Source organism: Embleya scabrispora DSM 41855 (assembly GCF_000372745.1).
Classification (GTDB): domain Bacteria; phylum Actinomycetota; class Actinomycetes; order Streptomycetales; family Streptomycetaceae; genus Embleya; species Embleya scabrispora.
In genome coordinates this window covers 1-57,422 of sequence record NZ_KB889692.1, presented here as the reverse complement: position 1 = coordinate 57,422, position 57,422 = coordinate 1, and the positions used below count along the sequence as shown (strand labels likewise).

Below are 57,422 nucleotides of genomic sequence, written 5' to 3'. Positions count from 1 at the left end.
ATCTCCCGGTCCGCCGCGGCGGCCAGGGCCGCCGCGGGATCGGCGAGCTCCGCCAAGTGGCGCAGCGTGTCGATGGTGGGCGGCAACATCGCCATGTGCTGCGCCCGGTGCTGCTCCAGCGCGTCGGCGGGCCGGGCCCAGGTGACCCGGTCGGCCTCGCCGGAGACGTCCCGGGTGCGCTGGCCGGTGGGCAGGGCCGCGACGAAGAACCACGTGTCGTAGCGCCGGTCCTCGAACTCGGGGGTGATCCAGCGCGCCCACGCGCCCAGCAGATCGGAGCGCAGCACCAGGTCGCGGCGCTCCAGGAACTCGGTCAGCGTCTGCTCGCGGGCCACCAGCGCCGCGCGGTCCGCCTCCCAGTCCGCGCCGGTGGTGTCGGAGACGATCGTGGTCGGGTCGGGCCCGGCGAGCAGCACGCCGGATTCCTCGAAGGTCTCGCGGACGGCCGCGCAGACGATCGCGCGGGCCTCGGCGACGCCGGTGCCCAGGCGCTTCGCCCACGCGTCGGGCTCGGGTCCGGCCCAGGCCACCGAGTGGTCCGCGTCCCGCGGGTCGACGCCGCCGCCGGGGAACGCGTACATCCCGGCCGCGAACTTCATCGTGGTGTGCCGGCGGAGCAGGTACGCCTCGGCGCCCTTGGGCCGGTCGCGCAGCAGCACCACCGTCGCCGCACGGCGCGGGGCGACCGGCTCGGCCTCGCCGGCGATGATCGCGCGGGCCCGCTCGGCCCAGGACGCGGGCATGCCCGGCTGGGCGTTCCCGGCTTGCGTACTCCCCATATCGGCCATGCGCCGGATCGTACGCCTGACCGAGTCAAGTTCCATCCCTCGCCCCCGAAAACGATCGGACCCGACCCGAAAGGGGTCGGGTCCGATCATCACGCCGGCCGAATCGACGATCCGCTCAGACCACCTCGACGAGGATCTCCACCTCGACCGGGGCGTCCAGCGGCAGCACGGCCACGCCGACCGCGCTGCGGGCGTGCCGCCCGGCCTCGCCGAAGACCTCGCCCAGCAGTTCGCTGGCACCGTTGATGACACCGGGCTGACCGGTGAAGTCCGGGGCGCTGGCCACGAACCCGACCACCTTGACCACCCGGCGCACCAGCGACAGGTCGCCGAGCTCGGCCTTGACCGCGGCGAGCGCGTTCAGCGCGCACTGGCGGGCGAGCTGCTTGGCCTCCTCGGCGGTGACCTCGGCGCCGACCTTGCCGGTCGCGGGCAGCTTGCCCTCGATCATCGGCAACTGGCCGGAGGTGTGGATGTAGTTGCCGGTGCGGATCGCCGGCACGTAGGCGGCGACCGGGGGCACCACACCGGGCAGGGTCAGACCCAGCTCGGTGATCCGCTGTTCGGGGTGTACCTCGCTCACTCGGCCGTCACCTGCTTCTGCTTCGCGCGCTTCATGTAGGCCACCAGGCTCTCCGGGTTGGGACCCGGCACCACCTGCACCAGCTCCCAGCCGTCGTCGCCCCAGTTGTCCAGGATCTGCTTGGTCGCATGCACCAGCAGGGGGACGGTCACGTATTCCCACTTCGTCATGTGTGCAGACTTTAGACGGACACGTCGGGCGGTTCGACGGGGCGCCACGCCACCGGCGAGGACAACACCATCGTGCTGGACGGTTTCCCGTGCTCGGCGAGCCGGTCGATCAGGACCTGGAAATCCGCCATGGTGGCGACCGCGACCATCAGCAGGCAGCACGCGTCACCGGTGACCCGGTGCACCTGGAGCACCTCCGGCCATTCGCGCACGGTGTCCGCGTCCCGGCGCAGCAGGCAGCCGGGGCCGTAACAATTCATCCGGACCAGCGCCACCACGCCGCGGCCGGCCGCCGCCGGGTCGACGTGCGCGTGGTAGCCGGTGATCACGCCGGCGTGTTCGAGCCGGCGCACCCGGGTGGCCACCGCGGGCGCGGAGAGGTTGATCCGCCGGGACAACTCGTTGAGCGAGACCCGGGCGTCGCGCTGCAACTCGGCGAGCAATCTGCGGTCGATCGCGTCCATGCGCACCCTCCATTGACGATCGTGAGGAGATGGCCTCCGATACGTTTCGAGCGTAAACCGAACCGGCCCTTCCGATGCTCGACGCCCATTCCCAACCGAATGGTCGCACGATTCCATATGGGCACTCCCCGACCGGCCCTTCCGGCACACCGGCGGGACGGGCCGGAGAGGTGGTCTGCGATGACGGTCGACGAACGAACGCCCCGAGCCGATCCGGCGGACGGCGTGTGCCCGATGGCCGGGCCGCACCAGGACTTCGCCGGCGCGGCCGCGCCGCCCTACGCGGACTACGTGCAACTGGACCGCCTGCTCTCCCTCCAGCGCACCCGCACCGACGTGCCCGCCGAGTTGTCCTTCCTGATCTCCTCCCAGGTGATGGAACTGCTGTTCGCCCTGTTGCGGCACGAATGGACGATCGCGGGCGAGCGGCTGGACGCGGACGACGTGCCCGGCGCGATCGGCACGCTGCGGCGCAGCACCCACGAGTTGGACGTGCTGGTGTCCACGTGGGACCTGCTGGCCACGCTCACCCCCGGCGAGTTCGGCGCGTTCCGCGAAGCGCTCGGCGAGGCGTCCGGCTTCCAGTCGCACCTGTACCGGCACCTGGAGTTCCTGCTCGGCATCAAGCGGGCGGGCGTGCTGCGGCCCTACGCCGGCTCCCCGAAGGTGCACGCCGAGTTGACCCGCTCGTTGCGTGCGCCGAGCCTGTACGACCACGCGCTGGGCGTGCTCGCCCACCGCGGTCTGTACACCGCGGGGCAGGACACGGACCCCGGCCGGCCCCACCTGCCGTGCGAGGCCGTCGAGCGGGCGTGGGCGCGCGCGTACACCGACGCGGTGCCCGACCTGGTCGAACTCGGCGAGGTGCTCACCGACATCTCCGAGCGCTGGACACGCTGGCGTGAGCGGCATCTGGCCGCCACACTGCGAGCGCTGGGAAATCGGCCGGGCACAGGTGGCTCGGCCGGAGCGTCTTGGTTGGAGCAGACCGTACGCGTGCGCGTTTTTCCCGAGTTGTGGACCATGCGCACCTTGGTCGAACCATCGAAGGTCTGAGTTCATCGAAAGATGGGTGAAGCATGTCCGATTCCTTGTCGAACACGGTCACTGACGATTCGTCAGGCCAATTCCCGACCGGTCGCCTCGCGGCCGATCGGGCCACCGAAGCCGCGAAGCTGGATGCCGCCGACCCGCTGGCGCACGTGCGCGAGCGATTCCTGCTGCCGGCCGGCGTGATCTACCTCGACGGCAATTCGCTCGGCGCGCTGCCGGCCGCCGTGCCCGAGGCGCTGAACGACGCGGTGCACCGCCAGTGGGGCACCGACCTGATCCGTTCGTGGAACGCCAACGACTGGTGGGGCGCGCCCGCCCGGATCGGTGACCGGATCGGCGCGTTGATCGGCGCCGCGCCCGGTCGGGTGGTGTGCGGCGACTCGACGTCGGTGCAGATCTTCAATGCCGTAGCCGGTGCGTTGCGGCTGCGTCCGGGCCGGAGCGTGGTGCTGGCCGACCCGGACAGCTTCCCCACCGACCTCTACCTGGCCGACTCGATCGCGAAGCTGCTCGGCGCCGAGGTGCGCCGCGTCCCGGTCGGCGAGGTCGAGGAGGTACTGCGCGCGGACGGCGCGGCGATCGCGGTGATCGCGTACAACCACGTCGACTACCGCAGCGGCGAACTGCGCGACCTGCCCGGCCTGACCGCCGCCGCGCACGCCGCCGGCGCGCTGGCGCTGTGGGACGTGTGCCACTCGGCCGGCGCCTTCCCGATCGACCTGGACGCGCACGACGTCGACCTCGCCGTCGGCTGCGGCTACAAGTACCTCTCCGGCGGACCCGGCGCACCGGCGTTCGTCTACGTGGCCGAGCGGCACATCGCCGACTTCGCGCCCGCGCTGACCGGCTGGCACGGGCACGCGAACCCGTTCGGGATGGAGGCCGGCTACACGCCCGCGCCGGGCATCGAGCGGGCCCGGATCGGCACCCCGCCGCTGTTGTCGATGCTCGCGCTCGAAGCAGCGCTGGGCGCCTACGAGGGCGTGTCGATGACGGACGTACGGGCCAAGGGCCTGGCGCTGACCGACCTGTTCATCGCGTGTGTCACCGATCTGGGCCTGCAGACGCTGACCCCGCTCGAACACGCCCGGCGCGGCAGCCAGGTCGCGGTGTGCCACCCGGAGCCGCACGCGGTGATGGCGGCGCTGATCGATCGGGGTGTGATCGGCGACGTCCGACCGCCGGACGTGCTGCGCTTCGGCTTCAACCCGCTCTACGTCGGCTACGCCGATGTGGTCGAGTCCGTGCGCATCCTCGGCGACATTTTGGAGACGGGCGCGTACCGGGACGCGCGCTACGCCGTTCGGGCGACGGTGACGTGACGCGGGTCACCACTGGGGGATCACCTCCGACCCGGCGGGGACCGGGTGGTTAGGCTCGACTCGTGAGTTTGGGTGCGCGGTCACACGGATCCGGTAACGCCTCGGCTGCGGCCGTATGGCGCAAGCCTTCGAGGGCAGGGATCCGGGCATGCCGACCACCCGAGACGACCGTCGCGCCGAACGGCCCGGCCGCACCCGCTGGACGGACGCCGTGAACACCTCGACGACAGGCGCACGCACGACCGACGGCAACGCCGATTGGGAGGGCGTGCGCCTGCACGTGGTCAGCGGCAAGGGCGGCACCGGCAAGACCACCGTGGCCGCCGCACTGGCGTTGGCGCTGGCCTCGGGTGGGCGGCGCACCCTGCTGGTCGAGGTGGAGGGGCGCCAGGGCATCGCGCAACTCTTCGACTGCCCGCATCTGCCCTACGAGGACCGCAAGATCGCGGTCGCCCCGGGCGGCGGCGAGGTGTACGCGCTCGCGATCGACCCGGAAGAGGCGCTGCTCGAATATCTCGACATGTTCTACCACCTGGGCCGGGCCGGAAAGGGCCTGAAGAAGCTCGGGGCGATCGACTTCGCGACCACCATCGCGCCGGGCCTGCGCGACGTGTTGTTGACCGGCAAGGCGTGCGAGTCGGCCCGCCGCCGCACACACGGGCGGTTCGCCTACGACGCGGTGGTGATGGACGCGCCGCCCACCGGCCGGATCGCGCGCTTCCTCAACGTCAACACCGAGGTGGCCGGGCTGGCCAAATTCGGCCCGATCCACACCCAGGCCGAGGCGGTGATGGGGGTGATCCGCTCGCCGCAGACCGCGGTCCACCTGGTCACCCTGCTGGAGGAGATGCCGGTCCAGGAAACCGTGGACGGCGTCACCGAATTGCGCCAGTCGGGCCTGCCCGCCGGCGGCGTGGTGATCAACATGGCCCGGCCGCCGCTCCAGGCCGAGGACGAGAGCGACACCGGACAGCGGCTGACCCCCGAGCTGCTGGAGGCGGGGCTGGTCGCCGGCGGCATCAAGCCCACCCGGCCGCTGATCTCCTCGCTGCTGGCCGAGGCCGACGAGCACGCGAGCCGGATCGAGTTGGAGAGCACGGGCCGTGCCCTGGTCCGCGGCCTGGACCTGCCGGTCTACGAACTGCCGCTGTTGGCCGACGGGATGGACCTGGGCGGTCTGTACCGTCTCGCCGAAGCGCTGCGCGAGCAGGGGATGGCATGAACAGGCTGGAGATCGACGAGCTGATCGACGACCCGGGCACCCGCATCCTGGTGTGCTGCGGCTCCGGCGGCGTCGGCAAGACCACCACGGCCGCGGCGCTGGGGCTGCGCGCGGCCGAACGCGGTCGGAACGTGGTGGTGTTGACCATCGACCCCGCGCGCCGGCTCGCCCAGTCGATGGGCCTGACCGAGTTGGACAACACGCCCCGCCGGGTCGTCGACGTCGACGAGACCAAGGGCGGCAGCCTGCACGCGATGATGCTCGACATGAAGCGCACGTTCGACGAGATCGTCGAACAGCACGCCGATCCCGAGCGCGCGCAGCAGATCCTGGACAACCCGTTCTACCAGTCGTTGTCCTCCAGCTTCGCCGGCACGCAGGAATACATGGCGATGGAGAAGCTGGGCCAGTTGCACGCGACCGGCGAGTGGGACCTGATCGTGGTGGACACCCCGCCGAGCCGGTCCGCGCTCGACTTCCTCGACGCCCCCCAGCGCTTGGGCTCGTTCCTGGACGGCCGGCTGATCCGCATACTCTCGGCTCCCGCCAAGGTCGGCGGGCGCGGCGCGCTCAAGTTCCTGTCCGCGGGCATGGGACTGATGACCGGCGCGCTGAGCAAGGTGGTCGGCACCCATCTGCTGACCGACATCCAGACCTTCGTGGCCGCGCTCGACACCACGTTCGGCGGCTTCCGCAAGCGTGCCGACGCGACCTACAAGCTGCTCCAGGCACGAGGCACCTCGTTCCTGGTGGTCGCCGCACCGGAGAAGGACGCGCTGCGTGAGGCCGCGTACTTCGTCGACCGACTGGGCACCGAGCGCATGCCGCTGGCCGGCCTGGTGCTCAACCGCGTGCACGCCACCCGGGCGGGCCGTCTGTCCGCGGAGCGCAGCCTGGCCGCGGCCGAGGCGCTGACCGAACAGGCCGAATCGGCCGAGGAGGCCGGCGGTGAGCCGGACGGGTCCGCGTCGCGTCCCGCCGACCTGCGCCTGGTCGCGGGGCTGCTCACGCTGCACGCCGAGCGGCTGCGGGTAATCGACCGGGAGGAGCGGATGCGTACCCGCTTCACTTCGATCCACCCCGAGGTGTGGGTGGCCGAGGTCCCGGCGTTGCCCGGTGACGTGCACGACCTGGACGGGCTGCGGGTGATCGGCGAAAGCCTGGGCACGGGCTGACCGCGCGGTTCGACCGCGAGCCGCCGATCGGCGGGACGCGTTCGCACCCGCTCGACGGCGAGCCGCCGGCAGCGGATCCGCCGCCGCCCCGCCGGGACCCGGGCCTGACTCCCGGCCCCGACGGGTGGTGACATTCGTACGCGGTGGCGTTCGGCTGCCGACACGTGTTCAGCGCGCAGCGTGCTCAGCCGGCGACCCGAAACTCCTCGTCTCCGTGGATGTCGCGCTCGTACTCCTCGCGCGCGGTCTCCAGCAGCCGACGCCACGAGGTGATCATCGGCCGGCGGCGCAGCAGCGCGCGCCGCTCCCGCTCGGTCATGCCGCCCCAGACGCCGAACTCCACTCGGTTGTCCAGCGCGTCCGCCAGGCACTCGGTGCGGACCGGACACCCGGTGCACACTGCCTTGGCGCGATTCTGCGCCGCCCCCTGCACGAACAGCTCATCCGGATCGGTACTCCGGCAGGCGGCCTGCGTGCTCCAGTCGGTAACCCAGCTCATGCTGGTGCCGTCCTCTCCCGATTTTCGAGGCTCCCCCAACGGCGGCGACGGGAATTCCCGACGCCAAGCAGGACGGTACGAAACCCTGGGCACGCGCAACAGCCCCTGCGCGGGCAGTCATCGATGGCCCGGAAGGACTATGCGCAAATATGGACCCACCCGTCCGGGTGAATGCTCTTGCGTTTCCGGTCACGGCTTCACTCAGAAGGAGGCACGTCGACGGCACGATGCTCGGCGGTGGGACCTGGTACCCGGCCATATTCACTCTAAAGAGTGAAATGCCTACTGATACGGATCCCCCGGCTGCTCCGCCAGCTTAAGCGAAGTCCCTTCACCGCGTAGGGTGTTTGGCCACGTAGGCTGTCGCCCATGGCCCGAACTTCCTCCGGCTCGGCCCGCCCGAAACGCGGCTCGACCCGTCCACGATCCCCACTGGGCTTCGTGGGCCGGTTCGCCGCCTTCGTGGGTGCGAGCATCCTCGCCGGTGCCCTGGTCGCGGGAATCGCGCTGCCGTTCGTGGGTGGCTTCGGCCTGACCGCGAAGGCGGCGTCGGAAAACTTCGACGACCTGCCCGGGGACCTGGATCAACCGTTCCTGTCGCAGCCGTCGTACATCCTCGACTCCGAGGGCAACCAGCTCGCGATGGTCTACGACCGGTATCGCATCCTGGTGAACTTCGACCAGATCTCACCGATCATGCGTCAGGCGATCGTGGCGATCGAGGACTCGCGCTTCTACGAGCACGGTCCGATCGACCTCAAGGGCACCCTGCGCGCCCTGATGCGCAATCAGCAGTCGGGTGGCGCCGGATCCAAGCAGGGCGGGTCCAGCCTCACCCAGCAGTACGTGAAGAACATCTTCGTGGAGGAGGCCGGCAACGACCCGGCCAAGGTGGCCAAGGCACAGGCCCAGGAGATCTCCCGCAAGATCAAGGAACTGAAGTACGCGATCGGCCTGGAACAGCGGCTGTCCAAGGACGAGATCCTGACCAGGTATCTCAACATCACCTTCTTCGGCCGCCAGGCGTACGGCGTGGAAGCCGCGTCGCAGCGCTACTTCAGCAAGCACGCCAAGGATCTGACCCTGACCGAGTCGGCCACGCTGGCCGGCGTCGTGCAGGCTCCCTCGGCGTTCGACCCGATCGGCTATCCGAAGGCCGCCCGGGAACGCCGCAACATCGTGTTGCAGCGCATGGTCGAGGTGAACGTCATCTCGCAGGTCGAGGCCGACGCGGCCAAGGCCACCGAACTGAACCTGAAGACCCAGCCACTGCCCAACGGTTGCATCACCGCCGACCAGATCGACGGTGCCGCGTTCTTCTGTGACTACGTCGAACGGGTGGTCAAGAACGACTCGGTGTTCGGCGCGAATCGGGAGGAACGCGACAAGTTGTGGCGTGAGGGTGGTCTGCGGATCACCACCACGTTGGACCGAAAGGCCCAGAAGGCGGCCTACACCGCCGCGACCAAGGGCGTACTCCAAAAGGACCCGGTCGCCGACGCGGTCGTGATGGTCGAGCCGGGCTCCGGCAGGATCAAGGCGATGGCGCAGAGCCGGCCATACGGCTTCGGCGACTACGAGACCACGCTCAACTACTCGGTCGACCACTCCATGGGCGGCTCGACGTACGGCTTCCAGACCGGGTCGACGTTCAAGCCGATAACCGCCGCGGCGGCGCTGGAGAACGGGATGAAGGTCGACCAGGAGTATTCGACCGAGGCCCAGATGGACATGCGGAAGGAGAAGTTCCGCACGTGTGACAAGCCGACCTCACCGGACCCGTCCTTCAAGGTGAACAACGAGAGCACGAGCGAGGTCGGCACCTGGAACATGCAGACGGCGCTGGAGAAGTCGATCAACACCTACTTCGTCCTGTTGTCCAAGGACGTGGGACTGTGTCCGATCGCGACGCTGGCGGATCAGCTCGGAGTGCACTCGGGCGACGGCAAGGCGCTCCAGCAGGTGGGCAGCATGACGCTCGGCTCCAACACGGTGGCGCCGATGAACATGGCCGCCGCGTACGCGGCGTTCGCCAGTCGCGGCGTCTACTGCGCGCCGGTCGCGGTCACCGAGGTGACCAAGCTCGACGGCACCAAGTTGCCCGTCCCCCAGGCGGGCTGCAAGCAGGTGATGAAGCAGAGCACCGCGGACACGATAAACGCCCTGCTCGAAGGTGTGGTCGAGGACGGCACCGGCACCCAGGCCGGCCTCAAGGATCGCGACAACGCGGGCAAGACCGGCACCACCGACAACCGCAAGGCCGCCTGGTTCGTCGGCTACACGCCGAACATGTCCACGGCGGTGTGGGTCGGCGGCGCCAAGGACGACGTCAAGATGTTCGACATCACCATCGCCGGCGTCACGCACGACAAGGTCTACGGCGGGCAGGTACCGGGGCCGATCTGGAAGAGCGCCATGAACGGCGCGCTCAAGGGTGTGGACTCGCCGAAGTTCGTCGACCCGCCCTCGGGCACGATCCCGTCGAAGCCGGACCCGAACAAGAAGCCGACGGACGGCAAGCCGCGGGACCGGGATCAGAACCGGCCGCCCACGGGCGGCACCAACACCCGACCGCCGTGGACTCTGCCGACCGTGCCGACGAACACGACGCCGCCCGGTGGGGGCGGCAACACCAAGCCGCCGCAGACTTCACGACCGCCGGGCCATTCGTGGCCGCCGCCGATCGGGGGCGGGCCGGGGGATGGTGGGTTCGGTGGGTTCGGTGACGACGGCTGACCACCGGTGACGGGTGGTGGGGCCGGGTCGACCGGGGCTTGTGGTGAACGCTGATGGCGGTGCTCCCCTGTTGTTTGGGGGGCACCGCCATCGGCGTTGTGGGTGTTGGCCGGGTCGGCCGGGACGGCCGATGTGGGCCGGTAGCCGGCCGCGATGGCCCGAGGTGGGCGGCCGGCGTCGGGCCGGGGTCGCGCCGGTGGTGGGTCGGGGCCGGGTGTGCCGACGTTGGGTCAGACGCCCAGCTGGCTCTTGATCTCGGCGGCGATCCGGCCACCCTCGGCCTTGTCGCCGACCTTGGGCCGGACCACCTTCATCACCTGGCCCATCGCCTGCGGACCGCTCGCCCCGGTCTGCGCGATGGCGTCCGCGACGATCACCTTGAGCTCGTCGTCGGACAGCTGCGCCGGCAGGTAGGCCGCGAGGACCTCGCCCTCGGCACGCTCGCGCGCGGCGGACTCGGTCCGGCCGCCGTTCTCGAAGGCTTCGGCGGCCTCCCGGCGCTTCTTCGCCTCGCGCACGATGACCTTGAGGACCTCGTCGTCGGACAGCTCGCGGGCGGTCTTGCCCGCGACCTCCTCATTGGTGATCGCGGTCAGGGTGAGGCGCAGCGTCGAGGAGACCAGTTCGTCACGGGACCGGATGGCCTCGGTGAGGTCGCTCTGCAAACGGCTCTTGAAGGGGCTCATGGGATCAAGTGTCGCAGCCGAGGTCGGCCGGGCCGTACCCAATTACCCGGGCCGGGCACGGTCGGGACGCGTCCGGACCTCGGTGTGGTCGGGTGTCGCGCGTTTGATTCGCACGGGAGCGGGGGGTTACCGAGGGGCGCAGACCCGCAGTGCGAGGTCGATCCGACGTCGATCGTCCGCCGTGTGAGGTCGGCTGGGATCGGCTGCGAAGTCGGCGGCTGCGAGGTCGGCTCGATCATCCGTCCCGTCGCCCCGCGGGGTCGTGTACGACGTCGAGACTGCCGACGACCGGCCGGCTCTGCCAGCATGGAGGGATGCGACCGCGTTCAGCCTTCCCCCTAGCCGTTGCCGTCACCGGGGCCGCCTGCCTCACCTATGCGGCGGCCTACGAAGCTCGTTCGTTCCGCCTGCGCCGGGTCGAGGTGCCGGTATTGCCACGCGGGACGCAGCCGGTGCGGATCCTGCAGGTGTCCGACATCCACATGGTCTCCGGCCAGCGCCGCAAACAGGAGTGGCTGCGTCGGCTCGACGCGCTGCACCCGGACTTCGTGCTGAACACCGGCGACAACCTCTCGGATCCGGACGCCGTACCCGAGACGCTGGACGCGCTCGGCCCGCTGCTCGGCCGGCCCGGAGCGTACGTATTCGGGTCCAACGACTACTACGGCCCTCGCCCCAAGGACCCCACCGGCTACCTCCGCCGTGACGACGGCACCCGCCGGCTCGGCCGCGAGAACCCGTGGACCGACCTGCGCGACGGCTTCGACACGGCGGGCTGGGAAAACCTCAACAACGCGCGCGGCCGGCTCAAGGTGGACGGCCTGGAGATCGAACTGGTCGGCCTGGACGACCCGCACATCGACCGGGACCGCTACGAACAGGTCGCCGGCGGCCCCGACCCGGCCGCGGACATCTCACTCGCCGTCGTCCACGCCCCGTACCTGCGCGCCCTCGACGCCTTCACCGCCGAGGGCTACCCCCTCGTGATCGCCGGCCACACCCACGGCGGCCAGGTGTGCGTCCCCTTCTACGGCGCGCTGACCACGAACTGCGACCTCGACCGCAAGCGCGCCAAGGGCCTGTCCACGCACACCTCCGCGGACCGCGAGGCCTACCTCCACGTCTCCGCTGGCTGCGGCACCTCCCGCTACGCCAGATTCCGCTTCGCCTGCCCTCCCGAAGCCACCCTCCTCACCCTGACCCCCCGTCAATCCACCGCCGGCACCCCCGCCCCCACCCCCCGCTAAACCGGATTTCGCCTCAGGCCCCCGAACCGCTAAGCTGAACGCGCAGCATCGGGGTGTGGCGCAGCTTGGTAGCGCGCTTCGTTCGGGACGAAGAGGCCGTGGGTTCAAATCCCGCCACCCCGACCCAGGTCAGAGGCCCTATCGGATGATTCCGATGGGGCCTCTGGCGTTGCGTACAGCAGCAAACTACAGCAACCGCCTCGGCCACCACGGACCTTCCTCAACCGATGCCCAGGTCCCGCGAACTTGACCTGATTCGGCAGATCAGGCGTGTGGCATCGAACGTCCCTCCTCGGGGCGGCCCTGCCCTGCCCTCACTTCTGGCGCCCAAGGGCTCAAGGTGGGCGAGGGGGCCGCCCGTTCAGGGCATCCGTAGAGGACGATTGCACGTCGGGTCACCCCAGGCATTGGTCACTCCTTCGAGCACCGAGGGCGTCGTTGAACAGCAGCCCCGAGTTCTCAAAACGGACCGCAGGCAACCACGACCCGATGTCGAGCAAGACCCTAAATACGCCACACAAACCAGCCCGGATGGATGGCGCAAGCAGGCCCTGAGCGACTGCCCGAAACCCCCGTATCAGGACGAATGGGCAGATCTGCAGGCCGTTGCCCTGCATTGACCGGAGCCTCGGACACTTCAGCATCACCTCCTCACACATGACCAAATCGACTCTTTCCGTATCGTGTTCACATCCGTACAGTGAGTCACTCATGTGTCTCGGTCGGGTGTGCTCCACTGCGTGCCCCGGACCGGGAACGTAAAGGGGGGAGCAGTACACATGGATGCACTGGCATTTCCGGTACTCGCCGGAACGATGCTGAGTGAGGCAGTCAGGTTTCTCTTCGATCGCGCGAACGCGGTGCTCGATAGGCGAGCCGGACGAGTACCGATCGACGAGCCGGAGCGCTTGGCGGGGCAAGCAGAGGCACTGCAGGTGCGGCCCACCGAACTCACCGATGGCCGCGTCGAGCGGATCACGCAGGCTCAGGGGGCGCTCCGCGTCTACATGTCGCGCCCGGGTCTGCTGCACAGCGACGATGAGGAACTTCGCGATCTCCTTGGTCGTCTGCGGCGAGACTTGGAAGAGGTGTACGGCTGCACGTTGCCCGTCGGGGAGGAGGAGCGCCCGCAGCCGAGCGCGACGGTGTCCCAGCACTCCAACACGAATTCAGGCAAGCAGATCGCCGTGCTCGCGCAACGCATCACTGGAACAGGCCAAGCTCGGGTTGTGCAGAGCACCAACACAAACGAGGCAGGGGCTGAACTGATCGGCGTACAAATCGAAGGGTCAATCGGTTGAGGATGACGACACCACGATGACCTTCGAAACCGACAGCGCGCCGACCGATGATCACGAGCACGGCCACCGTGCACACCAAGACGCCGAGCAACCGTCACCGATTGCGGCCAACAGTGCAACGTTCCCGACATCGAATGACCCTGCGATCGGGGCCCTGCCACAGAAGGACTCAGCACGAACCTCGTCCTCCCCCGCAGATGAGCCCGACCCCTGGGCTCACGAAACACCTGCGAGGTCCAGTAACGGCCCCATCGCCGCAGTCGGTCCCATAGCACCGACGCGTGTGGAAGACGCCGGTGAAGCATCACCAGCCGAGGCGCAAACCGCAGATCTCACAGCCAACAGCAAATTCGCGTATGGCAGCAAAGGAACCGGGCACGACGTCCCTTGGAGCACGGGGCCGAAAACACTCGAGCACTCGGAGCCGCAGCATCAGGCCCCTGACCGCGGCGAGGGGCCGTCTGTGGCGCAGCCCGAGTGGGAGTACTACTACGCCCCACACGCACATGACGCGGGTCCGCCAACCGTCCGGCCCGCCACCGGTAACGACGTGCCCGCTGCCGACGCCCCCAACTCCAATGACGCTGACCCCGCCCCCTCGATCCATTCGAGTGCGGTGCTACGGCGACACACGCCAGACCCAGGCACTGTGGAGGAGGTCCGCCATGCGACCCTCCTCCAAGGGGCACTGATCAATAACGGCGAAATGATCGCCGTGAAGAACGTATACGAGCAGACACTCGACACCCACGCCCCGATTACAGCCGAATACCTGGACGTCGTAAGCAAGGTCTACGCCGAGCTGCACACAAGAAAGAACAGAAACCAGAGCGGCGAAGAAGTCGAACAAAGTACCTTTGGCGATGCCTGCTCGTTACTGCGACCCAGCGGATCTATCCTCGTACTCAATCGACCACCGGGCACAAGTCGAATGATCACCGCCCATGCCTTGCTGGCACATCTTTTGGATGCCGGGGTCATCAAGGAAGCCTGGCCCCTCTCGTTCGGAGGATCGCAGTACTTTCCCGTCAAACGGCTCCCCCGTGAGCGCCAGCGGGGCTACGTGCTCGAACTTCCGCCCGACGAAGTGGGATTCGCAATCAGCGAAACATTCGGCGCAACCCTGGTCTCCATCCAAGAAAATCTCACGCAGCGCGACAGTCGACTCGTCGTGATCACGACGCCCGACCAGTGGCGGCGCATCGGCCGCGGTGCTCCGAACGGTGTGGCACCTGATCTTGGTGAAGCACGGCCGACGGACATTGCCGCCCGATGGCTGAAGGCAGAGGACCCCAATTTCCCGGTGGACGAATGGCTCAACCTCTCGAAGATTGAGGCTCTTCTGAGAGAACAGAGCCCTACCGAAGTGCTGGGCATCGTCGAGCTCATGCGTGAGGCCCGCCGAACTGCCGTGCGAGCCATCGCTGAAGCAGCGTCGGGTCTCGTGGAACTACAACGGCGTGGCACCGAGGCGGAAGCGAACACAAGCGTGGCTGTCGCGGAACAGGCCGACAGTGTCGTTGCTGCTCGCAGCAACTGGGAGAACGAGCTGTACGAGTGGCACGAAGAGCCTGGGCGCACCAGCTTCCAGCGAAATTTCCTGGTAGCTGCTTCCGTACTTCGTGGCGCCTCTGTGGGCCACGTCTATGCCAAAGCTGCAGATTTGAGCAAGCAGATCGAGAAGGACGAGGTCCCGGTCACCGGCCAACAGGCGCCCGGCGTCATCTCCATGAGCCGTGCTATCAAAGCTGTTCGCACGAGCGACGGGATACTCACCTTTACACGCCCACATTGGGACGACGCCGCCCTTGAGTACTTCTGGACTGACCGGCCCCTCGCCCGCGTTCCTTTCCTGCAATGGTTGGCACAGGCACCACTGGACGAACCGAAAGCGGCACTGGAAAGCGTCGAGCGGCAAGATCGACGCGCGCTCGCAGAACGGATCGGCATGTTCGCCGTCCGTTGGGCAGTCCGGCAGCGCCGCCAAGAACCCCTGGAAGAAATCGTCCGAGCGTGGCACGAGCAGGCCACCAAGGGGTTGTGGCCGCTCGCGGTCGATCTGGTGGATAGCGCTGCCGTCCATCCGGCCAGTGCCTCCTACGTCCAGAGCATGTTGCTGTCTTGGGCGACCCGCAAGGAAGCCGCCCTCCAGTTGGTCGTCGTCTTGGTATGCACGGGCAAGTTCGGTCGTATGCACACCGGTAAGGCCTTGCGGCGATTGCGTCATGCCGCACAGTCGGACTATCCGGAAGTAGCAACCGCCCTGCAGGGCGCTGTGCGCACCCTGTGGAAAGATGACTCGGTGCGGGAAATGCTCTTCTCGTCCATCGTCGAGTGGTGTGGCGCCGAGAAGACCAGAAACACCGTCGGATGCCGAACCTTCGCTGCGTTGGCGGCAACCGCGTGGCCTGAAAGCAACGACGTACCGATGATTCTTGACCGAGCGGACGCCAACGGAGACGAGTCTTTCAGGCCGCCGGAGGCTGGTCTGGTCACGTGCTGGCGAACGTTGCTTGCCCAAGGGACAGGGCCCACCGGCTCTCAGGAGACAGAAACCGCCGTCTTCCTATGGCTGGACGCCGCTCTGCGACGTCCGCGCCTCATGGAGTTGGTGCTTACCGTCTTGCGGAAGGCTGTGGACGTGAGGGGCACGGCAGAGGGACGCGCGTTACGCGAAACTCTGCGGAGCTACGCACACGGCTGGGTTCATAGCACGGGACGTCCCCTCTCTGCCGATCGTGAGGCATTGCGACGAGAATTGGGGGCCCGCCTTGACGAGGACTTGTACGCGGCAGTGGAGCGTCGGGAGATGTCGGTCAAGATCGACTCCAACACCGAGGAATCCGGGGACGCGTGAGGCAATTCATGCCCTGGGTACGCCGCTCGGCCTCGGTTGAGGAGTCCCCCCAGCCGGTCTCGTGGACCTTCGCGTTCACCGACCGACCGGCCAGCAGCGACCCGACACTACGGTTCACCGTTCAGGTAGAAGTGACATGGCGGCACATATGCGATGCCACCACAGCCGACCCACACGCAGCAGCCCGTCTCGTCCGGGAGGTTGTGGACGACGCAGCAATCACTTGTGACGTACTACGCCCGGACGCTGCCAATCACGACGTCACAGCAGCATTGCAGGCCGCACTTCCTATCCGCCAGAACGGCATAGAGGTGCTGGAGAGCCGCATCCAGCTCCTCGTCGACGAGTCAACGAAGGAAGCGGCACTCTTGGCGGAGCGAATCCGCCAGGGGTGCGCGCGCGAGGAGACACGGCAACGCCAAGAACACGAACGTGAAGAAACCCAGCTACGCCTGCAGCGGGCACGTGAAGAGTCCCAAAGGCGTCACGAGTACGCGCGTGAGGAGGACAGGCTTCGCCGGGAGTACGAACTTGATGCACTGGCCCGCAGACAGGTTCGAGCTCGCGCGGAATTCCTCAACAGCGAGATCCTTGCCAACCCGGCCTCCGCGCGCCTCTACACGCTGCTCGAACGCTCTGCAGAGCATTGGCCGCGGCTCGGCGGGCTCCCTGCCGCGACCGACCTGACGAATCTGGTACGAGAAGTACAGCAGTGGCAGCCACATGCTCGTTGGGTAGTAGTTGCCCAATTACTGCACGACTTTGTGGTTGGCCTTTCAGAAGATGGCCGAACGGAGTTCCTGACCATCCTTGCGAGGGCCGTCCATGTGTACGGCGACGAGGAACGTGCCCAAGAACTCTTCAAAGCCGCAGAGGAACAGGTGTGAAATCAACGTCTCGGCGATAGCCGCTTGAGCTTCCCCCTTATGTCCAGGTCCGAGGCCCGAGCGGGAAAGCGCGATCGGGCCTCGGAGGTTGAGGAGGGTGCCGCAGGTCTTGCGGGTGTCGTGGACGCGGATGAGCCATACGCCGGCCTACTCGCAGCGGAACTTGAAGCGTCGGTTGAAGTTGCGCGGTTCGATGGGCGTTCCGCACTTCGTGGTGAAGCCGAGGTCGGACTCGGTCCACAGCTCGCGAGCAGCGAGCGTATGGGCGTCGCGGCTCTTCTGACGCAGCACCAGGACTGTGCGGCACATGTCCGGCAGCGGGAGGACCGATTCCGAGGCGTCCGTCTGGACCTGGGATTGCAGGAGTCGGCGGCGCACCCGCTGGAGTTGCTGCTCGATGAGGACCACGCCTCGATCCAGCATGACGTCCGACCAGCGCGAGCCGAGCACTTCGCCCTTGCGCAGGCCAAGGACCAGGATCAACTTAGGCGCCGTACAGGGCAGTTCGACGGCTCGGCTCATGTTTGCCGGTCTCGGCGACACCCACTCATCAAGGCTGCGGCATTGCGACAAACGGGATCTGGTCACGGTGTACGCGCGCCGCCAAACCGAGCCGCACTTCCCTTCCGCCCCAGGCCGCGCAGCCACGAGCGACAGGAGCCTCACGACGACGCCGTCGCCCTTCCTGCACGCACGGATTCTGGCATGCGACGCGTACCTACGTTGTCAGATTGGCACCGACTCCCCCAACAGAGTCCGTCAGGCGGGCCAATGCTTCGGGGGCGACGCATTCGGATCGGTGACCTGGAGGCGATTGTGGCGCGAGGGATCAACAGCCGTCAACGACACCAGGCGCTGCCCATCTGCAGTTTCAAGCTCGGCGATCGCGTGCGGCAGCGCCGCACACACAGTGGCTATCGCGGTCCCGAGACCGACCAAGCCGCCGTGCTTGTTGTTCTGGCGGTACTGGATTCGGTGAAGCCCCGACTCCGCGATCGCCGCCACCTCCAGGGCGCGGCTCAACTGCTTCACATCATTGGTGATGATCGCGTGGAACCCCGCTGCCTTGGCCTTCGCATACAGCTCGATGTCCTTCGTGCCGACCCAACCGTCCAACTCGTGGACGTGTACAACCTGGTGCGCTGCCAGCAGGATGCGCACGATCTCGGCCATGGGCCTGGGGACGTTCTCATCCAGCAGCAGCTTCAAGCCCCGACCTGCCTGAAGCCGTCGTAGCTGTCTACGTAGTCACTGAAGTCAACTGCATCGCGCGCAGCTGCGGCAGTGACGCCCGGGTAGAAATCACCGATCCGGTCCGCAGGCACACCGTCCCGCACCAGAGCAGCTACCTCCGCCGCCGGAATGCGCGTGCCGTCGATGACTGGCTCGCCACCACGCACCGCGGCGTCTACCGCAACGTGGTCGCGCGGTCTCAGCAGATCCGGAATGTGCCGGCCGTCCTTGTAGAAAGGCGCGAGCACATCCACCAACTGGTGGATGACCAAGTTCCCGCCCCGGATCAGGTCAACTGCCTGTTCCTGTTCCACGAGGTAGATCGTGTCCGCGTCGGCGACCAGCGCGTAAGACGACAGATGCTCGCGTTCCCCCAGGTCACCGCGGAGCGTGTCCACCGCCCTGCGGATCTTCTGCAGCGACGTCTCCTTGCGGAGCTTCACGCAGGCCCGCAGCGCCACAACGTCACGGAAGGAGTACAGAATCGGGCGCGAGTCAGAGATCTCCGGTACCAAAAGCGCACCCTTCGTACCCGAAGCGTGCCGCCAGTGGGACAACTGCCGCAGCGTGGCACCGGACAGGGCCGCAGCGAGCTTGGACTCATACGACACCGCGCTCCTCCTATCCGTCCCACCGAACCACCGACGGTACTTCATTCTCATAGCCGGCACCGCTGACCAGTGAAGATACCCAGAGCACCCACAATCCAGCCGCCCCGGACCTCGGATCCAGTCCACGCTCGGAGACCCCAACCCAGCAAGGGTTGGACATCGCCACGAGCGGCGGTCGGAGAGGAAGCAACACGGCCGGGACGATGCGTGCAGCCGCAAGAGCCTGCCTCGTAGCAGTGCCGACGCGGGCCCTGCTGTACAGCAGCAAAGTACAGCAACCAGGCCCGCCAGCAGTGACCGTCAATGAACCTGGCACCACCTCTGACCTACGCATATGACTCCAGCAACCACCCTGCCTTGAATTCGGGACGAAGAGGCCGTGGGTTCAAATCCCGCCACCCCGACCAGCAGGTCAGAGGCCCTATCGGAGAAATCCGGTAGGGCCTCTGGTGCGTTGGCTACACGAAAATACGGTGCACGCTGGTCGCCGGCGGCATTCATCAACGGGCCGCCGACCGGGCCGGCTCTCGGGCCGGTCGGGTCGCGTCAGTTCTCATAGTTGTAGCGGCACTGTGCGATCAGGACGGTGTCCTCGGTGGCCTTGTAGATCAGTCGGTGCTCGTCGTTGATGCGGCGCGACCAATAACCCTGGAATCCGTGCTTGAGCGGTTCCGGTTTGCCGATCCCCTCATTGCCATTCCGGTAGATGTCCGTAATAAGTTTATTGATGCGCTTCAGGGTCCTGTGGTCCTGAAGCCGCCACCACAGGTAGTCCTCCCAGGCGCGGGAGGAGAACGTGATCTTCATGCGCCGGCCCTCATTCGTCGGGCGTCAGCTCACGCACGGTGCCGCCGCCGTTTTCCAACTCGTCGATGGACGCGAGCAGACGCCGGGCGTTCGCCGGGCTTCGCAACAGGTAGGCCGCCTTCTTCAGGGACTCGTAGTCCTCAAGGGAGACGATGACGACCGGGTCGTGTCCGGCTCGGGTGATGACAACCTCTTCGCGGTCGTCGTTGACGGAATTAAGCACCTCGGCTTTCCTGGTGCGGCCAAATGCTCGATCGACGCCGGGACCAGGCCGTCAGGGGTCGAGGAGGGCGCTCAGGACGATGGCGGGGTCGGCGTCGGGTGGGCCGGCGGGACACCAGGTGGTTCCGTCCTTGGTGTACGGGTACCACAGGCCGTCCCGACCCAGGCGTAGTTGGGCTGCTCGGCCCTCGACGGTCCAGCGGTTGCGCCAGGAGCGGAGTCGGGGTGGCTTGCCGTCGGGCCAGTCCGCCCGCAGCGCCTCACGGTCGCGCTCCAGGCGGGCAACGGGTGGCGTCCAGTCGTTCTCCAGGACGTCCAGGGATGCCGCGCCCCCGTGCCGCCACGCGTGGGTGGCGGCGGCGAGTTCGCCGGGTGTACAGCCGCAGTTCGAGCAGATCCGAGCGAGGACCTCCGGCGTTGGGTGGGCTGCCGCGAAGCGGACGGCATCCTGCCATTCGGTGAGCGGGAGAGGCGGGATGCTGTCCGCGTGCCGCTCGCCGAGGGCTGCGGCCAGCAGGTGACGGGCACGCGTCGCGGCGTCGGCGGCGAGCAGTTCGAGCGCGGCGGGGTCCACACCGGGCTCCGGGACCGCCGAGTCCACCAGTGTGGGGCCTCGACCGGGCCGATCGGGCAACGGCGGCGGCGGCAGGGGCGGCAGTTCGGTGCGGGAGGCGAAAGCGAGTCCGGCCGGATCGGCGGCCCGGGCCGGGGGTATGGCCCGGCCCGGGCTTACGGCGTCGGCCGCAGCTTCGGCCGCCGCGCGAGCGGTGTTGCGACGGCCGAGCTCGTCCATCAGCTCCCGCTCGCCGCGCCCCCGCAGGAGCAACAGCACGAAGGGGTCGCGGTCCAGCAGTCGGGCGACCTGATAGCACAGGGCGGCGGCGTGTTTGCAGGGGTAACCCCAGTCGGGGCAACTGCACTCGGGGTCGAGGTCGCGGGGACCGGGCAGCAGCGGGACGCCGGCGGCCGCGGCGTCGTCGGCGAGTCCGGCGGGCATCTCGCCGTCGAGGAGAGCGGCGATGTTGGCGGCCCGCTCGGCGATCATGTCGAGCAGTCGGTCCCACTGCCGGTCCGTCAGCTGCTCGACCCGAACCGTGGAGCGGTACGGGGTGCGGCGGCTACCGTGCACCGGGGCGGCGGCCATGCCGCGGGTGATGGTGACCCGGTCCACCGCGCCGCCGCGCGCGTAGGTCCGGCCGCGCTGGAGGCGCCCGGAGTCCAGGGAGGACTCCTCCAGGGCGCGCAGCCATTCGCGGCCCCACCAGGACTCGGCGAACGGCGCCCGACTGCCCTTGGCGGGCGGGAACGCCTCGAAGGTGCGGACGGCTTCCTGGTCCGACCCGGTACGCCTGGTCATCGTCCCGTCCTTCGCAGCGCGACCAGTTCGGCCAGTTCGTCGTCGCCGAGTTCGCTGAAGGCCGCCTCGCCCGAATCCAGCACCGAGTCGGCCAGTTCGCGCTTGTGCCGCAACATCTCCGCGACCCGGTCCTCCACGGTCCCCTCGGCGATCAGTTTGTGCACCTGTACCGGCTGGGTTTGTCCGATCCGATAGGCACGGTCGGTGGCTTGGTCCTCCACCGCCGGGTTCCACCAGCGGTCGTAGTGGATGACGTGTCCGGCCCGAGTCAGGTTCAGGCCGGTCCCGGCGGCTTTGAGGGACAGCAGGAACACCCTTTGCTCGCCGCGCTGAAAGGCGTCGACCATCTCCTCACGGCGCTTGACCGTGGTGCCTCCGTGCAGGAAGAGGGTGTCCACACCGCGATCCGCCAAGTGCCGCTCGATCAGCCGGCCCATGGCCACGTACTGGGTGAAAACCAGGGCAGATCCCTGCTCCGCCAGGACGGTGTCCAGGAGTTCGTCCAGGAGTTCCAGTTTCCCGGAGCGGCCCGGCAGCTTCGCGCCGGCCGGTTCCTTCAGGAACTGCGCGGGATGGTTGCAGACCTGCTTGAGACCGGTGAGCAGTTTCAGCACCAGACCACGTCGGGTGATGCCCTGTTTCCCCTCGATCTCGGCCATGAGTTCGCGTACCACTGCCTCGTACAGCGAGACCTGTTCCTTCGTCAGCGACACCGGCCGATCGGTCTCGGTCTTGGGTGGTAGTTCGGGCGCGATGCCGGGGTCGGCTTTGCGCCGGCGCAGCAGGAAGGGGCGAACGAGCGCGGCCAACCGCCTGGCGGCCTGCTCGTCGCGGTCGCCCTCGACGGCCCTGGCGTAGCGCTCGCGGAAGGAGGTGAGCGTGCCGAGCAAGCCGGGGGTGGTCCAGTCGAGCAGTGCCCACAGCTCGGACAGGTTGTTCTCGACCGGGGTGCCGGTCAGCGCGACCCGACCCCGCGAGGGGATCTCGCGCAGCGCCCGAGCGGTGTGCGCGTACGGGTTCTTGACGTGCTGCGCCTCGTCGGCGACGAGCAGGCCCCAGGGCTGGTTCGCCAGGCGTTCGGCGTCGCGGCGCATGGTCCCGTAGGTGGTCAGGACGAAGCCGCCCTCGGCTCCCGTGCCGAGCCCGTCCAGGTCGCGGCCGGGGCCGTGGAAGCGGCGTACCGGGGTGGCCGGTGCGAAGCGCCGGATCTCGCGCTCCCAGTTGCCGAGCAGGGAGGCGGGACAGACCACCAGGGTCGGGCCGGCGGTGGCCTTTCGTTCCTGGCGGCGCAGGTGGAGTGCGATGAGGGTGACGGTCTTGCCCAGGCCCATGTCGTCGGCGAGGCAGCCGCCGAGGCCGAGTGAGGTCATCCGGTGCAGCCAGTTCAGGCCGCGCAGTTGGTAGTCACGCAGGGTCGCGAGCAGAGCCTTCGGGGGTCCCTGAGGCTCGCGCGCGGCGCGGGCTTCGGGGTCGGCGATCCGGGACCGCAGCTCCTCCAGCGCACCGCTCGCGGTGACCGCCACCCGTTCGCCGTCCACCTCGACGCCGCCGGTCAGCGCGGCGCCCAGCGCGTCGATCGCGGTCAGCGACGGTGTCCCGGATTGCGCGGCCCGGCGCAGGCGGCGAACCAACTCCGGGTCCACGACCACCCACTGGTCGCGCAGCCGCACGATCGGCCGGTGCGCCTGGACCAGCCGTTCCACCTCCTCCTCGGTGAGTTCCCGGTCTCCGAGCGCGACCCGCCAGCGGAACTCCGACAGCCCGCCGGGGGACAGGAAGGACTCGGCCGAGGACCGCGTCCCCTTGCGGCGGGCGGGTTCCAGGACCCCGGCGGCGGTCAGCTCGCGGACCAGCTCCTTGGGCCAGTGCACGGCGACGCCGGCCGCGGCAAGGCTCTCGGCTGCCTCACCCAGCAACGCCCGGGCTTCCTCGTCGGACAGCTCCAGGCCGGTCGGGGCGGCTGTCTCCAGCAGCCGCGCGGCCGGGGGCCAGGCACGCGCGGCCCGGCGCAGCGTCAGCAATGTGTCCACTTGAGCCCGTGGGCCGAACAGTTCAGGGGCGAAGGCCCGGCCGGACCACAGGTCCGCGGCGTCGGCGAGCACGGTGGGATCGCTCAGGCTGCGTAGTTGGACCACGGCGCGGAAGGAGTCCGCCCGACCCAGTTCCAGCCGCAGCGACACCGCCAGACCGGCGTCGCGGCCGGCGGCGACCTCCGCCGCCCAGGCGCGCTGCCCGGGCACGGACTGCGGCGCTCGAACCGCGAACGCCGGTCCGCCGGCCACCTTGCGGGCGGCGGGAGGTCGCGTGAGGGAATCGGCCACGGCATCCAGAAAGGCCCGTAGCAACGGCTCGGCCGGCGGGAGGGCAAGTGGGGAAAGCCTCGGGACCGCGACCGCGCGGGCCTCGGGAGGCATGGCCGCGGCCAAGCCACCCAGCCGCTCATGGTCGTCGGCGTCCAGCGGGCCGACCCGCCACGCGTCGAAGCCCTCCGGTGACACCCCGGGCAGCACCCGGCCCCGGGCCAGCAGGTCCAGACCGTGCAGGGCCGCCGCACCCCAGAACGCGGTTCCGGCCGACACCCGCCCGCCGCCGTGCACACCGAGCGCCCGGCAGCGGGTCAGCAGCGGCAACGCCTGCTCCACCGGCAGCAGCACGGCGGCCACCCGGGCCCGGCTCACGGACGAGCCGCGCGGTCGCACCACGGTGAGTTCCTCGGGTTCCATCCCGAGGTCCGGCGGCTCGCCGCCGAACGTCCAGAACGCCACCCGGCCCGACCGGGGCGGGTCCGCGGGAAGAAACACCGCCTCGCCTGCGGCGAGTTCGGACAACAAAGCAAGCAGTCGCTCCCGGTCCGCAGTGGCCGCCCCGGACGCGGCCGGCCCGCCGGACTCGGCCAGGCGTACGCTCGCGAACTCCGCCGACGGGTAGATCTTCGCCACCACACCCACTCCACAGCTATGTCGGGACGGCGCGGAACCCGCGCGAACCCTCGGCAGGCCAAGGCTATCCACACAGGTGGACAGGACGTGTCAAATGCGGCTACCCCACTCGGCGCAGTGCGAGAAGATTGCGCCGTCAGCACCGCAGACAGCTTCAGCGCATTTTCGAGGCTGCCCCGCTCCGGTGCCGGAATCCGCCTCCGCTTCGAGGGAACCTTCGCCGTGACCGCCGAGCCCGTGCCCACCTACCAGCTCAAGATCGCCCTACGGAACACCAGCCCGCCGATCTGGCGCCGAGTCACTCTGCCCGCCGACACCTCGCTCGGCTGCCTGCACGACATCGTCCGACTCTGCTTCGGCTGGGACGACTCGCACCTGCACGCCTTCGCCGAACCCGGCTCCGGGCGCCGATTCGTCGACTTCGACGCACCATCGGAGCGCGATCCCGGCCACGACTTCGACGAGGAGTCCGTGTCAGTGGCCGAGCTACTGTCCTCCGAGGGTGAACGGCTGGAGCACACCTACGACTTCGGCGACGACTGGCGGCACCTGATTACTCTGGAGAAGGTCCTCCCCGCTTCCCCCGGCAACGGGGTGGCCGGCAACCGACCCACCGGCAGTCGGCACGTCCGCTGCACTGGTGGACGCCGCGCCATGCCCTACGCCGAGGACACCGGCGGCGCCTGGGCACTGCAGGCCGTACTCGACGCCGTCGTGGACCGCACCGCACCGGCCCCCGAGCCGTGGACCGACCTGGTCGAAACCCTGCGCATGGAGGGATTCGACCCCGCTGCCTTCGACCACGAGGCGTTGGACCGGCGACTGGCCGCGCTGGAGCCGCGGCGGCCCACGGCCACCCCGGCATCCAGGTCGACCAAGGCTGCCCCCGGCGGGCGGCGCTGCTCCTGCGGAGAAAACCACGACGGCGAGGACGTCGACATGGAGTTCGCCCCGGTACGCCCGGTCTCCCTGCCACCGCGCGCGGACCTCGCCGCCGCCGCACGGCAGGTACCGCTGATCGCCGCCGCGCTCCGCCTGGCCCACTGGTGCGAGGGCGGACGAGCCGTCACGTCCCGGGACGTGCTCAAGCCCGCACTCGGCCGCCGGGCCGTCCAGGAACTCGAACTGTGGTCCCTGGACGACGAGCTGAGCGCACTCCGGCCGGCGGAGCGCGAGCAGCGGCTGGGACGCCTGCGCAGCTCCGGCGACCTGCCCTGCCTGGACGACCCCTGGCAGCTCGTCCTGTACACGGACCTGGTGCGGATCGGCGCAGGCACCGCACGACCCGGTCCCGACCTGCCCGCCACGGCGGAAGACGAAGGAGTCGTGGAGTTCTGGTGCCGGTCGATCGAGGGCGAACTCGACATCCTGGACGACCTCGAAAGCCTCGGCCTGCCCCCGATGTTGTCGATCGCGCTGGGCATGGAGGACGAGGACGGCTACGGCACGGGCTTGGCGGCTGTCGTGTTGCGGGCACTGTACGAGGTTCCCGACGGCGAATGGCTGGACACGGCGATGCTCGCCGAGGCTCTTCGCGACGGCGCTCTCCGCGACGGCCTCTCCAAGCAGGAGGCAGGATTGGTCGAACTGCTCCTCCTGCGGATCCTCGACCAAGCGGCCGTGGTCCTCGCCGAGTACCGGGCGGCAGAGGTGGAGAACGGCCCGAAGACGGATCGGGAGCACGACCGCATCCTCTCGGACATCCTCGGCCTCCAACGAATCATCGACGGGGGCGACGACCTCTCCGGGCCCGGGATCCGGCTCAGGCTGACCCCGCTGGGACGCCTCGGCCTGCGCGAATACCTGCTCGCCGAGGGAGTCCCCGCTCCGCTGATCGGTGAGCTGGCCGCCGTCGACGCCCCGACCCTGCTCGACGGCCTACTCGACTACGACCAGGACGCCGCGCGCGCCGAGATCGCCGGCTGGATCAGCCACCGGGGTCAGGGCCCGGCCGCGGTCCAGATCATCGACTCCTGCGCCGGACTGGACGCCGACGCGGCCCTGCGTCGCCTGAGCGCGACAGCGGTGCTGGCGCAACTCGACGAGCCCACCGCGCTCAGGGTCCTGCGCAAAGCCGCGGCCTCCCAGGTCCCCGGCTGCGCCCAGATCGCGGCGATTACGCTGGCCGGCCGCGGCGAGATCCCCGAAGGACACGGCCCGGAACTCCAACTCTGGTGGCTCGTGGACCATCTGTGGGGTCCACTCGGCGTCGCCGACGAGGCACTTGCCACATTCCTGGACCAGGAGGGGGACTCGGTGCTGCCCCTCCTCGATGAGATCGCCGACGACCTGTGGCGCTGCGACCACCCGGCCACCGGCGCCGTCCTGGGAGCGGCGGGGCGACACCTGAGGGCCCGGGACAAGGCGCTGGCCAAGCGGCTGCGCAGGTCCGCGACCAAGGTCGGATCCCAGCGCCGACGGTGACGTCGAACGTATGGCGAAGCGGTCGGCAGAGCCTCACCGGCCGACCGCCCCGATCCGCGAGGCAGGTGTGCGATACCGGTCCAGCGCGCGAGGACGGCCGCCGGCGGCCTCAGGAGTCCTCGGGTGGTGCGGCGTTTCCCGGCCCCAGGGCCGTTGCGGTGTCATGGCCCTCCCACCCTGATGGTGTTCGCCAAAGGAGGTGGACACCGAAGACGCCCTTGATGGTGTCGGCGGCCCAGTCCTGGGCGGGGGGTTCGGAGAGGACCAGGTAGAGGCGGTCGGCCCTGCGCGGCAGCGAGTAGTCGATCTCCAGGAGCCGCGCGGCGCCGGCTCGGAGGTCGGCGTAGGCACAAAGCCCGGCGCCGAGGACCTCGTACACGAAGTGTCCGTCGCCGCCCACGCGGCTGACGTCGACCGTGGGTGAATCGGACGGCTTCAGCCCCGCCCACAGCAGAGCCGCCTTCAATTCGTGACGTACCGCCTCGTGTGTGTTGCAGTTGCGGTCGGCATCGGAAGCGACTGCCAGCTCGTCCAGGAGGGTGGTGTTCACCGGTGCCTGCCGAGGGTGAGGGATGTGTTGATCATGATCGGATTCGACGCCCTTCGATGCAGTCGCGGCTTGTGGTTCGGCTGTAGGTGTCACCGCGTCGGATGACATACCGTCTCGGGGCTCGTCATCGGCCGGCTCACGCAAGGCGACTCGGGCCGCGGACAGGGCGTCGGACCAGTCGACCAACGTCGGGTCGGAGCGGAGCTCGGCGGACACGGTCGAGCCATCGGCCCCAAGCGCGTCCCGGGTGCGTTGGGCCAGGTCGCGCAGGGCGATCAAGCGATCGGTGTCGGGTGAGCCGAGCAGGCGCCAGACGCTCAACCAGTCCGCCTGCTCCCGGCGCAGACACCGATTCGCGATGTCCTTCAAATCCGCCAGGCGCGTGGCGGCGTTCGACGGGAACTCGCCTTCGAGTTCCCTGAGGATGCTCAGTACGTCGAGCGCCGCCGCGAAGCGTTCCACCATGTCCGAGGGGATCGGCTTGCGACCGAAGTCGCCGGCCGAGACCAGGCTGACGCGTGCCTCCACGCGCACCACCCAGCAATCGAGTTCGGCGCCGATCACCGGGGGCGGCGAGCCGTGTCGGGCGACGAGGAAAAGCGTGCGCGTCGTTGCCGGTGCGATGGCCTGCACCTTCCAGTGCGGGCCCTTGCCGGCGGCAACGACCCGAACGCGCACCCGGTCACCGACCGCCGGCCCGGTCGGGCTCGACGCCATTTCGGGCATGGTGGCGGCTTCGGCCGCGTCCGGGACAGTGTGCGTTTCCGCGACCACTGGGCTGTCGTCCCGCAGGGCACCGCCGATAAGGATCTCGGGCAGGGGTGACGTGTACAGGATGGTCAGGCTCTGTGTACTGCGTGTCAGGGCCACATAGAGCTGTCGTGCGCCCGCCGGCTCACGGTCGACGATGGCAGCCGGGTCCAGGACGATGACGTGGTCGTACTCCATCCCCTTGGCCTGGCTCGCGACCAGGACGGAGACCGTCGCGCGTTGTTCCGGGGTCAGGCTGTCGGCGCGACCCAGGAATGCCCCGATCTCGGCCAACCAGCGGGACCCGTCCGGTACGACGACCGCGATCGACCGCAAGGACCTGCCGTCCGTCCCGACGAGCCGACGCGCGCACGCGAGGACCGCATCGGTCACCTCTCCCGAATCCAAGGCGATCAGACTCACCGGTTCGCCCTCGGCTCGCCGTACGGCCACCGGGAAGGGAAGCGAAGGTGCCACCGCCCGCGCCAGCGGGGCCACGAACTCCATGATCTGGGCCGGGATCCGGTAGCTGGTATTGAGCTCGGTCGCACGCCAAACACCCCCGTCGGCCAAGAGCGCGCCCAGCCGCTCCCAGTCGTCGTAAGGGTGCGGGCCGGTGGCCTGTGCCAGGTCTCCGAGGACGGTCATCGATCCGGTCGGGCAGCGCGATCGTAATGACCTCGCCTGCATGGGCGTCAGATCCTGCGCCTCGTCGATCACGATGTGGCGGTAGTGCTGTGGGGTCTCGCCCGCGATCAGGAAACGCAGTTCCTCCAGGCAGACCAAGTCGTCGAGCGTCCAAGCCTCCTCGGCCGCGCTCAAGGCCCTCGGCCTTCGCAGCGCGGCCTGCTCGGCCTCATCGAGAATCCCGGACGCGCACTCGCGAAGCCTGTCCGTGGAGTCGAACAGACTCCTGAGCGCCTCCTCGGGGCTGAGAGCCGGCCAGGCCCGCTCGACGAGCGCCACGACGTGCCTGTTGCGCTCCAGGTCGCGGCGCACCGTCGCCTCACGCCCGCGTCGTGGGGCGACTTGGGCCAACGTCTTCAACAGTTGATCCACCAACAGGTGGCGGAACCGATTGCGACGCGCCCGGTACGCCCCACTGACCTCGTCCGCGGCACGCAGGAGTTCGAGCACCTCCGATCGTGGCAGGCGCAACGACGTACTGCCGATCGTGACCATGAACGCGGGTTCGTCCCGCTCGTCCGAGGAAGCGACGAAGAGGGTGTCCAAAGCCCCTGGCCTGCGCTCGCTCGCCACGCGTCGGCGCAGCACCTCGGTCATGCGATCGTCGGACTTGATCAACCGCGTCTCGGCGGAATCGGCGCCGCGGATGTCACCCGCCCAAAGGCGGGCGAGTTGAACCGCGTTGACGTTTCGCGTGCCCAGCGTGGGCAGGACCCGCCCGACGTATTCGAGAAAACCCTGGTGTGGACCGACGACCAGAATGTCCTGTGCGCGAAAGTGGTCGTTGTTCACGAGCCAGGTCACCCGATGCAGCCCGACCGCGGACTTTCCGGTCCCTGGGCCGCCCTGTACGACGAGTACGTCCGCCGGCGAGTCGGTGACCAGGGCCATCTGGTCACGCCGGATGGTCTCGACGATGTCGCGCATACGCCCGCTGCGAGATCGGTGAAGTTCGCGCAGCAGGAACTCGTCCACCTGCGTGGGCTTCTTTCGAAGACGATCCGAGACGTCTCGGGGTGAAGGCACGAAACGGGGACCCGAACCTTCACCGACCGCCGGCTCGTCGGTGGCGTCAGGAAATACCGGGTCGTCGCCGTAGTCGAGCACGGGTTCGCCGTCCAGGACACCGTCGGCGGGTGCCGCCTCCCGGGAAATCTCGTCGAAGTAATCCTCGACGATGCGCTCGGCGCAGCGTAACTGCCGGCGCAGCAGCAGCTCACCCGGCGTTTCGGGGCGGGCGTTGTGCCACTTCACGGCCAAAGGTGTCGTCCACGAGACCACCAGACGGTCGCCGGTCTCGACATCCGCCACGGTGCGCCGCCCGACGTACCACGTCTCCGGCTCCGGTTCGCCCGGCTCGTGCACGTCCACCCGACTGATCACCAAGGCTTCACCGTCGAGACCGCCGTACTCGGCGGCCCTCTTCTCGGCATCGGCCTTGGTGACGATCGAGTCCTTGCCGCTGGCCGACGCCGAAGCCGGCGACTGGGCCGTCATCTCCCGCAGTTGTTGCTCGTAGCACTCGTACGCGCGGTCGACGGCCTTTTGCTCGACGGCGATAACCGCATCCCGTGGATTCGTTCCCACGTATCCCCCTCCAGGCAGCGTCTGCACGCTGCGACGAGTCGAAGCCCTGGTCCTGTGCCGACGTGTCGGCGAGTGGCGACGCGCGAAGTTCGATCAGGTTTCCAAGCAGGCCAGGACCTGTACCACCGCGATGTGGCCACCGCCGCAACTGGTGCTCGGTGAGCCCGAACTCGTAGTGGTGGTAGTGACATCCCTGGCAGAGCATGCCCCACGTGGCCCAGCCCGACGGGCGGTTTCCGCTTCTGTACAGGTACGAAAGCAGAGAGACTGCGTCGCCGGCGCCTGGGATCGGAGGGGATCGCCTCCCGTGTCGATCCGGTCCGACAGGATCGCTGGAGAAACGGGAACAAGCCGAACGGATTGCCGCTAGCCGGGCTTATCAATGCACTGTGGCTTCCGCGTGGTTCGGGAGGGCTCGACGCAATTCTTGGATTCGGCGGCGGACTTCGGGTACGGGCATGCCTGCGGCCGGAGTCGGCGGTTGGTCGTGGCGGCATGTTCGGCAGAGGCCGCCGGGGAGAGCGTCGGGAGGGCCTGGAGCGGCGCAGTTGGTGCATTCCATGAGACGGCGGACAGGTGGAGTCGGCACCCGGGGAGTCGGACCTTCGGCCCGCGCGGGCTCCGGGGGCAGCTTTTCGGTGAGTCGTCTGCGGGTGAAGGCGCCCGGGGCGTGGATGTGCTCGGGCAGGCCGGCGGTCAGCGCGAGGACGAGCTGCGGTTTGCTGATTCCGCGTGCGAGCCAGGTGGCGGCGAGCGGTTCCAGCGTGACGCAGTCGGCGGCGGAGAGGGTCAATCGGGCGTCTTTGTGGCCGAGTTCGGCGAGGGCTTCGTAAGCGACCGAGGGCGGGCCGGCGAATGGCGTGGAGGAACGTGCGCCAGGTGGTGAGTCCGTCGGCTGCCTGGCGCGCGGGGTGGGCTCACGTAGGCGCGGCACGGTGGGAATTGCGGGCGGGCGGGCTTCCCGGCGGGCCATGGGAGGTGGGGGCGAGGTCGACTCCGAAGGCTTGGTCCGTACCGGTACCGGCACCGATACGGGTGCCTGTGTTGGTGAAGTCGGCGTGATGGCCGGTGGGCCGACGGTCAGGAAGTGGGCCCACCATGCGTCGTCGCGGGCCGCGGGAGAGAAGTACGTCCGGTACACCCAGCGGGTCCGGTCGCCGCCGACGGACTCACGGACTCGGCGGAGGTGGCCGGCCGTCGACAACGCGGTGAGTGCCGAGCGGACGGCTTGTTGTCCGTAGCGGGGAAGGGACTTGGCGAGCGTCTTGACGTCCATCGCGGCGCCGTCCGGCAAACGGTCGACGTAGGAGGCGATATACGCCTCACGCTCGGGCAGATGTGCGAAGTCGCGCCTGCGGCGGGAGGGTTGGTCGGAGATTGCGCGTTTGCCGTAACCCGGATTGGCCATTGGGTGCGCGGATTGGCACGGGGCGGCGTTAAGGTTTTCGGAAGCCATGGGATCGCCTTTCACGATCGTTGTGGTCAGACCCCGGTTCGGTGTTGGTGCACCTGCCGGGGTCGTTCGTTGTCGCGAACTTATGGCGCTGCAACGCTGCGCGGCAAGCTGGTCACGAATAGTCATACATGCAGATTGCGATGAGGTCGCGCGCACCTCTCGTGCGCCTCACGCGCACAGGGAGGGCGGGTGGGTGGGTTAATGAACCACCCAATCCAATAAGAAGGCGCTCGGGTCTCGAATCTCGACGCTCGCCACCCGAAGCCTGTGCTTCGAGCTTCGGGGCCGGCGAAAACGACCCACAGGCCGCCTGTTCGCGGAGCGGCGCACCGGACAGGCGGCGCGCGAGGTCGCCGGCCATCGACTCATCCAGGCCCGGGAGCCTCCTCTTCGCGAGTATCCATTTCCGCGAAGACGACCTTGCCCGGCCCCGATCGCTCGGTCACTCCCCAACAGGCCGCGACGGAATCGACGAGCATCAGGCCCCGGCCGCTCTCGGCATCTGCGGCCGGCGGCGCACTCACGGGTCGGGCGGGGTGAGCGTCGGCCACCTCGACCCGAACCACACCGGTCGCCCTGTCGTAGGCGAGTCGCAGTGCGAAGTTCGCGCCACTCGTGGGCTACTCGGGTCACTACGTCGCCAAAATCGAGCAGGGCAAGCGCTTCCCGCCCAGGGACCTGGTGACACGCTCCGAAGCGGCGCTCGGACCGACCGCGGGGCGCGTGCTGAAGGCGGCGGCGCAGAGCTTGTCGCGTAAGGCGGGGTTGGCGTCGTGGTTCCGGCAGTGGGCGGGGATCGAGGAGGACGCGGTGTCGCTGTACACATACGAGTGCCGGGCGGTCCCGGGACTGCTGCAATCAGAGACGTATGTCCGAACCATCTTCGAGCGTAGGCTGCCTCCGCTGTCCGAAGAACAGCGGGCAACCCGGGCTGAGTACCGCGACGGCGGCCAAGCCGGGGCAGGGCCGGTAGAGCGACGGTCGGTGTCCGAGTCGGGCACGGCGCCGGCCTGCGGGAATCAAGCGGCCGGTGTCTATGGTTGTCCGGTTGGTCGGCTTCGATTCGCCCCGCCGGGGGTCGGCGAGTGCAGCCGTTGTCGTCTTTACGAACGAGGTAGTACAGCCATGCCGTCAGCCCGTGCGCGGATGCGCCGTGACCCCGTCGTCGCCGAGTCGGCGCCGGGCAGGCGAACCGGTCGGGCGCCCGGGGCCGTGCTGACGTTGGTCGCGCTGTTCCTGATCGCAATCAATTTGCGTGGGGCGATCACGGATGTGCCGCCGCTGCTCACCTCCATTCGGGACGATCTCGGGCTGTCGGGGGCCGCTGCCGGAGTGTTGACGGCGATTCCGGTGGTGTCGATGGGGGTGTTCGCGCCGCTCGCGCATCGGGGGGCCGCGCGGTACGGGTATGAGCGCACCGTGGCCGCGTCGGTGGTCGTGCTGCTGGTGGGGGTGCTGATCCGGCTGGGTGGGGCCTCGGTCGTACTGCTCTTCCTGGGCACGTTGGTCGCCGGCGCCGGGATCGCGGTCCTGGGCGCGGCGCTGCCGGGTGTGGTCAAGACGCACTTCGCCGAGCACGCGGGGGCGGTCACCGGGTTGTACAGCGCGGCGGTCGGCGTCGGCGCGGCGGGCGCGAGCGCACTCGCCGTACCGCTGTCGGACGGATTCGGGTCCTGGCAGCTCTCCCTCGGCGTGGTCGCGGTCCCCGCCGTGCTGGGGCTGCTCGCCTGGCTGCCGGTGATCCGACGCGCGAAGCCGGTACGGACCGACCCGAGCCGCACGAGGTCCACCGGCCCGAGCCGCGCAGGCACCACCGACGCGACCGCGGCCCGGCCCACGCCGCCCACGCCCGCACCGGCCGCCGCGGCGCCCGACACCTCCCCCTGGCGACGCCCCGTGGCCTGGATCCTGGCGGTCTTCCTGGTCATGCAGACCAGCGCGTACTACGGCGTGGTCGGCTGGGTTCCCGCCGCCTACGAGGAGCAGGGCTGGAGCGCCGAGCGGGCCGGGCTGCTGCTGTCCGTGTTCGGCCTCACCGGCATCGTCTCCGGCCTGGTGATCCCACTGCTCGCGGACCGCTTCACCGACCCTCGGCCGCTGTTCGCGGTCACCGTCGCGGGGGCCGTGGTCGGCATGGGCCTGCTCGCGTTCGCGCCGAATCTGGCGCCGTGGCCCACCATCGCGCTGCTCGGCCTCACCCTCGGCGGCGCGTTCCCGTTGATGCTGGTGATGCTCGTCCGCTTCGCGCCGAGCCCGGCGGCGGCCGGCCGGCTGTCCGCGATGACGTTCCTGATCGGCTATCCGATCGCCGCCGTGCTGCAGATCGTGTTCGGCACGATCCACGACGCGACCGGCGAGTACACGGCGGTGTTCGGCGTGCTGTTCGCGATGACGTTGGTGGAACTGGCGGTCTGCCTCGGGTTGAATCCGAAGCATGCCCGACACTCCTGACCGTCCGTCACCGCAGACCGACACCCCCGACCACCCCTCACTGTCCGTCCTCCCGTCACCCGTGCTCCCGCCACGCTTTCGGGCCGTCCCCTACGTCTACGCCCGACACCCGCAGGCCGTCGCGGCCGGTGACCTGACGGCCGGCGCCAACTGCCAGCTGTACGCGTACGCCTTCCTCGCCCACCACGGCCTGCACGTCCCGCCGCTGCGCTCGTCCGAGTTGTGGGCCGACGACACCGCGACCGTGCGGGTCACCGAGCCCGCGCCGCTGGATCTGCTCCTGTTCGACGCCGGCCCGCGCCCGGACCGGGATCCGGGCTACGCCGCGCACGTCGGGGTTCATCTGGGCCCGGATCGGGTGCTGCACCTGTGCCGGGAGGTCGGTCGGCCGGCCGTCTGGTCGTACGCCGAATTCGCCGCGCACCCCGGCTACTCACGCCTGTTCGGAGTCAAACGGTGCCGCTCGGTGACGGAACACAATCACCCCCTCCCGTAGTTGAATTGCGACATGCCCGCTCGTGAGAACAGCGCCTTCGACGCCACCGCCACCGCCACCGAACCGCAGACCCCGACCGACGCGCCGCCGCCCCCCGTCCCGGCCTGGGAACGCCGCTACCGCGCGGCCCGGATCGGCCTGCCGCGCTGGGCCGACCACGCGCCGGCGAAGTCCGTCTTCGTCTCCAACGCCTCCGGCACCTTCGAGGTGTACGCGTGGGACCGGGTCAGCGGTGCGCAACGCCAGGTGACCGACCGACCCAACGGCACCTCGGCGACCCGGATCAGCCCGGACGGGCACTGGATCTGGTGGTTCGCGGACACCGACGGCGACGAACTGGGCGTCTGGATGCGCCAGCCGTTCGACGGCGGCCCGGACGAGGTCGCCGTCCCCGGCCTGGAGCCGTCCTACCCGGGCGGCCTCGGCCTGGCCAACGACGGCACCGTCGTGGTCGGCCGGATGACCGACGACGAGGGCTCCACGATCCACGTCGCCCGCCCCGGCGCCGAGCCGGTGACCGTGTACCGCCACACCGAGTCGGCGTGGTTGTCCGCGCTGTCCGAGGACGGCACCCACCTGGCCATCGCGCACAACGAGCACGGCGACGCGATGCACGCGTCGCTGCGCGTACTGCGCCTGGACGGCACGCACGTGGCCGACCTGCACGACGGCCCCGAGGGCGGCCAGCCGGACTCGGACCTGTCCGCGATGGGCTTCTCCCCCGTCGCCGGCGACCAGCGCGTACTGGTCATCCACCAGCGCCGCGGCCGGGACGAGCCGCTGCTGTGGGAACCGCTGACCGGCGTCGAGACCGAACTCGACCTCGGGCTGCCCGGCGACCTGTCCGCCGACTGGTATCCGGACGGTCGTGCGCTGCTGATCGACCACGAGCAACACGGGCGTTCCGAGCTGTACCGCTACGACCTGGCGAGCGAGGAACTCACCCGGATCGACACCCCGCCGGGCACCATCGGCGGCGCCGGCGCCCGGCCCGACGGCAGTGTCGAGTACCACTGGTCGAGCGGTTCGACCCCCTCCGAGCTGCGCTCGACCTCGGGGGACGTGCTGCTCACCCCGCCCGGCGAGCGCCCGCCCGGTTCGGTCCCGGTCTCCGACGCCTGGGTCGAGGGGCCGGGCGGCAAGGTGCACGCGCTGGTGTCCAAGCCCGCCGGCGAGGGTCCCTTCCCGACCGTGTTCAACATCCACGGCGGGCCCACCGCGCACGACGGCGACCACTTCGCGGCGGACGTCGCGGCCTGGGTCGACCACGGCTTCGCGGTGGTCCGGGTCAACTACCGGGGCTCGACCGGCTACGGCAAGGACTGGACCGACGCGCTGCGGGTACGGATCGGCCTGATCGAGCTGGAGGACATCGGCGCGGTGCGCGAGTGGGCCGTCGAGTCGGGCCTGGCCGACCCCGAGCGGATCGTGCTCTCCGGTGGCTCGTGGGGCGGCTATCTGACCCTGCTGGGCCTGGGCGTCCAGCCCGACGCGTGGGCGCTGGGCCTGGCCGCGGTGCCGGTCGCGGACTACGTCACGGCGTACCACGACGAGATGGACGTGTTGAAGGCGATGGACCGCACGCTGCTGGGCGGTACGCCCGAGGAGGTGCCCGAGCGCTGGGCCGCGTCCTCGCCGCTGACCTACGTCGAGAAGGTGCGGGTACCGGTCTACATCAGCGCCGGCGAGAACGACCCGCGCTGCCCGATCAAGCAGATCGAGAACTACGTCGCGCGTCTGGCGGAACTCGGCAAGCCGCACGAGGTCTACCGCTACGACGCGGGCCACGGCTCGCTGGTCGTCGAGGAGCGCATCCGGCAACTGCGCAAGGAGTTCGCCTTCGTCGACCGGGTCATCGGCCTGCCGATCCCGAACCCGGCGTAGGGCCTGTCCGGCGGATCCCGGCGGGTCCCGGCGGCCCGCGCCGGCTTGATCCACCGGGATCCGCGGCAAGCCCCGGCGGCGCCCGCGTACCCGACGGGGCTGGGTGTCAGCTCTTGACGCCCAGTTCCGCGAGCAGCTCCGCCTCCCGCTCCTCGGCCCGATCGTCCGCCTCCCGGCGGACCACGCGCCACCACACGAACACCGCGGCGCCCGCGAAGACGAACCACTGCGCGGTATAGCCGAGGTTCTGCCACGCCCGGCCCGAAATCCCGCCGCCCTCGGCCTCCTTGACCGGTGGCATCGGCGCCAGCGCGGCCGAATCGGCGGCCGGGGTCTGCGCGGTCAGCGCGACGAACCCGTCGGTGAGCGGATACGGCAGCATGTTGACCAGCTCGGGCGTGCTGATCATGGAGAGCTGACCGGCCCGCAGGTCGGTGGCGCGTTCGGCGTCCGAGGTGTGCTCCGCCTCCGACCACTCCAGCCGACCGGTGACGGTGACCGGCCCGGCCGGTGGCGCGGGCACGCTGCTTCCCTCGACCCAGCCCCGGTTGACCACGACCGCGGGCGCCCCGGCGACCAGCAGCGGGGTGACCACGTACGACCCCGTGCGCCCGTCGAGTCGGCGCCCGGGCACCACGAGTTGGCGGCTCACGTCGTAGGTGCCGCTGACCGTGACCGAGCGGCCGCGATCGGCTCCCTCGACCCGGCCGCCGAGCGGCACGAGCTCACCGATCGGCACCGCGGGAGCCGCGGACACCTTCTCCCCGGTGCTCCCGCCGCCCTTGTGCTCGCCGTAGCGGTGGAACTGCCACAACCCCAGCGCCGCGCACACCGGGACCGCGACGAGCACGATCATGTGGAAGGCCAGCCAGCGTGGCTGGAGCAGGAACCGGTACACCCCCCAACGGTAACCGCCGTCCGACGGCGCCCGAGCGCGGGTGTCACCTCGCACGCGGGTACAGGCCCGACCCCGCCCCCGAGTCCGCGGCACCGCGGGAGCTCACCTCGCGCGCGGGTACTCCCCCGTCCGATAGATGTCGGTGCGGAACACGGTGCCGCCGCACGTGGGCGTCAGCGCCACCTTGGCCACGTTGAAGTCGTTGGCCACGAGCGCGTAGCCGAGCGCGGGCACCGGCGCCTTGGGCGCGTCGGGGGCGCACCTGCCGTCCGCGCCCGGCACCTGCGGTTGCCACGCGAACTGGAACTCGTACGCCTGGCCCGGTCGAAGGACGATCACCGTGCCCGCCGTCTCCGGCAGCAGCGGCAACCCGGCCGCACCGTCGCCGGCCGTGTGCTGGTGCACGGTGACCTGCACGGGCGGGTTGCCGGGCGGGGAGCCCACCGAGACCACTCCGGGCCCGGTCACCTGGCAGTCCTTGGCCGCGTTGCTGCGCACCTGGAGTACGCCGTACGCCAGGCCGTCGGTACCGACCGGTCCGAGTCGGGCGTCCTCCCCGGACAGGTCGGTGGTCAGACACGCGGGTGTCGGCTTCACCGGCGGCGCGGTCCCGGTCGGCGGCGCGCTGCTCGCGGGCGGCGCGCTCTGCCCGGCACCCGCGCTCAGCCCGCTCGTCGGAGCGATCGAGGCGCCGGATCCGCTGCTCGGGGTGCCGCCTCGGGTCGCCGGATGGGACTGGCCGGCCCCGCCCGGGATCCCGGCGCTCATCCCCTCGCTCGGCCCCGGCAACGGCTCGGTGGCGTTGACCGTGCCCGCCGACGGCTGGGTCCCGCTGACATTCGACTTCGAGTCGCCGCCGCCGTCCACCGCGGTGCGCAGCACGGGTGTGCCGACCAGCAGCGCCGCCACCAGCCCGGCGGCGCCGAGCGTGGCCACCCGCCGCTGTCGGCGCCGAGCCGGCACCGCCACGCGCAGCCGGTCCAGCGCGTCCGACGAGGGCTGCACGTCGGCGACCGCCGCATGCAGTCGCCGGCGTACCTCTGCCGCGAGGTCGTCGGGGTCGGGACCAAAGGTCCCCGGGTCGTTCGTCACGGCGTCTCCATCCGGGCCCGGAGGGCTTCCAGTCCGCGTGAGGCGTACGCCTTCACCGAGCCGACCGACAGTCCGAGCAGATCGGCCACCTGAGCCTCTGTCAGATCAGCGTAATAGCGCAGCACGATCACTTCCCGCTGCCGTCGTTGCAATTCGCGCAACGCCCTTACCAGTACGTCCCGTTCCAACACGTGCCGCGAGCCGTCCTCGGTACTCGTGGACTCCGGCTCGGGCTTGGACAGCAATCGCATGCCCATGATCCGCCGCCGCAGCGTGGACCGGGACAGGTTCACCACGGTCTGCCGCAGGTAGGCGAGCGTCTTGTCGGCCTCGCGCAACCGGTGCCGGGCGGTGTGCACCCGGACGAACGACTCCTGCACCACGTCCTCACACGAATCGGTGTCGTCGAGCAACAGGGAAGCCAAGCGCAACAACGAACCATAGTGGGCGCGATAGGTCTCGGTGAGGACGTCTATCGAGACGCCCGCGTCAGAGGACACGGAAACTCCCGAAACGCCCTGATCCAGCGCGCCGACCACAGGCATTCGGACCGGGCGCAGCACCGGTTCCGCCCTCACGACCATTTCTGCCACGACTGTTGGACACTCGACCCCCCGGGAAGGTTGTATACGCCTGCGATCCGGGGACGGTCGTCGGCTCAGCCACACATCCGCCCACCGTAGTGGGCCGGGTGATGCGCAGTCAGCTACTCGGGGCGGGGAAGCGGCCGCCGCACGCACGGCAGCCGGTGTCCCCACTCGGGGAACACCGGCTGCCGCAACGGTCCGCGGTCCGGGGCTAGTCGCGCTCGACCAGTTCCGCGGCGACGACCTCGGCGATCTGGGCGGTGTTCAGCGCCGCGCCCTTGCGCAGGTTGTCCCCGCACATGAACATGTCGAGCGCGAACGGGTCGTCGATCGAACGACGCACCCGGCCGACCCAGGTCGGGTCGGTGCCGACCACGTCGGCCGGCGTCGGGAACTCGCCGTTCTCCGGGTCGTCGCACAGCACGACGCCGGGAGCACCGTCCAGGATCTCGTGCGCGCGGGCGACCGAGACCTCGTTCTCGAACACGGCGTGCACCGCGAGCGAGTGCGTGGTGATCACCGGGACGCGCACGCAGGTCGTGTGCACCTTCAGGTCGGGCAGCCCCAGGATCTTGCGGGACTCGTTGCGGACCTTGAGCTCCTCGGACGACCAGCCGTCGTCCTTGAGCGAACCGGCCCACGGCACCACGTTGAGCGCGAGCGGCGCCGGGAACGGACCGAAGTCGCCCACCGCGCGGCGCACGTCGCCGGGCTGAGTGCCCAGCGTCTGGCTGCCCGCGACCTTGCCGATCTGCTCGCGCAGCGCGTCGACACCGGGCTGCCCGGCGCCGGACGCGGCCTGGTACGACGCGACGACGAGCTCCTTGAGGCCCAGCTCGGCGTGCAGCGCGCCCAGGGCGACGACCATGGTCAGCGTCGTGCAGTTGGGGTTGGAGATGATGCCGCGCGGCCGCACCCGCGCCGCGGCGGCGTTGACCTCGGGCACCACGAGCGGGACCTCGGGGTCCATCCGGAACGCGCCGGAGTTGTCCACCGCGACCGCGCCCTTGCTCGCGGCGATCGGCGCCCAGTGCGCGGAGACCTCGTCGGGCACGTCGAACATCGCGACGTCCACGCCGTCGAAGCATTCCTCGCTCAGCGCGATGACCTCGACCTCCTCGCCGCGCACGACGAGCTTCTTGCCCGCGCTGCGCGCGGAGGCGATCAGCCGGATCTCGCCCCACACGTCCTGGCGGGTGGAGAGCAGTTCGAGCATCACCGTGCCGACCGCGCCGGTGGCGCCGACCACGGCCAGGGTGGGCTTGTCCTTGCGGGTCATCGGCCGGTACCTCCGTAGACGACGGCTTCGCCGGACTGGTCGTCCAGACCGAACGCGGTGTGCACGGCCTGTACGGCGGCCGGAACGCCGTCGGCGCGGCAGACCACCGAGATCCGGATCTCGGATGTCGAGATCAGCTCGATGTTCACCCCCGCGCCGGTGAGCGATTCGAAGAACTTGGCGGTCACGCCCGGGTGCGAGCGCATGCCGGCGCCGACGAGCGAGATCTTGCCGATCTGGTCGTCGTAGCGCAGCGACTCGAAGCCGATCTCGGCCTGGGCCTTGGTCAGCGCGGTCATCGCGTTCTGCCCGTCGGACATCGGCAGCGTGAAGGAGATGTCGGTGCGGCCGGTGGAGGCCGCGGAGACGTTCTGCACGATCATGTCGATGTTGATCTCGTTGTCCGCCACCAGACGGAAGATCTTGGCCGCCTCGCCCGGCTTGTCCGGGACCCCGACCACCGTGATCTTCGCTTCGCTGGTGTCGTGGGCGACCCCGGAGATGATCGCGTGCTCCATGTCGTCCCCTTCGGGTTCATCCGTCACCCAAGTGCCGACGAGTCCCGAGAAGGACGACCGCACGTGCACGGGCATGTCGTAGCGGCGGGCGTACTCCACGCACCGCAGGTGCAGCACCTTGGATCCGCTCGCGGCCAGCTCCAGCATCTCCTGGTAGCTGATCCGGGAGATCTTCCGGGCCTTCTTCACCACGCGGGGGTCGGCGGTGAAGATGCCGTCCACGTCCGTGTAGATCTCACAGACCTCGGCGTTCAGCGCGGCGGCGAGCGCGACGGCGGTGGTGTCCGAGCCGCCGCGGCCGAGCGTGGTGATGTCCTTCGTGTCCTGGGACACGCCCTGGAAGCCGGCCACGATCGCGATCGCGCCCTCGTCGAGCGCGGAGCGGATCCGACCCGGCGTCACATCGATGATGCGCGCTTTGTTGTGGACCGCGTCGGTGATCACACCGGCTTGGCTGCCGGTGAACGACCGTGCGTCGACGCCCAGGTTTTTGATCGCCATCGCCAACAGCGCCATCGACATCCGCTCACCCGCGGTGAGCAGCATGTCGAGCTCGCGCCCGGAAGGGATGGGACTCACCTGTTGCGCCAGATCGATCAGCTCGTCCGTCGTGTCGCCCATCGCGGACACCACCACGACCACTTCGTGGCCCTGCTTCTTGGTGTCGACGATTCGCTTGGCCACGCGCTTGATGCCCTCGGCATCGGCGACGGAGGAGCCGCCGTACTTCTGCACGACAAGGCCCACGTGCGCTCCTCGCTTGATATCTGTGCGGTCGCCTCAGTCTAACTAGGCCGCACAGCGGGCAAAGCTTTATTCACATTGTGAGACGTACGTATCACCAGGCGGGATTGTGCGACGTACGCATCACTAAGCGGGCATTCGGTGCCAAACGCCCGGGGCGTGGGCCGGATGCGCTCCCGAACCGCCCGGATCGCGTGGTCTCGAAAGGATCACGTGTGCGGGCCACCCAGGACCACGGCCTCGTCGAGTTGCTCGGCGAGTTCGTCGACCAACTCGTCGGCGAGTGCCTGTCCGGCCGGGTCCAGACTCTCCATGATCGGATCGTCCAGGCGGGCGTGCGACACCACCGACTGCAGCGCTCGCAACACGGCGCTCGCGGTCGCGCCCCAGTTGGACAGGTACGAGAACTGCCACCACCACAGCGCCTCGCGGCTGCGCCCGGCCCGATGGTGGGCCAGCCCGTGCGCGAGGTCGGCGACCACGTCGGCGACGTCGTCCGACAGGCGCGCCGCGACCGGCTTGGACTTGGGCACGTACGGATCGAAGACCTCGTAGTACACGTCGATCGGCTCCAGCAGCCGGGACAGCGCCGAGCGCAGCGCGTCGACGTCCGGGTCGGGACCCGAGTCCGGCTCGAAGCGGTCGTCGGGCACCACATCGGCGATCGCGCCGAGCCGGCCGCCCGCGAGCATCAACTGCGAGACCTCCAGGAGCAGCATCGACACCGCCTGCTCCGGCTCCTCGCCCTTGGCCACCTCGGTGACGGCCAGGACGAAGCTGTCGATCTGGTCGGCGATCTCATGGGTGAATTCGTTCAGGTCGTCAGACATCGAGCAGTCGTCTCCCCTCGAAGGCACGCCCGAGCGTGACCTCGTCGGCGTACTCCAGGTCGCCCCCCACCGGCAGCCCGCTGGCCAACCGGGTCACACGCAGACCCATCGGCTTGCACAGGCGAGCCAGATACGTCGCGGTCGCCTCTCCTTCCAGGTTCGGGTCGGTGGCCAGGATCAACTCGGTCACCACACCGTCCGCGAGCCGGGTCATCAGCTCACGAATCCGCAGGTCGTCGGGTCCCACGCCCTCGATCGGGCTGATCGCGCCACCGAGCACGTGATACCGACCCCGGAACTCGCGGGTCTTCTCGATCGCCACGACATCCTTGGACTCCTCGACCACGCAGATCACCGCGACGTCGCGTCGCGGGTCGAGACAGATTCGACACTGCTCCGATTCCGCCACGTTCCCGCATGTGGCGCAGAACCGCACCTTGTCCTTGACCTCGACGAGCGCGTGCACGAGGCGCCGGACGTCGGCCGGGTCGGCCGCCAGGAGGTGGAAGGCGATGCGTTGCGCGCTCTTCGGCCCTACACCGGGCAATCGGCCCAGCTCGTCGATGAGGTCCTGTACGACGCCTTCGTACACCTACCGTCTCCCTGCTCGCTCTGGTTCTTCGGTTGGTCGGTTGGGGCGGTCGACTCCGTGTGCCGAGGTCTTCGATCGGCTGCTTCGCGGGGCCTTTGGTGGGGTCGTTTTCGGTCGGGTGGGCTCGGTCTTCGGTCGGGTGGGCCGGGTGTTGGCCGGGCCGGGTTTTGGCTGGGCTCGGCTCGGCTCACATGCCGGGCAGCCCGAGCGGGCCGCCGCCGCCCATGCCCTGGGCCAGCGGGCCCATCAACTGGGACTGCATCTCCAGAGCGGCGCGGTTGGCGTCGCGTACCGCGGCGACGATGAGGTCGCCGAGTGTCTCCGTGTCCTCAGGATCCACCGCGGACGGCGAGATCTCCAGAGCCAGCAGTTCGCCGGCGCCGGACACGGTCGCGGTCACCAGGCCGCCGCCGGCGCTTCCGGTGACCTGGGTGCGCGCGAGTTCGTCCTGCGCCGCCATCAGGTCCTGCTGCATCTTCTGCGCCTGCTGCAGCAGCTGCTGCATGTCGGGCTGGCCACCACCGGGAAACACTGGACACCCTTCGTCGCTCGAACGCGGCTTCGCACCGCCTCGGGGCGGCCCGCTCGGCGGCCGTCCTGCCGTCGAGCCTACGGCTCCGGGCGGGGCCGATGCGCGGCGACGGCACGCATCGGCGGGTCAGGTGGTGGACGGGTGGGTCGGGCGCCCCGGTCGGGTGCCGGGTCAAGTGGTGGGCGACTCGTCGATGATCGTCGCGCCGAGCTCGCGGGTGAGCAATTCGTGGGTGGACAGGCCGCCGTCGTCCGCCAGGTCCTCGTCGTCGTACCGGCCGATGTCCTCGGGGATGTCGAAGTCCGGCTCGGGCGGCGGCGGAGGTGGTGGTGCCTGTTGGGGCTGCGGGCGGGTGGGCGGCGCCTGCGGCGGGGCGGCGGCGGGACGGGCCGGGGCGGGCGGCGGCGGCGCGACCGGAGGGGGCGGAGCCGAAGCGCCGGGCCACGCGCCGGGGGGTGGGCCAGCGGGCGGGCGGTCGACGGGCGGCGTCGCGGTCGGGGCGGGGGCGGGCGGCGGCGGAGTCGGGCCGCCGGGGCGACGGGTGGGCGCGGCGCCGGCCTCGCCGGTGACCACGCAGTCGATCCGCCAGTCGAAGCCGAAGGCGTCCTGGACGGCCTGTCGCACGATCTCGTCCCGGCCACTGCTGCGGAAGCCCTCGCGGGTGCCGGCCTGCTCGAACGCGAGGGTCAGCGTGGTGCCGTCGAACCCGGCCACGGTCACGGTCTGCAGCATCATCCAGGCCACCCGGTTGCGGCCGCGTACGGCGTCCAGGATCTGCGGCCACATCTCGTGCACGCGGGCGAGGTCGCCGGTGGCCTGGGCGGGGGCTGCGGCGGGTGCCTGGGTGGGCTGCTGTGATTGGTACGGCTGTTGTGTGTGCTGCTGGGGTGCGGCGGGGGGTGGGCCGGAGCCGGCGGTGCGGGCCTGGGGCCAGGCGCCGGGGGTCGGGGCGGGCTGGTGGGGTTGGGGTTGTTGTGGCTGGGATTGCGACTGATGCTGCTGCGGCTGATGCTGTTGCGGCTGTGGGTGCTGCGGCTGTGTTGCGGGAGCCGGTACCGGGGGCTGGGGTGCGGCGGCCTGGTGCGGGCGGGTCGGCGCGGGGGCCGGGGCGTCGGCGCGGGCGTGGTCCGGGGTGGGTCCGCCGGGGGCGGCCGAGCCCGCGGGGAGACCGCCGAGCGACACGCGGCGTTCCAGGCGTTCCAGGCGCGTCTGTAGACCCTGCTCGCCGGAGTCGACCGCGGGCAGCAGTACCCGGGCGCAGATCAGCTCCAGCTGGAGCCGGGGCGCGGTGGCACCGCGCATCTCGGTGAGGCCGGTGTTGACGATGTCGGCGGCGCGGGTGAGCCCGGCCCGGCCGAACTCGGCGGCGTGCCGAACCATGCGCTCCAGCTGGTCGGCCGGCACGTCGATCAGGCCCTTGTCGGCCGCGTCCGGCACCGCGGCGAGGATCACCAGGTCGCGCAGCCGCTCCAGCAGGTCGGCCACGAACCGGCGCGGGTCGTAGCCCCCCTCGATCACCCGATCGACCAACTCGAACGCGGCCCCACCGTCCTGCGCGACGAACGCCTCGACGACGTCGTCCAGCAGCGACCGGTCGGTGAACCCGAGCAGCGAGGTGGCCATCGCGTAGGTGACACCGTCGTCGGTGGCGCCCGCGAGCAACTGGTCCATCACCGACATCGAGTCCCGCACCGACCCGGCGCCGGCCCGCACCACGAGCGGCAGCACGGCCGGCTCCACCTTGATGCCCTCGGTCTCGCACACCGAGGCGAGGTGGTCGCGCAGCACGCCGGGCGGCACCAGCCGGAACGGGTAGTGGTGCGTCCGGGACCGGATGGTCCCGATCACCTTCTCCGGCTCGGTGGTGGCGAAGATGAACTTCAGGTGCTCCGGCGGCTCCTCGACCACCTTGAGCAACGCGTTGAAGCCCGCCGACGTGACCATGTGGGCCTCGTCGATGATGTAGATCTTGTACCGCGAACTCACCGGCGAGAAGTGCGCCTTCTCGCGCAGGTCACGAGCGTCGTCCACACCACCGTGCGACGCGGCGTCGATCTCGATCACGTCGATGCTGCCGGGCCCGCCCAGACCGAGGTCCCGACACGACTGGCACTCGCCGCAGGGCGTGGGCGTGGGCCCCTGCTCACAGTTGAGACACCGGGCGAGAATGCGCGCGCTGGTGGTCTTGCCACACCCTCGCGGCCCACTGAACAGGTAGGCGTGATTGACGCGGTTGTTCCGCAGGGCCTGCATGAGGGGTTCCGTCACGTGCTCCTGCCCGATGACCTCTGCGTAGGTCTCGGGGCGGTAGCGACGGTAGAGGGCGAGCGACACGCCCCCGACGATAGCCGGGCGGAAGGACAGACGCGGACCCTCACCACCCGCCCGTGCCCGAACACCGACCCGGGTCGGGTACTGTAGGCCCCGGACCCCCCGTGCGGCGGTATCCTCCTGAACCTCCCCAGGGCCGGAAGGCAGCAAGGATAGGGAGGCTCTGCCGGGTGCACGGGGGGTTCACTGCATCCCCCATCCCGCCCGGCCCACCCCCGCGCCCCCTTCGAATAGGGGTGCGCGAGCACCCGCCGACCTCCTGTAAGCTTCCGCACGGAGGATTCGCCTAGTGGCCTAGGGCGCACGCTTGGAAAGCGTGTTGGGTTCACCCCCTCACGAGTTCGAATCTCGTATCCTCCGCACCCGCCCACTTGGGCAAACGTCAGCCCGGACCACTTCGATGGTCCGGGCTGACGTCGTTTCTGGTTGCAGTTCTGGTTGCATTTATTTCGGATATATACGGCTAAATGCATCTCCGTACGCCTGGTCTTCGTCCCACACGCCTCGAACCGGCGGCACATTCAGAGATCCGCAAACCTTCAAGTGCCACCTCGGCAAGAAGGCCCCATCCCTGGTCATCTGAGTGGCGTAGTCCTGCCCCCAGGTGCGTGAGCAACCGATCGCGCGGCTCACCCGATCGACGGGTGTGCGGCGCGGGAAGCCCCGGCAGGCCGGGGCCCCACGCGGTCACATCAGCGCGCGGGCCCGGCGCTCCCAGTCCGCGATCCGGGACATCACGCCGCCGACCTGCTTGACCGCAGCCGAGATGTCCCGGCCGGGCGCCCGCAGCGCCCGGCTCATCTTCGCCACCCACCGCATGCCGACCTCAAACTCGCCGAGCACGCCGATCACCTCGTGGGTGGACTCGGCGATGCTGACCATCTGCTCAAGGAAGCCGGTCGCCGAACCGGCGCGCTGCTCGGGTGGCATCGCCGCGATGACGTCGAACACAGTCAGGACCGCTGCGTCCATCTCCACCATCTGCCCGGCGAAGCGGGTGCACGCCTCCCGGAGACCGGAGGCTGGCTCGGCCATCGCTGTCCCCAGTTCGGACATCGCCGGCAGCCACGCGCTCATCGGCGCGCCGGGCTGGGAGGCCTGCTCCATCACGGGGCCGATATCCAGGGCGACTTCGGCGATCACGGTCATGAATCCAGTAATCGCCTCCGTGGTCTCACCCATCGCCTCCATCTGCTCCTCCACCCGGGCGAACCGGTCGATCAGCCCGGGGGCCTCTGGGTCATCCGGCTCCGCCTCGACCACAGCCGGCAGCGGCGCCGCTGGCAGCCCGAATAGGATCCGGGCCGGGGTCAGCGGCTCGAACCCGTTGTGCAGGGCACCTTCCAGCGCACTCACAAGATCCCGCCGCGCCTTGACCAGCCCGCTCCGGCTGCGCTTGAACATGATTGTCCGGATCAGTGAGAGGTCGAACGGCAGTTGGCCGTTCTCACCGATGTGGATGATGGGCTTGCCGGTCAGATGCCGAATCCCGATCTCATAAGTGACATTGGCGTTGCCCCCGGTGAGGTCGGCGATCACGATGTCGTCCTGCAGCACGTGGCGGCAGATCTGCTCGGTGATCTCGCCCGAGTCGGCGATCCCGTCCGCCCGGACCGGGACGATGCCGTGCTTGGCGCAGGCGGGCAGGATTACCTTTTCGTAGATTTCCAGGTTCTCCTCGAACGCCAAGAGCTCCGGGCTCCCATCCGGGGCGTGCTCGTTCCCGATGGGCGCGATGACGAAGCAGGTCGTCATCGGTCCCTCCTCGGGCTCAGCAGCGGTGACGGCCACGATGCTCATGTGTAGTCCTCCGTTTCGAACGCCATTGCACAATCACGCTGTTCCGCGAAGTCGGCGCCGGCGCGCAGATCGGCCGGGTAGACGGGGCGCTCCTCAATCCCAAGCGCCCGAAGCAGGCCGGCGGTGGGGATCCGGTACTGCCATCCGAGGCGCAGGACCGGGCAGGGGAAGCAGTCCTGGTAGATGAGCTTGTAGGCGGTGGCGGGGCAGAGCCCGAGCGCGCGGGCGGCGGTGCGCAGGTCGACGACCAGCGGCAGGTCGAACGCCTCGCTGAACGACAGCCAGGTGCCGGGGCGTGGGATCATGGTCGTCCTCCGGCCGGACGCAGCGACAGAGTGCCGATCCGGCTGCCTTCGCTCGGGCGCCGCGCCCGGTGCACAATCTCTCCGAGACCCAGGTGACCTGCCAGCTCGCCCAGTCGGAAGCTTTCCAGCCGCTCCGGTGCGACACTGAACCGCACCGTCGCCGACAGGCCGTCAGGCCGGGCAGGCGGCGAAACGCGCAGCTCCCAGCCATCCTGCCAATCGCTGACCGGCGACTCCGCGGGCGCCTCCACGGCGAGGTGGGCGACGGCCAGCGCCGCGATGTCCGCCACCGGCCGCTCCCGGATACGGGCCCGGGCGAACGCCCAGACCCGGTTGATGGCTGGGCGCAGCAGCGCGGAGCCAGCCTCCTGAGCCAGCGGGTCCACGTCCGCGAGTGCCGCCAACAGGGCGAGCAGGGCCTCGGATTCGAGCTCCCGCCGGTCGATCGACCACCGGATCGCAATCCGGTAGAGGGTGCGCCGCATTGCGGGCAGGGCCAGCCAGAGCACCAGCAGCCGGTCCGGGCCACCTGCGCTGGTGTCGACCTGCGCTGCGCCGACGGCCTCGCGCCAGATCTCCTCTCGGAGCTGCAGGTCCGCCGACCTGCTGTACAACGCCCGCCGGGCCGCCAGGGTGGAGAGCCGAGTTGGCCCGTCGGCCGTGGTGACCGGGAAGGGCAGGTCGGCGGGCCGGAGCCGGTGCTCCAGCACGTCGAATACCCGGTTATAGGGGATCAGTCCCATGGTGCGCCTCCCGAGTCGTCGGTGTCGTCACGCAGGTCGTCCACGATGCGCGAGCAGGCCCGGATGATCCGGTGCAACTCCTCGCGCAGCGTCTCGTAGGGGACCGGCGAGAAGCCGGCCGCGCGCCGCCGCGCGCTTGCGATGGGATGGTGGTCGCCAGCGGCGTAGTAGTGCACGTCGCCTGTCCGGCCTTGGACCGAGAGGCCCCGGGTGCCCTGCTGGCGGTTGCTGCCCGCCGCGTTCTCGCAGGAGGTGCAGCCTCCGGCGGGCGGGTCGTCGCTCATCGGCCCGCCCGACCGGGCACCGCCCCGTGAACGACGGACCCGTGGATCACACCCTGGATGGCGGTGCCGTGGACGCCGTGCTGCACGAAGGTCGGCTGCTCCCGCTCCGCCGCTCGCGCCGGGGGCCGCGGCCCGTCCTCCGGCGCGCCCGGCCATGGCTCCTGCGCGTCCTGCGGATCCGTTCCGGGCAATCGAACCCAGCCGTACCCGGCAAACCCCTTCTGCTGCACGTGGATGCGGCGGTACTGCTCCGGGTCGAGTCCGTGAAACCGCGAGCGCACCACGTCTTGGTAGAGCCGGTCGGAGACCACCACGGCCAGGCTCTCCGAACCGGCGGCCGCCAAGGCCTGTTTCACCTGGGGGGCGTTCAGGTAGCGGGCTACCGCGACCGGGGCAGGACCAGAGAAGCCAAGAGCGGCCGTGGCGGCCACGCCGGTGTCGATGGCCAGCCGAAGCCGCATCCGCCCGGCGGGCCGGCGGGTGGCGTTGTAGCCGCCGAGCTCAGCCGCCAAGTGCGTGACGTACTCGCCCAGCACAAGCTGTTCGGGTGTGCCGGGCGGAAGCACCGCGAACTCCAGGTCGCCCTGCGGCTGGGTGCACCACTTGCTGTGATCCAGCCCGCTGCGTTCGGCTGCCGCTCGCAACACCCGGGCGAGTTGAGCCTGTGCGGCCCACTGGTCCGGGGTGTCGAAGCGACTGTACTGCTCGATGTCCGCCGCCAGACATAGGCGGCGGGAGACGTCCGGCCGGGACTTGTCCCAGGGCCGTGCGGTCGGATGCGAAGTCATGTGAACCATCACCTGCTCGATGAGAGTGGTCAGTTGGCTGCGATCGACGCCAACTGTGCGGCCGGCGGGCCGGAATCTCCGAGCAAGCCGCAAAAATGCGGGTTCCTAGGCGGTGTCAGCCACCGATCGTCGGCAGGCGTCCGATCACCCGGAGGCGGTCCGGGTTGATCACCTCCATCCGGCGGCTGCCGGTCCTGACGATCCCCTCGGCGCGAAAGCCCGCCAGCGCCTTCTGCACCGTCCTCAGCTGCGATCCGATGAACCCGGCGAGTTCGGTGTTCGTGAGGTCGACGCAGATCAGGGTGTGCGAGCAAACGGCCCGGCCGTGTTTGTCCGCCAGTTCGCTGAGCACTCGGGCCAACCGCACTCGAGCCGGGAACTCGCCAAACGCGATGCGCCGGGAATTCGCGGCGCGCAGGCGGCGGTTGCTGAGCCGCACGATCTGAATGGCGGCCTCGGGGCACTTGTCCAGGAAGCTCCGCATCGCTCGACCTTGGACAACGTGAGCGTCGACGTCGTCACACGCCGTTACCGTGGCCGACCTGGGCACATCGTCGATCACGGCCATCTCCCCGACCACGTCTCCGCCGACCCGGATGGCAATCAGGGCTTCATGCCCGTTGCCGAGCCTGCCGGTGACCTTCACGCGGCCGGTCTTCAGGAGCACCAGGTAATCCCCCCGTGCCCCTTCGACCAGGATCTTCTCCCTGGGCGAAAACTGCTGTGGGGAACCGATGCTCAGCAGTTCCTCCCGGACCGGCCCCGACAAGCTGCCTAGGAACCAGGCGGGCCGTCGATGGCCGATGCCCTCCGTGCCGCGCCGTGCTGTCCCCTGAGTCGCGCGCTCCATACCCACCTCACGGTCGAACCCGAGTACCTTCCCGGTCAGGGAATCAGGCCCGGATTCGAGCGGAAAGAGCGTGCAACGAGTATCCGGTGTGGTGTTTGTGCGCAGGGCGTGCGTCGACGCCGTCACAGAGCGCATCACCAATGGGTCACTCGAGACTCGGTCCGACGCATGAAGAGTCCCTCAGGGGCGCTTCACGTCGTTCCCAAAAAGGGTCCGAGGTGGGGTCTCGAAGCCGTGATCCGTAGCCGGCGGTCTTCGCACCACGGCCGAACTCCTCTACGGAGGAACCTCGTTCGTGACCGAATGGGTCGTACAGCGCAGCCGACACTCGTATCGTTGGCACATCGATTTACAGAGGCACACCGCACCTCTGTATCGGAAGATGGGGCCGCACAGATGACTGAGATCGCGATTCGAACATGTGGGCGCCCCACCCGCTCAGGGAGCCCTTGCAAGATACGGATAACCGGCTCGGACATTGCTTGCGGAACGCATGCCACAGCACACGACCGCGCACTCGCCGATGCCCATCGCCGCGGCTACAACGAGGGGTACAAATCTGGCAGCGAGAGCGGCACACACTGGTCCACGTTCAAGGTCGAGCAGTTGGAGAAACGCGTCAAGGACCTCGAAGCCCAACTCGACCAGGCGAGGCGCTACTACGAAATCGAGGGCGATCAGGTCGTCGAGGTCGGCAGATACGCGTATCGCTGGCGTGGGCCCGAAGCCCTCGAAGTCGGCGACCGCGTACTGCTTCCCGAGAACTACGTAACTCGCCTCAAGAACGGTCCGGGAGCAACGCTCGGCACCGTGACTGCTCTCGGCGCGACATACCGCGGCACCTTGTCGGTCATCGTCGGGAGAGCGCCCGCAAACCTCACCACGCCCTGAACCCTGCCACTGCGTCGCCTAGACGTGGAGGAGATATCAAGGACATGTCGCTCGCGCTCGTGGAGATCCTGACTCTGCCAAATGCAACCCATCCCGCAGCGGCCCTGGTTGCAGTTCTGGTTGCATTCGTAGGTGTACGGCGGCGTTCACGACACTCGCAGCCGAGTGTTTCATCGCAGGTCAGGACGTCGGTAGCGCCAACTGCATGATCAGATGACCCCTTGGAAAGCGTGTTGGGTTCACACCCTCACGAGTTCGAATCTCGTATCCTCCGCCAGTCTGCTGGACTGCTAAAACAGCGGGCAAAACCGTCGGCCCCGACCTCTCGCCAGGTCGGGGCCGATTTCATGTGGTTGCAGTTCTGGTTTCAGTCGGCTCAGAAGGCCGGGCCGGCCGGTGGATCCCGGCCCTTCACCGTGCTGCCGCCCGACGCGGTTCACCTCGGTCCGGCAGGTGGTGCACAGCCCGTCTGTCATCGCGGCATGGATGGACCGGAGGCGAGGCCCAAGCGCCGCCCCGTACGCCACGGCTCTCGGCCGGAGACCCACGACCGGTCACTCCATCCAGCACCAGGCTTGGACTTCGGAACACATTCCGAAGTATCATGCATCCATGTCCACTCTCACCGTGGCCTTCTCCGACCTGTCGAAGAACTCGAAGCGAGTCGCCGAGACCGTCGAACAGGCCCAGCGTGTCCACGTCACACGTCGTGACGGCGAGGATCTCTATCTGACCACTGAGCGCCATGATCGCCAGCGGGAAGAAACTGCGGATGTCACCTCCCGACTGTTCGCCGCGTTGATCGGTACCGACGAGGGCGCCCGAGCGGTACTCCTCGCCTTGCCGACGGTTTTCCCGTGGATTCGACACTTGTCCGCGGATGAGGTCCGCGAGTTCGTCGTGGACCTCGTGGACGCCACGCGCGACGTCGCGGAACTGGATGTGCACTCGACCCTGCATCGCGTCATTGTCGAGTGGCGCGCGACCGCCAGGATCCTGGCCGATCCCGAGTTGGCCGCCCTGCTCACCGAGCCGTTGCAGGATGAGGATCACGGTGAGGTACTCGCGCCTTGAGTCCGAAACGCGGTGACGATGTCCCGCCGCCACCCATCGGTGACGAGTGGAGATTGCGCTTCGCGACCACCGAGGCTGCCAAGGGCTGGGGTGACCTCTGTGCCGAGGCGGCGGCCAATGCCCGTCGCTGCTTCGAGTCCCTCCGCACCGACCCACTGTCCACCCGCGACCCGGACCGACAGCACCGCCTGCGCGGTCGCCTTGCCACCCGGGTCCTGGGCGGCCAGGAACTGTCGCAATGGGAATTCGAAGTGACCGCCGGTGGTCGCGTGCGCTATCTCGTCGATGAGGTCGGACATACCGTCCACCTGGTGTACGCCTCCACCCGGCATCCGAAAGACACTGACGCCTGACGCCTTGCGTCGGCTGGTCTCAGTTCTGGTCTCATTCACCTCCGTTCACCGAAGTCCAGACGCCAAGAGGGCTGGAGCTTCGCGGCAGGTCAGAACGCCGGCGAATTGTGCCGGGCACCGCAACGGCGGCTTGGAAAGCGTGTTGGGTTCACACCCTCACGAGTTCGAATCTCGTACCCTCCGCCAGCCTGAACAGGCAAAACGTTGCCCCCGGTCGCTCAGCGGCCGGGGGCAACGTCGTTGTCGGTCTCGGTTTGCCTCTCGCTCCCGTTCCCGGCCTTCGCGCGCCGAGCCGGCGCCGGGCGTTCCGGCGGCACCGCGGGTTACGGCGTCATGCGGCGTGCAGGAGCCGGGCGAGCCAGTCGGTGCGGGTGCGGCGGGCCGTGGCCGAGATGTGCGCCTGTGGATACAGGGCGTCGAAGCCGTGGAAACCGCCTGCCCAGACGTGGAGTTCGGCCTGTCCGCCGGCTGCCCAGATCCGGGTGGCGTAGTCGGTGTCCTCGTCGCGGAACACTTCGGCGGAGCCGGTGTCGATGTAGGTGGTCGGCAGGTTCGAGAGATCGTCGGCCAGCGAGGGTGAGACGTACGCAGGTACGTCGTCGTCGGTGAGGTCGCCGAGAACGCAGCGCCAGCCGAAGTCGTTCATCTCGCGAGTCCAGACGCCGGGCCCGCCGGAGTACTGGCGGCTGGAGGTGCTGGTGTTGCGGTGGTCGAGCATGGGGCAGGTCAGTATCTGCGCGGCGATCGCCGGAGTGCCGAGGTCGCGGGCCAGCAGCGTGACGCCGGCCGCCAGGCCGCCGCCCGCGCTGGCTCCCGCGACGATGATCCGGGCGGGATCGACGCCCAGTTCCTCGGCGTGTTCGGCGACCCAGAGCAGTCCCTGGTAGCAGTCGTCGACGGGGACGGTGCCAGTAGCCTCGGGTGCCAGCCGGTAGTCCACGGACACCACGACCGCGCCGAACTCGTCGAGCCACTCCAGCGGTATGTCGATCTGCGAGAAACGGTCGCCCATCACCATTCCGCCGCCGTGGATCCAGTACACGCAAGGCGCGGCGGTGGTGCGGTCGGCGCTCGCGGGGGTGAAGACCGACAGAGGTATCGCAGTGCCGTCCTTGGCGGGCACGGTGACCTCGCGCCGGTCGACCCGCCGGTGGGCCGGCAGGGACCCGACCGGCGTCGAAGGGTACTGCCGCAGTTGTGCGAGCAATTCCATGGTGAGCTCGGACATCAGCGGCATGTCGGAGAGGAGGTCGCGAAGTTCGGGGTTCAGGGCAGGGCGCGCTGTGGTCATGGTCGTCGGCCTTTCGCGGGGGTGGTGCGGGGGCTCTCGGGCGGGATTTCGGGTGGAGCGAAGGCCGCCTCGGCAGGCGCCGGGGCGGCCTCCCCGGGGCCTAGAAGGCGGCCTTGCCGCAGACCGGGACGTAGTCGGTGTTCTCCGGCTCCTTGGCCAGCAGTCCGCCGATCCGCGCCACGATCGCCTGGGCGGCCTCGCCGGCGAACGTCCGGTGGTGGTCCTCCTCGCTGGTCCATCCCTCGGTGACGTGTACGACGTCTGGGTCGGAAGCGGAACGCGAGACCAGGTAGACGACGCAGTGCTCGCTCGCGCCGGGGCTGCCCTCGTCCAGGCCGGTCAACAGCACATCGACCAGCCGGTCGCCCATTCCAGGGGCGGCGGTCAGAGTGGCGTTGAATCCGTAGTTGGCAATCATGAGGAGCCTTCTTCGCTTCGGTGGAGTGGACCGCTTCCATTCAATGCCCCTGACCTGCGGAAATGTTAGAAGGATTCTCTCGCGCTCTTGCATGATCCTCGCGAATTCGGGAGTACTACCGCGCAGTGCTGCTGAAATGGGCGCATGCCCCTCGATGAGTTCCGCGACCTGCTGGCCCGGCACGCCCGCCCCGACTGGACCACCGCCGTCGACGGCGTCCTGATCTCGAAGGTCGACCGGCCCGACCCGCCCGCGCCCTCCATGTCCGGCACGGTCCTGGCGGTCATCGCCCAGGGCGCCAAACGGCTCGCGCTGGGCGACCGGGTCTACGAGTACGGACCGGGGCAGTACCTGGTCGCCTCCGTCGACATGCCCGTCACCGGACAGTTCACCCAGGCCGACCCCGGCCGCCCGGCGCTGGGCTTCGGGCTCGTTCTCGAACCGTCCGCCGTTGCCGAGCTCCTGCTGCAGGCCGGCCCCGGAGACATGCCCCGCACCGGCGGAGGCCCGCCGTCGGGGATCGCCGTCAGCAACGCGCCGCCCACCCTCCTGGACGCGGTGGTCCGGCTGCTGCGCCTGCTCGACGAACCCCGCGACCGCGCCGTACTGGCCCCGCTGGTCAAACGCGAGATCCTGTGGCGCGTGATCACCGGCGAGCAGGGTGCGACGGTGCGCCAACTGGGCATCGCCGACAGCGGCCTCAGCCATGTCTCACGCGCCGCACGCTGGATCCGTGAGCATTACGCCGAGCCCTTCCGGGTCGAGGACGTGGCCCGCCTGTCCGGCATGAGCGCCTCCGCGTTCTACCGCAACTTCCAGGCGGTGACCGCGATGAGCCCCATCCAGTTCCAGAAGCAGATCCGGCTCCAGGAGGCACGACTGCTGCTGGCCACCCACCCGGGCGATGTCGCCGGGGTCGGCCGGCGTGTCGGCTACGACAACCCGTCGCAGTTCAGCCGCGAGTACCGCCGCCGGTTCGGCGCGCCCCCGGGCCGGGACGCGGTCCGCCTGCGGGACGCCGCCCGCAGCCCGGCAAGCATCATGCCCTAAGTACGGTCGGACAGAATGGGAGAATCGTGCAAGGAAGGGCGAGGATAGTTCTACTGTTTTCGCAATTCAGAGCGATTCAATGGGATCACTGAAACCACCGCCGAGCAGGAATGAACATTCCAGTCCGCGGATCCCACCACATCGCAAGGGGCACAGAATGAACACCGTTCTGATCACCGGGACCTCGTCCGGCTACGGCCGCGCGACCGCCCTCCACTTCCACGCGCAGGGGTGGAACGTCATCGCGACGATGCGCAGCCGGCGCCCGGGTGTCCTGCCCGAGTCGGACCGGCTGCGCATCGTCGAACTGGACGTGACCAAGCCCGACACGATCACCACCGCGCTCGAGCTCGCCGGGCCGATCGACGCCCTGGTCAACAACGCGGGCGTCCCCTCGATCAGCGTGTTCGAGGGGACCCCGATGGCCCGCGTGCGGGAGGTCTTCGAGACCAACACGTTCGGCGTGATGGCCACAACGCAGGCGGTGCTGCCCCAGTTCCGCGAGCGCGGATCCGGCGTGGTGGTCAACGTGACCTCCAGCGTGGTGCTGGGCCCCATGCCCCTCTCGGCCGTCTACAAGGCGAGCAAGGCGGCCGTCGAGGGGTTCACTTCGTCCCTCGCGCTCGAACTCGCACCGTTCGGTGTACGGGCCAAGACGGTCCAGCCGGGCGCTTGTCTGACGACGAACTTCGCGGGGAAGGCCATGGACGGCGGGCCGCTGGACGAGCTGGTCCCGCCGCCCTACACGCCGTTCGCAAGGAAGGCCATGGCCGACTTCACCGGCCAGGATCTGTTCACCCAAGAGAGCGACGTCGCCGAGACGGTCTGGCGCGCCGCCCACGACACGACCGGCCAACTGCGCTTCCCGGCCGGCCCCGACGCCGTCCGGCTCGCCCAGGCGACGTGACCAAACCGGATGCGCGCTCACGTGTACCGGCGTGGGATTGTCCGAGACGGGGATGGGGAGACTCGACCTGCCGAGCGCGGCGGCCGTCTTCACCCGCCGGCAGTGGCGCTGTACGCGCCTTCATCCCAGAGCTGCCACAGACCGCCCGCAGCATCACCGAGTCGTAGGGCACGGGGCCCGAGAACCCCAAGGGCGCAGGAGCGGTTGTCAGCCTGATCAACTGCAATCAAGAGCCACCACCCTGGTTGCGGTTCTGGTTGCATTCACCGGTATACAGCGGCGTTCGCGAGGCTGACAGCCGTGTACTCCACCACAGGTCAGGACGTCGGCGAGCGTCGCCGAATCGGCAGATGACCCATTGGAAAGCGTGTTGGGTTCACATCCTCACGAGTTCGAATCTCGTATCCTCCGCCAGCCTGAACAGGCAAAACGAACGCCCCGATCGCCATCTTGGGTTCTAGTGGTCGTCGCAACACCCCAGCTCAGGGGATGCGATGGACTTCGAGATCCGTGGGACTCGGGAACCTCAGGGTCCCGTGAAACCGGCCCGGGAGCGGGAGGAATACTTCCGGCTCGTGGATCAAGGACTGGGGTTCGCGGAGGCATGCCGGGTCGTCGGCATCAACGTCCGCACGGGGAAGCGATGGCGCAACGGGTACAGCCCGACCGCAGGCAGGAAGGGGGCGCCGCCGATCACCGCGGCGCCCTCGTCCGGCCCGTCGAGACACCTGCGCGAAGCCGACCGCATCCACATTGCCGACCGGCTGCGGGACAAGGCCGGCGTCCGCACGATCGCCGCCGAGCTGGGCCGCAGCCCCTCC

General features: G+C 69.2%; 49 protein-coding genes, 2 tRNA genes, 1 other RNA gene and 2 pseudogenes (1 of these 54 running past the window's edge). 23 read left to right on the top strand and 31 right to left on the bottom strand.

The annotated features are described in order from the left end of the window. The 4 genes from A3IC_RS0135905 to A3IC_RS0135890 all read right to left on the bottom strand — a co-directional run. Window positions 1-779, bottom strand: partial view of an NUDIX hydrolase gene (locus A3IC_RS0135905; RefSeq protein WP_020554918.1) — the 5' portion only. The gene continues 88 nt to the left of window position 1, outside the view; 779 of the gene's 867 nt are visible here — the first part of the coding sequence; its start codon is at window positions 777-779; the stop codon falls past the left edge of the window. A 124-nt stretch (window positions 780-903) separates the two neighbouring features. Beyond that, window positions 904-1,371, bottom strand: a complete 468-nt coding sequence (locus A3IC_RS0135900; protein ID WP_020554917.1) for a RidA family protein — start codon at window positions 1,369-1,371, stop codon at window positions 904-906. Then, a complete protein-coding gene (gene sp36 / locus A3IC_RS69805; RefSeq protein WP_020554916.1) occupies window positions 1,368-1,541 on the bottom strand; it encodes a Sp36 family protein in 174 nt (57 codons plus the stop codon). The genes A3IC_RS0135900 and sp36 overlap by 4 nt, the downstream gene beginning before the upstream one ends. An 11-nt stretch (window positions 1,542-1,552) precedes the next feature. Next, entirely contained in the window at window positions 1,553-2,005 is a 453-nt protein-coding gene (locus tag A3IC_RS0135890) for an Lrp/AsnC family transcriptional regulator (protein WP_020554915.1), read from the bottom strand. A 180-nt stretch (window positions 2,006-2,185) separates the two neighbouring features. Here A3IC_RS0135890 and A3IC_RS0135885 point away from each other — a divergent pair, with 180 nt between their 5' ends. The 4 genes from A3IC_RS0135885 to bagB all read left to right on the top strand — a co-directional run bounded on the left by A3IC_RS0135885 (window position 2,186) and on the right by bagB (window position 6,777). After that, the gene (locus A3IC_RS0135885) at window positions 2,186-3,061 is read left to right on the top strand and encodes a tryptophan 2,3-dioxygenase (RefSeq protein ID WP_020554914.1); all 876 of its coding nucleotides are present in this window, start codon (window positions 2,186-2,188) and stop codon (window positions 3,059-3,061) included. A gap of 23 nt (window positions 3,062-3,084) precedes the next feature. Next, the gene (kynU, locus tag A3IC_RS0135880) at window positions 3,085-4,380 is read left to right on the top strand and encodes a kynureninase (protein WP_020554913.1); all 1,296 of its coding nucleotides are present in this window, start codon (window positions 3,085-3,087) and stop codon (window positions 4,378-4,380) included. A 148-nt stretch (window positions 4,381-4,528) separates the two neighbouring features. After that, complete coding sequence (bagA, locus tag A3IC_RS0135875; protein ID WP_020554912.1) at window positions 4,529-5,602, top strand: ATPase BagA; 1,074 nt, start codon at window positions 4,529-4,531, stop codon at window positions 5,600-5,602. Further along, on the top strand, window positions 5,599-6,777 hold the full coding sequence (gene bagB / locus A3IC_RS0135870; RefSeq protein ID WP_020554911.1) for an ATPase BagB: 1,179 nt from the start codon (window positions 5,599-5,601) through the stop codon (window positions 6,775-6,777). The genes bagA and bagB overlap by 4 nt, the downstream gene beginning before the upstream one ends. 184 nt (window positions 6,778-6,961) lie before the next feature. Here the strand turns inward: bagB and A3IC_RS58440 are convergent, their stop codons facing one another. After that, window positions 6,962-7,276 carry a WhiB family transcriptional regulator gene (locus A3IC_RS58440; protein WP_020554910.1) on the bottom strand — a complete coding sequence of 105 codons (315 nt, stop codon included), beginning with the start codon at window positions 7,274-7,276 and terminating at the stop codon, window positions 6,962-6,964. Window positions 7,277-7,645: 369 nt separating this feature from the next. On the opposite strand from A3IC_RS58440, the gene A3IC_RS0135860 reads away from it, so the two are divergent. Further along, entirely contained in the window at window positions 7,646-10,012 is a 2,367-nt protein-coding gene (locus tag A3IC_RS0135860; protein ID WP_079026889.1) for a transglycosylase domain-containing protein, read from the top strand. A 230-nt stretch (window positions 10,013-10,242) separates the two neighbouring features. On the opposite strand, the gene A3IC_RS0135855 is transcribed toward A3IC_RS0135860, so the two are convergent. Further along, window positions 10,243-10,698 (bottom strand): GatB/YqeY domain-containing protein, encoded by a 456-nt coding sequence (locus tag A3IC_RS0135855; protein WP_020554908.1) that lies wholly within the window; start codon window positions 10,696-10,698, stop codon window positions 10,243-10,245. A 314-nt stretch (window positions 10,699-11,012) separates the two neighbouring features. Here A3IC_RS0135855 and A3IC_RS0135850 point away from each other — a divergent pair, with 314 nt between their 5' ends. The 5 genes from A3IC_RS0135850 (at window position 11,013) to A3IC_RS69090 (ending at window position 16,990) form a co-directional block, all read left to right on the top strand. Continuing rightward, window positions 11,013-11,945 (top strand): metallophosphoesterase, encoded by a 933-nt coding sequence (locus A3IC_RS0135850; RefSeq protein WP_026219125.1) that lies wholly within the window; start codon window positions 11,013-11,015, stop codon window positions 11,943-11,945. A gap of 49 nt (window positions 11,946-11,994) precedes the next feature. Continuing rightward, window positions 11,995-12,068: transfer RNA gene (locus A3IC_RS0135845), tRNA-Pro, on the top strand. A gap of 656 nt (window positions 12,069-12,724) precedes the next feature. Continuing rightward, entirely contained in the window at window positions 12,725-13,246 is a 522-nt protein-coding gene (locus A3IC_RS0135835; protein WP_026219124.1) for a hypothetical protein, read from the top strand. A gap of 649 nt (window positions 13,247-13,895) precedes the next feature. Next, window positions 13,896-16,103, top strand: a complete 2,208-nt coding sequence (locus A3IC_RS63100; RefSeq protein WP_205353586.1) for a hypothetical protein — start codon at window positions 13,896-13,898, stop codon at window positions 16,101-16,103. A gap of 203 nt (window positions 16,104-16,306) precedes the next feature. Next, window positions 16,307-16,990, top strand: a complete 684-nt coding sequence (locus tag A3IC_RS69090; protein WP_158696219.1) for a hypothetical protein — start codon at window positions 16,307-16,309, stop codon at window positions 16,988-16,990. A gap of 147 nt (window positions 16,991-17,137) precedes the next feature. On the opposite strand, the gene A3IC_RS0135815 is transcribed toward A3IC_RS69090, so the two are convergent. From A3IC_RS0135815 to A3IC_RS0135785, 7 genes and pseudogenes are all read right to left on the bottom strand, one after another. Continuing rightward, window positions 17,138-17,512: a site-specific integrase gene (locus tag A3IC_RS0135815; protein ID WP_158696218.1), complete on the bottom strand. Its 375-nt coding sequence runs from the start codon at window positions 17,510-17,512 to the stop codon at window positions 17,138-17,140. 237 nt (window positions 17,513-17,749) lie between these two features. Then, on the bottom strand, window positions 17,750-18,199 hold the full coding sequence (locus tag A3IC_RS0135810) for a DUF5615 family PIN-like protein (protein WP_020554900.1): 450 nt from the start codon (window positions 18,197-18,199) through the stop codon (window positions 17,750-17,752). After that, a complete protein-coding gene (locus A3IC_RS0135805; RefSeq protein WP_020554899.1) occupies window positions 18,196-18,834 on the bottom strand; it encodes a DUF433 domain-containing protein in 639 nt (212 codons plus the stop codon). The genes A3IC_RS0135810 and A3IC_RS0135805 overlap by 4 nt, the downstream gene beginning before the upstream one ends. Window positions 18,835-19,380: 546 nt before the next feature. Next, window positions 19,381-19,641 carry a Txe/YoeB family addiction module toxin gene (locus A3IC_RS0135800; RefSeq protein WP_020554898.1) on the bottom strand — a complete coding sequence of 87 codons (261 nt, stop codon included), beginning with the start codon at window positions 19,639-19,641 and terminating at the stop codon, window positions 19,381-19,383. A gap of 10 nt (window positions 19,642-19,651) precedes the next feature. Further along, window positions 19,652-19,882 (bottom strand): annotated as a pseudogene (locus A3IC_RS58430) (type II toxin-antitoxin system Phd/YefM family antitoxin); the annotation flags it as partial. A 33-nt stretch (window positions 19,883-19,915) separates the two neighbouring features. Then, a complete protein-coding gene (locus A3IC_RS0135790; protein WP_020554896.1) occupies window positions 19,916-21,220 on the bottom strand; it encodes an SWIM zinc finger family protein in 1,305 nt (434 codons plus the stop codon). Further along, a complete protein-coding gene (locus tag A3IC_RS0135785) occupies window positions 21,217-24,168 on the bottom strand; it encodes a DEAD/DEAH box helicase (RefSeq protein WP_020554895.1) in 2,952 nt (983 codons plus the stop codon). The genes A3IC_RS0135790 and A3IC_RS0135785 overlap by 4 nt, the downstream gene beginning before the upstream one ends. Window positions 24,169-24,381: 213 nt before the next feature. On the opposite strand from A3IC_RS0135785, the gene A3IC_RS0135780 reads away from it, so the two are divergent. Beyond that, entirely contained in the window at window positions 24,382-26,583 is a 2,202-nt protein-coding gene (locus A3IC_RS0135780; protein WP_020554894.1) for a plasmid pRiA4b ORF-3 family protein, read from the top strand. Between the two features lie 109 nt (window positions 26,584-26,692). Here the strand turns inward: A3IC_RS0135780 and A3IC_RS0135775 are convergent, their stop codons facing one another. Next, complete coding sequence (locus tag A3IC_RS0135775; protein WP_020554893.1) at window positions 26,693-30,157, bottom strand: HelD family protein; 3,465 nt, start codon at window positions 30,155-30,157, stop codon at window positions 26,693-26,695. Window positions 30,158-32,228: 2,071 nt separating this feature from the next. On the opposite strand from A3IC_RS0135775, the pseudogene A3IC_RS73745 reads away from it, so the two are divergent. From A3IC_RS73745 to A3IC_RS0135755, 4 genes and pseudogenes are all read left to right on the top strand, one after another. Next, window positions 32,229-32,555, top strand: a pseudogene (locus A3IC_RS73745) (Scr1 family TA system antitoxin-like transcriptional regulator); the annotation flags it as partial. Window positions 32,556-32,738: 183 nt separating this feature from the next. Then, window positions 32,739-34,064, top strand: a complete 1,326-nt coding sequence (locus A3IC_RS58425) for an MFS transporter (RefSeq protein ID WP_079026886.1) — start codon at window positions 32,739-32,741, stop codon at window positions 34,062-34,064. Further along, window positions 34,048-34,560, top strand: coding sequence for a cell wall hydrolase (locus A3IC_RS0135760; protein WP_245599765.1), 513 nt, complete (start codon window positions 34,048-34,050; stop codon window positions 34,558-34,560). The genes A3IC_RS58425 and A3IC_RS0135760 overlap by 17 nt, the downstream gene beginning before the upstream one ends. Window positions 34,561-34,572: 12 nt before the next feature. Next, on the top strand, window positions 34,573-36,444 hold the full coding sequence (locus A3IC_RS0135755; RefSeq protein WP_020554889.1) for a S9 family peptidase: 1,872 nt from the start codon (window positions 34,573-34,575) through the stop codon (window positions 36,442-36,444). Window positions 36,445-36,550: 106 nt separating this feature from the next. On the opposite strand, the gene A3IC_RS0135750 is transcribed toward A3IC_RS0135755, so the two are convergent. The 9 genes from A3IC_RS0135750 to A3IC_RS0135710 all read right to left on the bottom strand — a co-directional run bounded on the left by A3IC_RS0135750 (window position 36,551) and on the right by A3IC_RS0135710 (window position 45,850). Continuing rightward, window positions 36,551-37,342, bottom strand: a complete 792-nt coding sequence (locus tag A3IC_RS0135750) for an SURF1 family protein (RefSeq protein ID WP_020554888.1) — start codon at window positions 37,340-37,342, stop codon at window positions 36,551-36,553. A 102-nt stretch (window positions 37,343-37,444) separates the two neighbouring features. Further along, window positions 37,445-38,434, bottom strand: a complete 990-nt coding sequence (locus A3IC_RS0135745; RefSeq protein WP_020554887.1) for an LPS-assembly lipoprotein LptE — start codon at window positions 38,432-38,434, stop codon at window positions 37,445-37,447. Further along, complete coding sequence (locus A3IC_RS0135740) at window positions 38,431-39,018, bottom strand: SigE family RNA polymerase sigma factor (RefSeq protein ID WP_020554886.1); 588 nt, start codon at window positions 39,016-39,018, stop codon at window positions 38,431-38,433. Before A3IC_RS0135740 ends, A3IC_RS0135745 begins: the two co-directional genes overlap by 4 nt. 214 nt (window positions 39,019-39,232) lie before the next feature. Continuing rightward, a complete protein-coding gene (locus A3IC_RS0135735) occupies window positions 39,233-40,300 on the bottom strand; it encodes an aspartate-semialdehyde dehydrogenase (RefSeq protein ID WP_020554885.1) in 1,068 nt (355 codons plus the stop codon). Then, window positions 40,297-41,565: an aspartate kinase gene (locus A3IC_RS0135730; RefSeq protein ID WP_020554884.1), complete on the bottom strand. Its 1,269-nt coding sequence runs from the start codon at window positions 41,563-41,565 to the stop codon at window positions 40,297-40,299. The genes A3IC_RS0135735 and A3IC_RS0135730 overlap by 4 nt, the downstream gene beginning before the upstream one ends. Window positions 41,566-41,771: 206 nt before the next feature. Further along, window positions 41,772-42,392, bottom strand: coding sequence for a DUF5063 domain-containing protein (locus A3IC_RS0135725; protein WP_020554883.1), 621 nt, complete (start codon window positions 42,390-42,392; stop codon window positions 41,772-41,774). Beyond that, window positions 42,385-42,984: a recombination mediator RecR gene (recR, locus tag A3IC_RS0135720; RefSeq protein ID WP_020554882.1), complete on the bottom strand. Its 600-nt coding sequence runs from the start codon at window positions 42,982-42,984 to the stop codon at window positions 42,385-42,387. The genes A3IC_RS0135725 and recR overlap by 8 nt, the downstream gene beginning before the upstream one ends. 187 nt (window positions 42,985-43,171) lie before the next feature. Further along, on the bottom strand, window positions 43,172-43,516 hold the full coding sequence (locus tag A3IC_RS0135715; protein WP_020554881.1) for a YbaB/EbfC family nucleoid-associated protein: 345 nt from the start codon (window positions 43,514-43,516) through the stop codon (window positions 43,172-43,174). A gap of 171 nt (window positions 43,517-43,687) precedes the next feature. Continuing rightward, a complete protein-coding gene (locus tag A3IC_RS0135710) occupies window positions 43,688-45,850 on the bottom strand; it encodes a DNA polymerase III subunit gamma and tau (protein ID WP_020554880.1) in 2,163 nt (720 codons plus the stop codon). An 89-nt stretch (window positions 45,851-45,939) separates the two neighbouring features. On the opposite strand from A3IC_RS0135710, the gene ffs reads away from it, so the two are divergent. Further along, window positions 45,940-46,038, top strand: an RNA gene (gene ffs, locus A3IC_RS63945) — signal recognition particle sRNA small type. Window positions 46,039-46,122: 84 nt separating this feature from the next. Beyond that, a tRNA-Ser gene (locus A3IC_RS0135705) sits at window positions 46,123-46,207 on the top strand. A gap of 327 nt (window positions 46,208-46,534) precedes the next feature. On the opposite strand, the gene A3IC_RS0135700 is transcribed toward A3IC_RS0135705, so the two are convergent. The 6 genes from A3IC_RS0135700 to A3IC_RS0135675 form a co-directional block, all read right to left on the bottom strand. After that, the gene (locus tag A3IC_RS0135700) at window positions 46,535-47,647 is read right to left on the bottom strand and encodes a hypothetical protein (protein ID WP_020554879.1); all 1,113 of its coding nucleotides are present in this window, start codon (window positions 47,645-47,647) and stop codon (window positions 46,535-46,537) included. Beyond that, on the bottom strand, window positions 47,644-47,952 hold the full coding sequence (locus A3IC_RS0135695; RefSeq protein WP_020554878.1) for a hypothetical protein: 309 nt from the start codon (window positions 47,950-47,952) through the stop codon (window positions 47,644-47,646). Before A3IC_RS0135695 ends, A3IC_RS0135700 begins: the two co-directional genes overlap by 4 nt. Continuing rightward, window positions 47,949-48,695, bottom strand: coding sequence for a hypothetical protein (locus A3IC_RS0135690; RefSeq protein WP_020554877.1), 747 nt, complete (start codon window positions 48,693-48,695; stop codon window positions 47,949-47,951). Before A3IC_RS0135690 ends, A3IC_RS0135695 begins: the two co-directional genes overlap by 4 nt. Continuing rightward, window positions 48,686-48,979, bottom strand: a complete 294-nt coding sequence (locus A3IC_RS0135685; protein WP_020554876.1) for a hypothetical protein — start codon at window positions 48,977-48,979, stop codon at window positions 48,686-48,688. Before A3IC_RS0135685 ends, A3IC_RS0135690 begins: the two co-directional genes overlap by 10 nt. Then, complete coding sequence (locus A3IC_RS0135680; protein WP_106669109.1) at window positions 48,976-49,767, bottom strand: hypothetical protein; 792 nt, start codon at window positions 49,765-49,767, stop codon at window positions 48,976-48,978. Before A3IC_RS0135680 ends, A3IC_RS0135685 begins: the two co-directional genes overlap by 4 nt. 115 nt (window positions 49,768-49,882) lie before the next feature. Continuing rightward, window positions 49,883-50,752: a Crp/Fnr family transcriptional regulator gene (locus A3IC_RS0135675; protein WP_245599764.1), complete on the bottom strand. Its 870-nt coding sequence runs from the start codon at window positions 50,750-50,752 to the stop codon at window positions 49,883-49,885. A gap of 261 nt (window positions 50,753-51,013) precedes the next feature. Here A3IC_RS0135675 and A3IC_RS58420 point away from each other — a divergent pair, with 261 nt between their 5' ends. The 3 genes from A3IC_RS58420 (at window position 51,014) to A3IC_RS0135660 (ending at window position 52,935) form a co-directional block, all read left to right on the top strand. Further along, window positions 51,014-51,508, top strand: coding sequence for a hypothetical protein (locus tag A3IC_RS58420; RefSeq protein ID WP_205353584.1), 495 nt, complete (start codon window positions 51,014-51,016; stop codon window positions 51,506-51,508). Between the two features lie 627 nt (window positions 51,509-52,135). Further along, window positions 52,136-52,582, top strand: a complete 447-nt coding sequence (locus A3IC_RS0135665; protein WP_245599763.1) for a prevent-host-death family protein — start codon at window positions 52,136-52,138, stop codon at window positions 52,580-52,582. A 53-nt stretch (window positions 52,583-52,635) separates the two neighbouring features. Next, the gene (locus A3IC_RS0135660; protein WP_020554871.1) at window positions 52,636-52,935 is read left to right on the top strand and encodes a hypothetical protein; all 300 of its coding nucleotides are present in this window, start codon (window positions 52,636-52,638) and stop codon (window positions 52,933-52,935) included. Between the two features lie 331 nt (window positions 52,936-53,266). On the opposite strand, the gene A3IC_RS0135655 is transcribed toward A3IC_RS0135660, so the two are convergent. Further along, window positions 53,267-54,226 (bottom strand): alpha/beta hydrolase, encoded by a 960-nt coding sequence (locus A3IC_RS0135655; protein ID WP_026219121.1) that lies wholly within the window; start codon window positions 54,224-54,226, stop codon window positions 53,267-53,269. A 100-nt stretch (window positions 54,227-54,326) separates the two neighbouring features. After that, window positions 54,327-54,644 (bottom strand): putative quinol monooxygenase, encoded by a 318-nt coding sequence (locus A3IC_RS0135650; protein ID WP_020554869.1) that lies wholly within the window; start codon window positions 54,642-54,644, stop codon window positions 54,327-54,329. 144 nt (window positions 54,645-54,788) lie between these two features. Between A3IC_RS0135650 and A3IC_RS0135645 the strand changes: the two genes are divergently transcribed. From A3IC_RS0135645 to A3IC_RS58415, 3 genes are all read left to right on the top strand, one after another. After that, window positions 54,789-55,694 carry an AraC family transcriptional regulator gene (locus tag A3IC_RS0135645; RefSeq protein ID WP_020554868.1) on the top strand — a complete coding sequence of 302 codons (906 nt, stop codon included), beginning with the start codon at window positions 54,789-54,791 and terminating at the stop codon, window positions 55,692-55,694. Window positions 55,695-55,851: 157 nt separating this feature from the next. Further along, window positions 55,852-56,601, top strand: a complete 750-nt coding sequence (locus A3IC_RS0135640; protein WP_020554867.1) for an SDR family oxidoreductase — start codon at window positions 55,852-55,854, stop codon at window positions 56,599-56,601. A gap of 494 nt (window positions 56,602-57,095) precedes the next feature. Continuing rightward, window positions 57,096-57,422: helix-turn-helix domain-containing protein (locus tag A3IC_RS58415; protein WP_158695818.1), on the top strand; the 327-nt coding region annotated here is incomplete at its 3' end.

What these genes read in the sequence shown, in the direction of transcription:
- bagA (WP_020554912.1), top strand. Translation starts at nt 4,529, where the DNA reads ATGCCGACCACCCGAGACGACCGTCGCGCCGAACGGCCCGGCCGCACC.
- A3IC_RS0135735 (WP_020554885.1), bottom strand. Translation starts at nt 40,300, where the DNA reads ATGACCCGCAAGGACAAGCCCACCCTGGCCGTGGTCGGCGCCACCGGC.
- A3IC_RS0135760 (WP_245599765.1), top strand. Translation starts at nt 34,048, where the DNA reads ATGCCCGACACTCCTGACCGTCCGTCACCGCAGACCGACACCCCCGAC.
- A3IC_RS0135650 (WP_020554869.1), bottom strand. Translation starts at nt 54,644, where the DNA reads ATGATTGCCAACTACGGATTCAACGCCACTCTGACCGCCGCCCCTGGA.
- A3IC_RS0135790 (WP_020554896.1), bottom strand. Translation starts at nt 21,220, where the DNA reads ATGACCAGGCGTACCGGGTCGGACCAGGAAGCCGTCCGCACCTTCGAG.
- sp36 (WP_020554916.1), bottom strand. Translation starts at nt 1,541, where the DNA reads ATGACGAAGTGGGAATACGTGACCGTCCCCCTGCTGGTGCATGCGACC.
- A3IC_RS0135640 (WP_020554867.1), top strand. Translation starts at nt 55,852, where the DNA reads ATGAACACCGTTCTGATCACCGGGACCTCGTCCGGCTACGGCCGCGCG.
- A3IC_RS0135885 (WP_020554914.1), top strand. Translation starts at nt 2,186, where the DNA reads ATGACGGTCGACGAACGAACGCCCCGAGCCGATCCGGCGGACGGCGTG.
- A3IC_RS0135725 (WP_020554883.1), bottom strand. Translation starts at nt 42,392, where the DNA reads ATGTCTGACGACCTGAACGAATTCACCCATGAGATCGCCGACCAGATC.
- A3IC_RS0135695 (WP_020554878.1), bottom strand. Translation starts at nt 47,952, where the DNA reads ATGATCCCACGCCCCGGCACCTGGCTGTCGTTCAGCGAGGCGTTCGAC.
- A3IC_RS0135740 (WP_020554886.1), bottom strand. Translation starts at nt 39,018, where the DNA reads ATGGTCGTGAGGGCGGAACCGGTGCTGCGCCCGGTCCGAATGCCTGTG.
- A3IC_RS58440 (WP_020554910.1), bottom strand. Translation starts at nt 7,276, where the DNA reads ATGAGCTGGGTTACCGACTGGAGCACGCAGGCCGCCTGCCGGAGTACC.
- A3IC_RS0135890 (WP_020554915.1), bottom strand. Translation starts at nt 2,005, where the DNA reads ATGGACGCGATCGACCGCAGATTGCTCGCCGAGTTGCAGCGCGACGCC.
- A3IC_RS58425 (WP_079026886.1), top strand. Translation starts at nt 32,739, where the DNA reads ATGCCGTCAGCCCGTGCGCGGATGCGCCGTGACCCCGTCGTCGCCGAG.
- A3IC_RS0135680 (WP_106669109.1), bottom strand. Translation starts at nt 49,767, where the DNA reads ATGACTTCGCATCCGACCGCACGGCCCTGGGACAAGTCCCGGCCGGAC.
- A3IC_RS0135815 (WP_158696218.1), bottom strand. Translation starts at nt 17,512, where the DNA reads ATGAGCCGAGCCGTCGAACTGCCCTGTACGGCGCCTAAGTTGATCCTG.
- A3IC_RS0135835 (WP_026219124.1), top strand. Translation starts at nt 12,725, where the DNA reads ATGGATGCACTGGCATTTCCGGTACTCGCCGGAACGATGCTGAGTGAG.
- A3IC_RS0135655 (WP_026219121.1), bottom strand. Translation starts at nt 54,226, where the DNA reads ATGACCACAGCGCGCCCTGCCCTGAACCCCGAACTTCGCGACCTCCTC.
- A3IC_RS58420 (WP_205353584.1), top strand. Translation starts at nt 51,014, where the DNA reads ATGACTGAGATCGCGATTCGAACATGTGGGCGCCCCACCCGCTCAGGG.
- A3IC_RS0135850 (WP_026219125.1), top strand. Translation starts at nt 11,013, where the DNA reads ATGCGACCGCGTTCAGCCTTCCCCCTAGCCGTTGCCGTCACCGGGGCC.
- bagB (WP_020554911.1), top strand. Translation starts at nt 5,599, where the DNA reads ATGAACAGGCTGGAGATCGACGAGCTGATCGACGACCCGGGCACCCGC.
- kynU (WP_020554913.1), top strand. Translation starts at nt 3,085, where the DNA reads ATGTCCGATTCCTTGTCGAACACGGTCACTGACGATTCGTCAGGCCAA.
- A3IC_RS0135675 (WP_245599764.1), bottom strand. Translation starts at nt 50,752, where the DNA reads ATGCGCTCTGTGACGGCGTCGACGCACGCCCTGCGCACAAACACCACA.
- A3IC_RS0135855 (WP_020554908.1), bottom strand. Translation starts at nt 10,698, where the DNA reads ATGAGCCCCTTCAAGAGCCGTTTGCAGAGCGACCTCACCGAGGCCATC.
- A3IC_RS0135860 (WP_079026889.1), top strand. Translation starts at nt 7,646, where the DNA reads ATGGCCCGAACTTCCTCCGGCTCGGCCCGCCCGAAACGCGGCTCGACC.
- A3IC_RS0135800 (WP_020554898.1), bottom strand. Translation starts at nt 19,641, where the DNA reads ATGAAGATCACGTTCTCCTCCCGCGCCTGGGAGGACTACCTGTGGTGG.
- A3IC_RS0135685 (WP_020554876.1), bottom strand. Translation starts at nt 48,979, where the DNA reads ATGAGCGACGACCCGCCCGCCGGAGGCTGCACCTCCTGCGAGAACGCG.
- A3IC_RS0135700 (WP_020554879.1), bottom strand. Translation starts at nt 47,647, where the DNA reads ATGAGCATCGTGGCCGTCACCGCTGCTGAGCCCGAGGAGGGACCGATG.
- A3IC_RS0135690 (WP_020554877.1), bottom strand. Translation starts at nt 48,695, where the DNA reads ATGGGACTGATCCCCTATAACCGGGTATTCGACGTGCTGGAGCACCGG.
- A3IC_RS0135755 (WP_020554889.1), top strand. Translation starts at nt 34,573, where the DNA reads ATGCCCGCTCGTGAGAACAGCGCCTTCGACGCCACCGCCACCGCCACC.
- A3IC_RS0135645 (WP_020554868.1), top strand. Translation starts at nt 54,789, where the DNA reads ATGCCCCTCGATGAGTTCCGCGACCTGCTGGCCCGGCACGCCCGCCCC.